At 70.6% G+C, this 54,294-nt stretch carries 54 protein-coding genes; 20 read left to right on the forward strand and 34 right to left on the reverse strand.

Annotation, left to right across the window (positions count from 1 at the left end):
* Positions 1-220 (forward strand): endonuclease domain-containing protein (locus VGO10_RS18930; protein ID WP_327471315.1); only part of this gene is annotated, 220 nt, incomplete at its 5' end.
* Here VGO10_RS18930 and ilvC read toward each other — a convergent pair.
* Genes ilvC through VGO10_RS18945 form a run of 3 tightly spaced genes read right to left on the reverse strand, consistent with a single transcriptional unit; the run spans position 204 to position 3,365 of the window.
* On the reverse strand, positions 204-1,193 hold the full coding sequence (ilvC, locus tag VGO10_RS18935) for a ketol-acid reductoisomerase (RefSeq protein ID WP_327471317.1): 990 nt from the start codon (positions 1,191-1,193) through the stop codon (positions 204-206). The two genes, VGO10_RS18930 and ilvC, sit on opposite strands and share 17 nt — an antisense overlap.
* Positions 1,194-1,213: 20 nt before the next feature.
* On the reverse strand, positions 1,214-2,059 hold the full coding sequence (locus VGO10_RS18940) for a class I SAM-dependent methyltransferase (RefSeq protein WP_327471319.1): 846 nt from the start codon (positions 2,057-2,059) through the stop codon (positions 1,214-1,216).
* Between the two features lie 10 nt (positions 2,060-2,069).
* Positions 2,070-3,365: an AMP-binding protein gene (locus VGO10_RS18945; protein ID WP_327471321.1), complete on the reverse strand. Its 1,296-nt coding sequence runs from the start codon at positions 3,363-3,365 to the stop codon at positions 2,070-2,072.
* 24 nt (positions 3,366-3,389) lie between these two features.
* Here VGO10_RS18945 and menB point away from each other — a divergent pair, with 24 nt between their 5' ends.
* Both menB and VGO10_RS18955 read left to right on the forward strand, forming a co-directional pair.
* Positions 3,390-4,232 carry a 1,4-dihydroxy-2-naphthoyl-CoA synthase gene (gene menB, locus VGO10_RS18950; RefSeq protein WP_327471323.1) on the forward strand — a complete coding sequence of 281 codons (843 nt, stop codon included), beginning with the start codon at positions 3,390-3,392 and terminating at the stop codon, positions 4,230-4,232.
* A 6-nt stretch (positions 4,233-4,238) separates the two neighbouring features.
* On the forward strand, positions 4,239-5,162 hold the full coding sequence (locus VGO10_RS18955; RefSeq protein WP_327471325.1) for a 1,4-dihydroxy-2-naphthoate polyprenyltransferase: 924 nt from the start codon (positions 4,239-4,241) through the stop codon (positions 5,160-5,162).
* A gap of 575 nt (positions 5,163-5,737) precedes the next feature.
* On the opposite strand, the gene VGO10_RS18960 is transcribed toward VGO10_RS18955, so the two are convergent.
* The gene (locus VGO10_RS18960) at positions 5,738-6,661 is read right to left on the reverse strand and encodes a LysR family transcriptional regulator (RefSeq protein WP_327471327.1); all 924 of its coding nucleotides are present in this window, start codon (positions 6,659-6,661) and stop codon (positions 5,738-5,740) included.
* Between the two features lie 116 nt (positions 6,662-6,777).
* On the opposite strand from VGO10_RS18960, the gene VGO10_RS18965 reads away from it, so the two are divergent.
* The gene (locus tag VGO10_RS18965) at positions 6,778-7,800 is read left to right on the forward strand and encodes a mandelate racemase/muconate lactonizing enzyme family protein (protein ID WP_327471329.1); all 1,023 of its coding nucleotides are present in this window, start codon (positions 6,778-6,780) and stop codon (positions 7,798-7,800) included.
* A gap of 37 nt (positions 7,801-7,837) precedes the next feature.
* Complete coding sequence (locus VGO10_RS18970; protein ID WP_327471331.1) at positions 7,838-8,239, forward strand: cupin domain-containing protein; 402 nt, start codon at positions 7,838-7,840, stop codon at positions 8,237-8,239.
* A gap of 8 nt (positions 8,240-8,247) precedes the next feature.
* Here the strand turns inward: VGO10_RS18970 and VGO10_RS18975 are convergent, their stop codons facing one another.
* Together VGO10_RS18975 and VGO10_RS18980 are read right to left on the reverse strand one after the other, a co-directional pair.
* Positions 8,248-9,417: a glycoside hydrolase family 3 N-terminal domain-containing protein gene (locus tag VGO10_RS18975; RefSeq protein ID WP_327471333.1), complete on the reverse strand. Its 1,170-nt coding sequence runs from the start codon at positions 9,415-9,417 to the stop codon at positions 8,248-8,250.
* Complete coding sequence (locus VGO10_RS18980; RefSeq protein WP_327471335.1) at positions 9,414-10,142, reverse strand: alpha/beta fold hydrolase; 729 nt, start codon at positions 10,140-10,142, stop codon at positions 9,414-9,416. The genes VGO10_RS18975 and VGO10_RS18980 overlap by 4 nt, the downstream gene beginning before the upstream one ends.
* Before the next feature lie 16 nt (positions 10,143-10,158).
* On the opposite strand from VGO10_RS18980, the gene menD reads away from it, so the two are divergent.
* Genes menD through VGO10_RS18995 form a run of 3 tightly spaced genes read left to right on the forward strand, consistent with a single transcriptional unit; the run spans position 10,159 to position 12,438 of the window.
* Positions 10,159-11,874 carry a 2-succinyl-5-enolpyruvyl-6-hydroxy-3-cyclohexene-1-carboxylic-acid synthase gene (menD, locus tag VGO10_RS18985; protein WP_327471337.1) on the forward strand — a complete coding sequence of 572 codons (1,716 nt, stop codon included), beginning with the start codon at positions 10,159-10,161 and terminating at the stop codon, positions 11,872-11,874.
* 32 nt (positions 11,875-11,906) lie between these two features.
* Positions 11,907-12,080 (forward strand): hypothetical protein, encoded by a 174-nt coding sequence (locus VGO10_RS18990; RefSeq protein WP_327471339.1) that lies wholly within the window; start codon positions 11,907-11,909, stop codon positions 12,078-12,080.
* Positions 12,081-12,123: 43 nt separating this feature from the next.
* On the forward strand, positions 12,124-12,438 hold the full coding sequence (locus VGO10_RS18995) for a hypothetical protein (protein WP_327471341.1): 315 nt from the start codon (positions 12,124-12,126) through the stop codon (positions 12,436-12,438).
* A 500-nt stretch (positions 12,439-12,938) separates the two neighbouring features.
* Here VGO10_RS18995 and VGO10_RS19000 read toward each other — a convergent pair whose 3' ends face one another.
* The 8 genes from VGO10_RS19000 to VGO10_RS19035 form a co-directional block, all read right to left on the reverse strand.
* Positions 12,939-14,429 (reverse strand): isochorismate synthase, encoded by a 1,491-nt coding sequence (locus VGO10_RS19000; protein WP_327471343.1) that lies wholly within the window; start codon positions 14,427-14,429, stop codon positions 12,939-12,941.
* Positions 14,430-14,577: 148 nt separating this feature from the next.
* A complete protein-coding gene (ilvN, locus tag VGO10_RS19005) occupies positions 14,578-15,111 on the reverse strand; it encodes an acetolactate synthase small subunit (protein WP_349258967.1) in 534 nt (177 codons plus the stop codon).
* Positions 15,112-15,139: 28 nt separating this feature from the next.
* Positions 15,140-16,816, reverse strand: coding sequence for a biosynthetic-type acetolactate synthase large subunit (ilvB, locus tag VGO10_RS19010; protein WP_327471348.1), 1,677 nt, complete (start codon positions 16,814-16,816; stop codon positions 15,140-15,142).
* A 108-nt stretch (positions 16,817-16,924) separates the two neighbouring features.
* Positions 16,925-17,206, reverse strand: coding sequence for a hypothetical protein (locus VGO10_RS19015; RefSeq protein ID WP_327471350.1), 282 nt, complete (start codon positions 17,204-17,206; stop codon positions 16,925-16,927).
* A 10-nt stretch (positions 17,207-17,216) separates the two neighbouring features.
* Positions 17,217-17,393, reverse strand: a complete 177-nt coding sequence (locus VGO10_RS19020) for a hypothetical protein (protein WP_327471351.1) — start codon at positions 17,391-17,393, stop codon at positions 17,217-17,219.
* Between the two features lie 94 nt (positions 17,394-17,487).
* Positions 17,488-17,664, reverse strand: coding sequence for a hypothetical protein (locus tag VGO10_RS19025; protein WP_327471352.1), 177 nt, complete (start codon positions 17,662-17,664; stop codon positions 17,488-17,490).
* Between the two features lie 70 nt (positions 17,665-17,734).
* Positions 17,735-18,439 carry a hypothetical protein gene (locus VGO10_RS19030; RefSeq protein ID WP_327471354.1) on the reverse strand — a complete coding sequence of 235 codons (705 nt, stop codon included), beginning with the start codon at positions 18,437-18,439 and terminating at the stop codon, positions 17,735-17,737.
* A complete protein-coding gene (locus VGO10_RS19035; RefSeq protein WP_327471356.1) occupies positions 18,439-18,663 on the reverse strand; it encodes a hypothetical protein in 225 nt (74 codons plus the stop codon). The genes VGO10_RS19030 and VGO10_RS19035 overlap by 1 nt, the downstream gene beginning before the upstream one ends.
* 124 nt (positions 18,664-18,787) lie before the next feature.
* On the opposite strand from VGO10_RS19035, the gene VGO10_RS19040 reads away from it, so the two are divergent.
* Positions 18,788-21,685 (forward strand): putative bifunctional diguanylate cyclase/phosphodiesterase, encoded by a 2,898-nt coding sequence (locus tag VGO10_RS19040; protein ID WP_327471358.1) that lies wholly within the window; start codon positions 18,788-18,790, stop codon positions 21,683-21,685.
* A 15-nt stretch (positions 21,686-21,700) separates the two neighbouring features.
* Here VGO10_RS19040 and gatB read toward each other — a convergent pair whose 3' ends face one another.
* From gatB to VGO10_RS19070, 6 genes are read right to left on the reverse strand one after another with little or no spacing between them, the layout of a single operon-like run.
* On the reverse strand, positions 21,701-23,134 hold the full coding sequence (gatB, locus tag VGO10_RS19045) for an Asp-tRNA(Asn)/Glu-tRNA(Gln) amidotransferase subunit GatB (RefSeq protein WP_327471360.1): 1,434 nt from the start codon (positions 23,132-23,134) through the stop codon (positions 21,701-21,703).
* Between the two features lie 3 nt (positions 23,135-23,137).
* Positions 23,138-24,556, reverse strand: a complete 1,419-nt coding sequence (gene gatA / locus VGO10_RS19050) for an Asp-tRNA(Asn)/Glu-tRNA(Gln) amidotransferase subunit GatA (RefSeq protein WP_327471362.1) — start codon at positions 24,554-24,556, stop codon at positions 23,138-23,140.
* Positions 24,553-24,837: an Asp-tRNA(Asn)/Glu-tRNA(Gln) amidotransferase subunit GatC gene (gatC, locus tag VGO10_RS19055; protein WP_327471364.1), complete on the reverse strand. Its 285-nt coding sequence runs from the start codon at positions 24,835-24,837 to the stop codon at positions 24,553-24,555. Before gatC ends, gatA begins: the two co-directional genes overlap by 4 nt.
* 53 nt (positions 24,838-24,890) lie before the next feature.
* Positions 24,891-25,424, reverse strand: a complete 534-nt coding sequence (locus VGO10_RS19060) for a hypothetical protein (RefSeq protein ID WP_327471366.1) — start codon at positions 25,422-25,424, stop codon at positions 24,891-24,893.
* On the reverse strand, positions 25,421-26,287 hold the full coding sequence (gene folD / locus VGO10_RS19065; protein WP_327471368.1) for a bifunctional methylenetetrahydrofolate dehydrogenase/methenyltetrahydrofolate cyclohydrolase FolD: 867 nt from the start codon (positions 26,285-26,287) through the stop codon (positions 25,421-25,423). The genes VGO10_RS19060 and folD overlap by 4 nt, the downstream gene beginning before the upstream one ends.
* 28 nt (positions 26,288-26,315) lie before the next feature.
* A complete protein-coding gene (locus VGO10_RS19070; protein WP_327471370.1) occupies positions 26,316-28,541 on the reverse strand; it encodes an ATP-dependent helicase in 2,226 nt (741 codons plus the stop codon).
* A 147-nt stretch (positions 28,542-28,688) separates the two neighbouring features.
* Between VGO10_RS19070 and VGO10_RS19075 the strand changes: the two genes are divergently transcribed.
* Genes VGO10_RS19075 through VGO10_RS19085 form a run of 3 tightly spaced genes read left to right on the forward strand, consistent with a single transcriptional unit; the run spans position 28,689 to position 31,170 of the window.
* Positions 28,689-29,270 carry a CAP domain-containing protein gene (locus VGO10_RS19075; RefSeq protein WP_327471372.1) on the forward strand — a complete coding sequence of 194 codons (582 nt, stop codon included), beginning with the start codon at positions 28,689-28,691 and terminating at the stop codon, positions 29,268-29,270.
* A 28-nt stretch (positions 29,271-29,298) separates the two neighbouring features.
* A complete protein-coding gene (locus tag VGO10_RS19080) occupies positions 29,299-30,210 on the forward strand; it encodes a queuosine salvage family protein (protein WP_327471374.1) in 912 nt (303 codons plus the stop codon).
* Positions 30,211-30,270: 60 nt separating this feature from the next.
* Positions 30,271-31,170: a hypothetical protein gene (locus tag VGO10_RS19085; RefSeq protein ID WP_327471376.1), complete on the forward strand. Its 900-nt coding sequence runs from the start codon at positions 30,271-30,273 to the stop codon at positions 31,168-31,170.
* A 49-nt stretch (positions 31,171-31,219) separates the two neighbouring features.
* Here VGO10_RS19085 and cysE read toward each other — a convergent pair whose 3' ends face one another.
* Positions 31,220-31,954 carry a serine O-acetyltransferase gene (gene cysE / locus VGO10_RS19090; protein ID WP_327471378.1) on the reverse strand — a complete coding sequence of 245 codons (735 nt, stop codon included), beginning with the start codon at positions 31,952-31,954 and terminating at the stop codon, positions 31,220-31,222.
* A gap of 22 nt (positions 31,955-31,976) precedes the next feature.
* Between cysE and VGO10_RS19095 the strand changes: the two genes are divergently transcribed.
* Positions 31,977-32,582: an RBBP9/YdeN family alpha/beta hydrolase gene (locus VGO10_RS19095; protein WP_327471380.1), complete on the forward strand. Its 606-nt coding sequence runs from the start codon at positions 31,977-31,979 to the stop codon at positions 32,580-32,582.
* Between the two features lie 8 nt (positions 32,583-32,590).
* On the opposite strand, the gene cysK is transcribed toward VGO10_RS19095, so the two are convergent.
* Both cysK and VGO10_RS19105 read right to left on the reverse strand, forming a co-directional pair.
* Positions 32,591-33,517: a cysteine synthase A gene (gene cysK, locus VGO10_RS19100; RefSeq protein ID WP_327471382.1), complete on the reverse strand. Its 927-nt coding sequence runs from the start codon at positions 33,515-33,517 to the stop codon at positions 32,591-32,593.
* A gap of 40 nt (positions 33,518-33,557) precedes the next feature.
* Positions 33,558-33,782, reverse strand: coding sequence for a hypothetical protein (locus VGO10_RS19105; RefSeq protein WP_327471384.1), 225 nt, complete (start codon positions 33,780-33,782; stop codon positions 33,558-33,560).
* A 193-nt stretch (positions 33,783-33,975) separates the two neighbouring features.
* Here VGO10_RS19105 and VGO10_RS19110 point away from each other — a divergent pair, with 193 nt between their 5' ends.
* Together VGO10_RS19110 and VGO10_RS19115 are read left to right on the forward strand one after the other, a co-directional pair.
* Complete coding sequence (locus VGO10_RS19110; protein ID WP_327471386.1) at positions 33,976-35,328, forward strand: MFS transporter; 1,353 nt, start codon at positions 33,976-33,978, stop codon at positions 35,326-35,328.
* Positions 35,325-36,311 (forward strand): hypothetical protein, encoded by a 987-nt coding sequence (locus tag VGO10_RS19115; protein WP_327471388.1) that lies wholly within the window; start codon positions 35,325-35,327, stop codon positions 36,309-36,311. Before VGO10_RS19110 ends, VGO10_RS19115 begins: the two co-directional genes overlap by 4 nt.
* Positions 36,312-36,314: 3 nt before the next feature.
* On the opposite strand, the gene VGO10_RS19120 is transcribed toward VGO10_RS19115, so the two are convergent.
* A complete protein-coding gene (locus VGO10_RS19120; RefSeq protein ID WP_327471390.1) occupies positions 36,315-36,983 on the reverse strand; it encodes a DUF1707 SHOCT-like domain-containing protein in 669 nt (222 codons plus the stop codon).
* A 38-nt stretch (positions 36,984-37,021) separates the two neighbouring features.
* On the opposite strand from VGO10_RS19120, the gene VGO10_RS19125 reads away from it, so the two are divergent.
* From VGO10_RS19125 to VGO10_RS19135, 3 genes are read left to right on the forward strand one after another with little or no spacing between them, the layout of a single operon-like run.
* Positions 37,022-38,269 carry an MFS transporter gene (locus VGO10_RS19125; protein ID WP_327471392.1) on the forward strand — a complete coding sequence of 416 codons (1,248 nt, stop codon included), beginning with the start codon at positions 37,022-37,024 and terminating at the stop codon, positions 38,267-38,269.
* A 13-nt stretch (positions 38,270-38,282) separates the two neighbouring features.
* On the forward strand, positions 38,283-38,633 hold the full coding sequence (locus VGO10_RS19130) for an MmcQ/YjbR family DNA-binding protein (protein ID WP_327471394.1): 351 nt from the start codon (positions 38,283-38,285) through the stop codon (positions 38,631-38,633).
* Positions 38,634-38,645: 12 nt separating this feature from the next.
* Entirely contained in the window at positions 38,646-39,059 is a 414-nt protein-coding gene (locus VGO10_RS19135; RefSeq protein WP_327471396.1) for a hypothetical protein, read from the forward strand.
* On the opposite strand, the gene VGO10_RS19140 is transcribed toward VGO10_RS19135, so the two are convergent.
* From VGO10_RS19140 to gltX, 9 genes are all read right to left on the reverse strand, one after another.
* Positions 39,056-40,033 (reverse strand): NAD(P)-dependent oxidoreductase, encoded by a 978-nt coding sequence (locus tag VGO10_RS19140; protein WP_327471398.1) that lies wholly within the window; start codon positions 40,031-40,033, stop codon positions 39,056-39,058. The genes VGO10_RS19135 and VGO10_RS19140 overlap by 4 nt on opposite strands.
* Before the next feature lie 99 nt (positions 40,034-40,132).
* On the reverse strand, positions 40,133-41,254 hold the full coding sequence (locus VGO10_RS19145; RefSeq protein WP_327471400.1) for a DUF2600 family protein: 1,122 nt from the start codon (positions 41,252-41,254) through the stop codon (positions 40,133-40,135).
* Positions 41,242-43,815 (reverse strand): ABC transporter permease, encoded by a 2,574-nt coding sequence (locus VGO10_RS19150; protein ID WP_327471402.1) that lies wholly within the window; start codon positions 43,813-43,815, stop codon positions 41,242-41,244. Before VGO10_RS19150 ends, VGO10_RS19145 begins: the two co-directional genes overlap by 13 nt.
* The gene (locus tag VGO10_RS19155; protein WP_327471404.1) at positions 43,812-44,546 is read right to left on the reverse strand and encodes an ABC transporter ATP-binding protein; all 735 of its coding nucleotides are present in this window, start codon (positions 44,544-44,546) and stop codon (positions 43,812-43,814) included. The genes VGO10_RS19150 and VGO10_RS19155 overlap by 4 nt, the downstream gene beginning before the upstream one ends.
* Entirely contained in the window at positions 44,497-45,303 is an 807-nt protein-coding gene (locus VGO10_RS19160; protein ID WP_327471406.1) for a hypothetical protein, read from the reverse strand. Before VGO10_RS19160 ends, VGO10_RS19155 begins: the two co-directional genes overlap by 50 nt.
* Before the next feature lie 10 nt (positions 45,304-45,313).
* A complete protein-coding gene (locus tag VGO10_RS19165; protein WP_327471408.1) occupies positions 45,314-45,778 on the reverse strand; it encodes a hypothetical protein in 465 nt (154 codons plus the stop codon).
* Positions 45,779-45,856: 78 nt separating this feature from the next.
* Positions 45,857-46,249 (reverse strand): Rrf2 family transcriptional regulator, encoded by a 393-nt coding sequence (locus VGO10_RS19170; RefSeq protein WP_327471410.1) that lies wholly within the window; start codon positions 46,247-46,249, stop codon positions 45,857-45,859.
* 120 nt (positions 46,250-46,369) lie between these two features.
* Positions 46,370-47,452 (reverse strand): HDOD domain-containing protein, encoded by a 1,083-nt coding sequence (locus VGO10_RS19175; protein ID WP_327471413.1) that lies wholly within the window; start codon positions 47,450-47,452, stop codon positions 46,370-46,372.
* Positions 47,453-47,624: 172 nt separating this feature from the next.
* Entirely contained in the window at positions 47,625-48,968 is a 1,344-nt protein-coding gene (gene gltX, locus VGO10_RS19180; RefSeq protein WP_327471415.1) for a glutamate--tRNA ligase, read from the reverse strand.
* A 264-nt stretch (positions 48,969-49,232) separates the two neighbouring features.
* Here gltX and VGO10_RS19185 point away from each other — a divergent pair, with 264 nt between their 5' ends.
* Together VGO10_RS19185 and VGO10_RS19190 are read left to right on the forward strand one after the other, a co-directional pair.
* Complete coding sequence (locus VGO10_RS19185; protein ID WP_327471417.1) at positions 49,233-50,921, forward strand: glutamine--tRNA ligase/YqeY domain fusion protein; 1,689 nt, start codon at positions 49,233-49,235, stop codon at positions 50,919-50,921.
* Between the two features lie 150 nt (positions 50,922-51,071).
* Complete coding sequence (locus VGO10_RS19190; protein WP_327471419.1) at positions 51,072-53,375, forward strand: ComEC/Rec2 family competence protein; 2,304 nt, start codon at positions 51,072-51,074, stop codon at positions 53,373-53,375.
* A gap of 63 nt (positions 53,376-53,438) precedes the next feature.
* On the opposite strand, the gene lexA is transcribed toward VGO10_RS19190, so the two are convergent.
* Positions 53,439-54,140: a transcriptional repressor LexA gene (lexA, locus tag VGO10_RS19195; protein ID WP_327471421.1), complete on the reverse strand. Its 702-nt coding sequence runs from the start codon at positions 54,138-54,140 to the stop codon at positions 53,439-53,441.
* Positions 54,141-54,294: the final 154 nt, after the last annotated feature.

The raw sequence follows: 54,294 nt of genomic DNA on the forward strand, positions 1-54,294 counted from the left end.
CTGGGTCGCCGGCCTCAGAGTCGACTTCCTCTTCGCCGCCAGCCGCCTCGTCGTGGAGACCGACGGTTACCGCTACCACCGCACCCGCCGCGCCTTCGAGCGCGACCGCGAGCGCGACGCCATCCTCGCCCGCGCGGGCTACCGCACGCTGCGGTTCACCCACCGCCATCTCAAGCGTGAGCCGGCGATGGTCGCCGAGACAATCAGAAGCTCGGCTTGATCCAGTCCATGTGCGAGCGCAGCTCCTCGCCCACGGACTCGACCTGGGTGCCCGCCTGCTCGGCGCGCATGCGCTTGAAGTTCTCCTGGCCCGCGCGGTTCTCCGCGATCCACTCGCGGGCGAAGTCCCCCGACTGGATCTCGGCGAGGATCTCGCGCATCTTCGCGCGCGTCTCGTCGGTGATGACGCGCTTGCCGCGCGTGTAGTCGCCGTACTCGGCCGTGTTGGAGATCGAGTAGCGCATGCCCTGAAGGCCCTTCTCGTACATCAGGTCGACGATGAGCTTGAGTTCGTGCAGGCACTCGAAGTACGCCATCTGCGGGTCGTAGCCCGCGTCCACCAGGGTCTCGAAGCCGGCCTGGACCAGCTCGGACGCGCCGCCGCACAGGACTGCCTGCTCACCGAAGAGATCGGTCTCGGTCTCCTCCTTGAACGTCGTGTCGAACACGCCGCCGCGGGTGCAGCCGATGCCCTTGGCGTAGGCCAGCGCCAGCGCCTTGGCGTTGCCGGTGGCGTCCTGGTGGATCGCGACGAGGCCGGGGACGCCGGAGCCCTCGGTGTACTGGCGGCGCACGAGGTGGCCCGGGCCCTTCGGGGCGGCCAGGCCGACGTCGACGCCGGCGGGCGGGTCGACCTCGTTGTAGAGGACCGAGAAGCCGTGGCCGAAGAGCAGCAGGTTGCCCTCGGCGATGCCGTCACGCACGTCTGACTCCCAGACCTGGCGGTGCAGCTCGTCGGGCACGAGCAGCATCACGATGTCGCCTTCGCTTGCCGCATCGGCAACGGAGAGGACCTCCAGGCCCGCATCCTTGGCCTGCTGGACCGACGCGGAGTCCTCACGCAGGCCTACGACGACCTTGACCCCGGAGTCCTTGAGGTTCTGGGCGTGGGCGTGGCCCTGCGAGCCGAAGCCGATGATGGCCACGGTCTTGCCGTCGAGGAGGGTGAGGTCTGCGTCGTCGTCGTAGTACATAGTCCGCGGCAGTCTAAGGATCAGGCTTCGGCGACGACGCCCAGCGCGCGGCCGGGGATGGCGACGGAGCCGTCGGACGCGACGTAGGGCGCCCAGCGCCCCTCGGCCGCTTCGCGCAGCTTGTAGTGGTCGGCGGGTGAGAGGCCGTCCAGGAGCGTCCGCATCATGGCCGAGAGCGCGCGCTGGGTCTCCCACAAGGCGTCGAGCGTCGGCGTGCGGAAGATCAGGTCGATCGGCTCGACGCTCGGTGTGTCGAAGCCGGCGTCCTGGAGCAGCTCATCGACCGCTCCGCGCGCGCTGAGCGAGAACGGGCCGGGCTCGTCGGGAGAGGGCGGCGGCGCCAGGCCGAGGTCGCGCGCCGCTGCTGCGAAGACCGTCAGCCACGGGTTGGCCTCCGGCACGTCCCACACCGCGATGACGAGCCTGCCGCCGGGCCGCAGGACGCGGCGAGCCTCGCGCAGCGCATGCTCGGGGTCGACGGCGAGCATGTAGCCGAAGCGGCAGAGGATGCCGTCGATCGTGGCGAGCTTCGCGTCGATCCACTCGAGGTCGATCGGCTTGAACTCGACGTTGTCGATGCCGAGCTGGGCGGCGCGGCGGCGGGCGGCCTCGACCATCGCCTCGGCGCCGTCGGAGCTGATCAGCTTGCCGCCGGGATGCAGCAGCTCGGCGGCGAGGAAGCCGACGTCGCCACGGCCGGCGGCGAGCTCGAGGATCGTCTGGCCGGGCTGGGGCTGGAGGCGGTCGACCATCCAGTGCGAGACGGGCAGGGCGCCGTCGTAGAAGGCATCTGCGCCGGACTCCCAGCCCGCCGCGACGCTCTCCCAGCGCTCGCGGCTGGCTGCGCGTTCTGCTTCGGGATCCATAAGCGCCAGCCTACGGTGCAGGCTCGGCGCGCTGGGCGGATGCCGTCGCCCGGCTTCCGATCTCGTCGAGCTCACGGCGGACGAGCTTGCCGGAGGCGGTGCGGGGCAGCGGCTCGGAGAGCATGATGTAGGTCTTGGGAACCTTGAAGCGGGCGAGGTGGCGCGCGCAGTGGGCGCGGAGGTCGTCGGGGGTGGGCGGACGGACTTGGTCGCGGGGGCGGACGAGCGCGATGACCGCCTCGCCCCACTCGCCGTCGGGGCGGCCGACGACTGCGGCCTCGAGGACCTCTGGGTGCGCTTCGAGGACTGCCTCGACCTCGGCGGGCGCGACGTTCTCGCCTCCGGTGACGATCGTGTCGGCCTTGCGGCCGACGATGTGGAGGAGACCGTCGTCGTCGATGACGCCGAGGTCGCCGGTGTGGAGAACGGCCCGCCCACCCCCGGCGTCGGGCGACACGGTCGGGCCGGTGACGACGATCTCGCCGTCAGGCTGCAGCGCGATCTGCGTGCAGAAGAGCGGGACGCCGGCGGTCGCGACCTGTGAGCAGGCCTCGGTGAGACCGTAGGTCGGGGCGACCGGGACGCCGGCGTCGGCGGCGCGCTGGAGGAGCGCGGGCGGCAGGGGCGCACCACCGAGGAGCGCCCAGCGCAGGGCGGGTGGATGGTGGAGGCCCGCGTCGAGCAGGCGCGTGAGCGTCGTGGGGACGAGCGAGACGACGGTCGGGCCTTGGGGGTCGTTCAGCGCCGCGAGCACGCGGTCGGTCTCGAAGCGCTCATGGACGATCGCGGTCGTGCCGTAGATCGCAGAGCGCAGCAAGATCGACAGGCCGCCGACGTGGCTCAGCGGCAGCGTGCAGAGCCAGCGCTCGTTTGGGTCGACGCCGAGGGCGACCGCGCTGCCCAGCGCGCTCCAGAGCCAGTTGCCATAGCTGAGACGGATCGGCTTGGGCGCGCTCGTCGTCCCGCTGGTATGGACGAGGATCGCGGGCGCGTCGAGATCGTGGGCGTCGGTGACCTCCTGCTTGTCGAGCAGGCGCTCCCCGAACGACAGGTCGACCGCCGGCCGCTCGGCCTCCGTCAGCCGCAGGTCGATGGGCACGGCGAGCGCGCCGGCCAGCAGGCAGGCGTGTAGCGCGACGATGTACTCCTCCCCGGGCGGGAGCGCCAAGCCAACCCGGGCGCCGCGTGGCAGACCGGCCGCCGCGGCGCGCGCCCGCTCGTGCAGCGCCGCGTAGGTGAGGCCGTTGACGGCAGCCGTGTTCGGGCGCGTGCGCGCCGCTCTCGCCAGCCAGGACTCGACCACCATGGCTCGGAAAGTAGCCTGCGGCCCATGGCAGTGACCTGGACCCCCGGCGACGGCGAGTACACCGACATCCGCTATGAGCTCAGCAGAGAGGAGCCCGCCCACCCCAAGATCGCGAAGATCACGATCGACCGTCCCGAGGTGCGCAACGCGTTCCGGCCGCAGACGCTGATTGAGGTCTCCGAGGCGCTGGAGCGTGCCCGCGAGGACGGCGACGTCGGCGTCGTGATCTTCACCGGCGAGGGCCCGCACGCGTTCTGCTCCGGGGGCGACCAGAACGTCCGCGGCGACACGGGATACATCCCCGAGGGCGCCAAGGTCGGCCGCTTCCACGTCACCGACCTGCAGGTCCAGATGCGGCGGCTGCCCAAGCCGCTGGTCGCCCAGGTCGCGGGCTACGCGATCGGCGGCGGCCATGTCCTGCATCTCTGCTGTGACCTGACGATCGCCGCCGACAACGCCCGCTTCGGCCAGACCGGCCCGCGGGTGGGCTCTTGGGACGGCGGCTTCGGCGCGTCGCTGCTGCGCGACCTCGTGGGGACCAAGCGCGCCAAGGAGATCTGGCTGCTCTGCCGCCAGTACGACGCCCAGCAGGCGTTGGACATGGGGTTGGTCAACGCGGTGGTGCCGCTGGAGCGGCTGGAGGAGGAGACGGTCTCCTGGTGTCGCGAGATGCTCGAGCTCTCCCCCTTCGCCCTGCGGCTGGTGAAGTCGTCGTTTCACGCCCACGAGGACGGCTACGCGGGGATCCAGCAGCTGGCCCACGACGCCAACCTGTTGTTCTATGGGTCGGACGAGGCCAAGGAGGGGCGCGAGGCCTACAAGGAGAAGCGCCGTCCGGACTTCTCCCAATTTCCGCGGAGGGCGTGAGTCGCCATGAGTGAGTCCTCTGAAGCAATCTCGCAGCGTCCCTCGCCGGTCAAGATCTGGCTCCTGGCCGCACGGCCGCGAACGCTGCCGGCGGGTGTCGCACCGGTGCTCGTCGGCACGGCGCTGGCGGCGGCCGAGAAGTCGTCGTTGCGCGTGGGCGCGTTCATCGCGGCGCTGCTGGGCGCGGTCTTCATCCAGGTCGGGGCGAACTTGTCCAACGACTACTCCGACGCGCGCCGTGGCGCCGACACCGAGGACCGTCTCGGGCCCGTGCGCGTCACTGCCGGCGGCCTCGTGCCGCCCAAGCAGGTGTTGACGGCGACGTACGTGTCGTTCGCTCTCGCCGTGTTGTGCGGCGTCTACCTGATCATCGTCGCGGGGTGGGTGATCCTGGCGATCGGTTCGGCGTCGATCCTGGCGGGCGTTTTGTACACCGGTGGACCGCGGCCGTATGGCTACGAGGGGTTGGGCGACGTCTTCGTCTTCTTGTTCTTCGGATTGGTCGCCGTGACAGGCTCGTACTACGCGCAGGTCGAGCGGCTGGAGTGGGAGGCGTTTGCTCTCGCCGTGCCCGTTGGGCTGCTGGCGGCGGCGATCCTGGCGGTCAACAACATTCGGGATGCGCCGACCGATGCGCGGGTGGGCAAGCGGACGCTGGCGGTGCGGTTGGGGCGCGGGCGGGCGCGGGATTTTTATGCGGCCGAGGTCTATGTGGCGTTCCTGATCCCGGTGGGCGTTTGGGTCGCGGGCGGGTCGCATGTGGGGCCGTGGGTGTTGTTGTCGTGGTTGGCGCTGCCGTTGGCGGTGCCGCTCGTGCGGACCGTGCGCCAGCACGATGACGGCCCGACGCTCAACGGCGCGCTGGCCAAGACGGGGATGCTGCAGCTCGCGTTCTGCGTGTTGTTGAGCGTGGGGTTGTTGTTGAGTTAGGGCTCGTGGCGCTGTTGGTCGTCCGCCTTGGGGGTTTGCGTGGCGCACCCGTGGCGCTCCGCGCGCACCGTGGTCGGGGTGCGTTGCGGGGTTCTGAGGCATCGAGGGGAGTGAGCAGTGGGCTGGCCGGCCCGGGCGCGGGTTTGTCGTCCTCGGGCGCCCGGGCGCGGGTGGTGCGAGGCCGCCGGGTGATCCGGGTCGTTTCGGATCCCATATAGGGACACCAGGCGACCCGGACCAATCGTTCGTCGCCGAAACGTCCGTCGGGGGCGTCTCGTGGCGAACTATTCACCACGAGACGCCCCGGATCGATCATTCGTCACCGAAGCATGATCCATGTCGTCTCACCCCTCATATGCAGGGGCCAGACGACACGGACCGCGCCGTCGACGCCCGCACGACCCGGCAGTCCGGCGAGCCCTCACGCGGAGGGCCCATGACGCCGCGAGCCCCGACGACTCCTCACTCCCCTCGGTGCCCCAGAACCCCGCCGCGCACCCCGACCACGATGCGCGCCGAGCGCCATGGGTGCGCCACGCCAGCCAGCTCAAAGGCCGACCAACAACAAACGCGCCCTACGCGACAAGCGCGACCGACGGCCGCTGCCGTCCGGTCTCCTCCGCCCGCTTGAGCGCCAACTGCAAGAACGCCTTCGCCGCCGGCGGCTGCCGCCGGTCCGCTCGCCACACCAGCGCCGTCGGCCACGTCAGCAGCTCCGGCCCCACCGGCCGGAACGTGATCGCCGGCCCGGGCTCAGCAGCAATCGAGCGCGGCAGCACCGCGACGCCGAGGCCCTTGGAGACCAGCGCGCGGACCGCGCCCATCTCCGTGCAGATGAACGCGTTGCGCGGCGCCAGGCCGATCCGCGCCATCGCCTTCTCCAAACGCAGCCGCAGCGCCGAGTTCTCGCGATACGTCACGAGGTCCTCGGCGGCCAGCTGCTCGTAGGTGATGTGATCGCAAGCCGTCAGCGCGTGCTCGACGGGCAAGGCCACCACGAACTCCTCCTCGAACACCAGCGACGCGGCGAAGTCCTCGCCCAGCGCGTCGGGGTCGACGGCCGTGAAGGCCGCATCGAGCTCGTCGGTGCGCAGCCGCTCCAGCAGCTCGTCCTGGGTGCGCTCGACCATGTGGATCGCCACGCCGGGATGGCGCGTGTGGAAGTCGGCGATGACGTCGGCGAGGTCATACAACCCCGTCGGGTACATGCCGCCGAGTTTCAACTCACCGCGCAGCAGACCGCTGAGCTCCTCCAACTCGTTCTGCAACCCCTCGACCTCGTGCAGCACGCGATGGGCGTAGTCGAGGACGAGCCGACCTTCGGCGGTCAGCTCCACTGAGCGGCTGGAGCGCGTGAAGACCTGGATGCCGAGCTCGTTCTCCAAACGGCGGATCTGCTGGGAGATCGCCGACTGGGCGAGATGGAGCTCCTCTCCGGCCTTCGTGAACGAGCCGGTCCGGGCGACGGCGGCGATGGTGCGCAGATGACGGAGCTCCATGCCAACGATCGTCCCACGGCATCGTCGATCTGTCGAAGTCGCGTTTGCGGCAGCATCGATCACGCAAGGTGATGGATGGCCGCGGCGCCGGTCTGGCAGGCTGCTGATCGAACCCCATGGACGTCGTCCTCGAACCCGTCACCCATCGCCTGCGCACCCCGCTGCGCACCGCCTACGGCGACGTGCGCGAGCGCGGCGCGTATCTCCTCGCGCTGACCGGGGCCGACGGCATCACCGGCCGCGGCGAGGCCGCGCCGCTGGAGGCCTACGACGGCGTGCCGCTGGACATCGTTGGCCAGGCGCTGGAGCGCTACGCCGAGATCCTCTCCGACGACCGCGGCCGCACCGGCCCGGCATTGCTGGACGCCTGCCGCGAGGTCGCCGACTTGCCCCAGGCGCTGGCGGCCGTCGACCTCGCGTTGTGGGACGCCGCGGGCCAGCGCGCCGGCAAGCCGATCTCCGCGCTGCTGACCGACGGCGCACTGGAGCACGTCCCGGTCAACGCGACCATCGGCGCGACCGACCGCGCAGGCGCCGCCGAGGCGGCCGCGAACGCCGTGGAGCTGGGCTTCGAGTGCGTCAAGGTGAAGGTCGGCGTCGGCGATGACGCGGCGCGCGTCGCCGCGGTGCGGCGCGCGGTCGGCGACCAGGTCGCGATCCGGATCGATGCCAACGGCGCGTGGACCGTTGAGGAGGCCGTCGCGACCATCGACGTGCTCGCACGTGCCGGACTGGAGCTCGTCGAGGAGCCGGTCTCCGGGATCGCGGCACTGCGCGAGGTGCGCGAGCGCGTGCCGGTGCGCGTCGCCATGGACGAGACGGTCGCCGAGCATGGGGCGATCGCTTCCGGTGCTGCCGACGCGGTCTGCCTGAAGATCTCGCGCGCCGGCGGCATCTCATCGCTGTTGGCCCAAGCGACGCTCGTGCGTGCGACCGGCGCCGAGGTCTACCTCGCCTCGACGATCGACGGTCCGCTCGGGATCGCGGCGGCGGCGCACTGCGCGGCGGCGCTGCGGGTCGAGCTGCCGTGCGGTCTGGCGACGCTCGGGCTGCTGGATGGTGAGGATGCGGGCGGGCTGCTCGCGGTGCATCACGGGCGCCTGCGCGTGCCGTCGGGGCCCGGGCTGCTCGGCGACTAGCAAGAGCTGTCCTGGGCGGTCCCTTAGGATTTGCGCCGTGTCGTTCACGCTCAAGAACATCAAGAAGGATCTGGAGGACCTCGGCTCGAAGTTCGACGGTGCGCCGGACCTGGAGTTCCACGCGGCGACCGCGGCGCTCGAGCTCGAGAGATCCGGCCTGAGCCACCAGCGCGTCCCGCCCGGCTATCGCTTCCCGTACGGCCACACGCACAAGCAGCAAGAGGAGGTGTACGTGGTCGTGGGCGGGAGCGGGCGGATGAAGGTCGATAACGAGATCGTCGAGCTCAAGGAATGGGACGCGGTGCGCGTCCCGCCCGGTGTGTGGCGCGGCTACGAGGCCGGGCCGGAGGGCCTCGAGATCCTCGTCATCGGCGCGCCCAATCTCGGCGAGAATCCGCGCGAAGACGTCGAGGGCCAGCGCGACTGGTGGGCTGACTAGGAGCTCTCCTAGTTGTCGCGCTTGGCCTTGGCCAGCGCGAGGCGCCAGCGCAGGACGCGGCGGGCGCCGGCATCGAGCTGAGCGCGGGTGAGCGCGCCGCTGCGCACGGCGCGCTCCAGACCCGCCGCCGCGCGAGCGCCCGTGGTGTAGTCCTTGGCGAAGAGTGGGAGATCGACGCCGGCCTTGATCGCGAAGAACGCCAGCTGAGCCGGCGCGCCGAAGCGGGCGACGGCGGGCGCCTGCAGGTCGTCGGTCATCGCGACGCCGGTGAAGTTCAGGCGGCCGCGCAGCTCGCCGACCACCCAGCGCTTTGAGAAGGCCGCCGGGCGCGGGTCGACGCGCGGGTAGATCGCGGTGGAGAGCATCACGGCGCGGGTCTTGATCTTGGCGTAGGGCTGGAGGTCGAGGGCGCGCAGTTCAGAGAGCGAGAGGTCGATGCGCGTGGCGCCATCGTCGGTGTTGGTCGACGCCGCACCAAAGCCGGGGAAGTGCTTGAGGACCGGCTCCGCGCCGGCGGCACGGAGGCCGTCGGCGAAGGCGCTGGCCTTGGCGACGACGCCGGGCACGTTGTCGTCGTAGGTCCGACCTTCGTTGGCCAGCGCGCGGTCCGCGCGGCCGACGTCGACCACCGGCGCGAGGTCGACGGTGACGCCTGCGCTGCGCAGGAGCCGGCCGGCGGCGCGACCGTTGGCGCGGGCGGCGGCGTTGGTTGGTGTGGCGGCGGCGTTGGCGGCGGGCGGGCCGGGAAGGCGACGAACGTCCCCGCCTTCCTGGTCGACCATTACCAACAGCGGCGCGTCGACGGCCGCCGGACGCTTGATGCGCTGCAGCTTGGAGATCTGGGTGCGGACGGCAGCCACGCTGCGCACATTGCGCGAGAAGAGGATGACGCCGGCGGCCTCGCCGCGGGCGATGCGCCGCCGCAGCGCGCTCGGCGGACGTGCGCCGGAGTAGGCAAACACCATGTGTTGACCGATCGCCTGACGCAGCGTGAGCGACGGAGCGGGCTTGTGCTGGTCCTTGTCCCCAACCGTCGCCGTCCGCTGCGCCGATGGCGCGGGGGGCTTGGCCGAGCCGTCGCCCCCGCAGCCGGCGGCGCCGGCGACCGCCAAAAGGAGCGCGACGCCCAGCCCGAGGCCCTGACATGCCCGCCCGACATCGGTGGGCGTGGCGGTCACCCCTCCGTACCGGCGATCAGGCCCGCCAGCTCCCGCGGCGCCTCGCGCGGGAGGCCGTGGCCCGCGCCGCCGATGGTCCGCACCTCAGCCTGTGGCAGGAGCTGCGCGAAGCGCTCGGCGTAGTCGATGAACTTGGTGTCGCGACCGCCGACGATGATCGTCACCGGCATCGTCAGCGTGCCGATCCGGTCCCAGAGCGGGACCATCGCGCCGCCGCCGATCATGCGCAGGACCTCGGCCAGGGCAATCGGGTCGCTGCGCAGCAGGTCTTCGCGCCACCAGCGCGACGCCTCCGCGGGCGTCGCCTCGAAGAGCGGGTTGGCCATCCAGAGGTCGGCGAACTCCTCGATGCTCATCCGCGTCAGCTCGTCAGCGAGGCGCTCGTCCTCGGCCACGCGAGCCGCGCGGGCTGGGTCGTCTGAGATCCCAGCGCTGGTCGAGACGAGGATCAGCCGCATGACGCGCTTGGGCGCGGCAAGCGCCACATGCTGGGCGACACGACCGCCCAACGAGTAGCCGCAGAGGACGAACTCGTCGGGCGCCGCGGCCAGCACGTCGGTCACACAGCCATCGAAGGAGATCGGTCGCACGCCGGCCTTCGTGCCGTGCCCGCGGAGGTCTGGGACCAGCGGGTTGTAGCGTTCGTGATCGAGCTCGGGCAGGACGGGGTCCCAGGTGCGGTGGGTCCCGCCAAAGCCGTGGAGCAGCACCAGCGTCTCGGGCATCTCCCCTATCTATCCCATGAGCGATCCTCGCGACACCTACCTCCTGCTGCGCGCCTTCGTCGACGAACTGCACCGCTGCGGTGTCGCGGGCGCCTGCACGTCACCCGGATCGCGCTCGACGCCGCTGGTCCTGAGCCTCGCGCGTGACGGCAGGATCCCGGTCACCTCGCATGTCGACGAGCGCTCCGCGGCGTTCTTCGCGCTCGGTCTTGCCCAGGCGACCGGCCGCCCCGCGGTCCTGGCCTGCACGTCGGGGACCGCGGCGGCCAACTACCTGCCGGCGGTGATCGAGGCGGCCGAGGCGGGCGTCCCGCTGATCGTCCTGACCGCCGACCGCCCGCCGGAGCTGCGCGGCGTCGGCGCCGGCCAGACGATCGATCAGATCAAGTTGTACGGGTCGGCGGCGAAGTGGTTCTTCGAAGTCGGCACGCATGACGCGACGCCGGCGCGTCAGCGGTGGATCCGCCAGCTGGCGTGCCGCGCGCATGCGACGGCGCTCGAGGGCCGGCCGGGACCAGTGCACCTCAACGTCGCGCTGCGCGAGCCGCTGGTGCTCGAGGTGCCGTTGGACGGCGCACCCGGCGATGGCGGCCGTCCCGACGGCGCGCCATGGACGGCGCGTGCCGTTGCCCCGCAGGATCCCGCGCCGCTGGTCGCGTGGCTGGACGAGCACGCCGGCGGTCGCGGGCTGATCGTCGCCGGCCGTGGTGCGGACGGCGCGGCAACCGCGCGATTGGCCGAGGCGCTGGCATGGCCGCTGCTGGCCGACCCGCTGTCGGGCGCGCGCACTGGCGGCGCCGCGATCGCCCACTACGACGCGCTCCTGCGCGACGCCGGCTGGGCGGCGACCGTCGCCCCCGCCTGCGTCCTGCGCGTCGGCGACCTGCCCACCTCCAAACCGCTGCGCCAATGGCTGGCCGGCTTGGACGACGGCGTGCCGCAGGTGGCGCTCGCCGCCGGCGCGTGGCCGGACCCCGACGCGGCGTTGAGCGCGGTCCTCGCGCTGGAGCCCGCGGCGCTGGGCGCGATCGATCAGACGTGGCCGACCGACTTCGGTTGGCTCGGGACGTGGCGTGATGCCGATGCCCGCGCGGCTGCGGCGATCACCGCGACGGTCGGCGAGGACGACCTCAACGAGCCGCGCATCGCCCGCGAGCTGGCAACGGGCGTGCCGGCCCATGCGACGGTGGTGATCGCCGCTTCGATGCCGATCCGCGACGTGGAGACGTTCTGGCCCGTCCTCGACGCGCCGCCGCGCGCGCTGGCCAACCGCGGTGCCAACGGCATCGACGGCACGATCTCCACCGCCTACGGCGTCGCGGCCGCGACCGGTGAGCCGACCTACCTGCTGATCGGCGATGTCGCCCTGGCCCACGACGTCGGCGGCATGCTGGCCGGCCGGCGCCTCGGCGTGCCGCTGACGATCGTCGTGATCGACAACGCCGGCGGCGGGATCTTCGATTTCCTTCCGGTCGCCACGCAGGGCGCCGAATACGAGGAGCACGTGCTGACGCCGACCGGTCTCGAGGTCGAGCACATGGCGTCGCTCTATGGCGCCGAATACCGGTCCGTCGTTGACCTTGTTGGGCTCCGCGCCGCTCTGGACGCACCGCCGGCCGGGACGACCATCGTCCACCTGCGCACCGAGCGCGCCCCCAACGTCGTGCTGCACCGCCGGACGTGGACGGCGGTGGCCGAGGCTTTGCGTGAAAGTCTTCATTCGCAGGGGTGACGGCACGGTCTCGCGCGGGTAGGGTGGCGCCCGTGGTGTGGATCGTCGCCCTCTCGGCCGGCTGGCTCGGTGCGTTTGCGCTGCTTCTGGCGCTGACGACGATCGCTGCTCGCAGCGATCGGCCCACCGCCGACCACCTCGCCCACGCCCGCGGGGCGCGCGTCTGGCTGCCGCCGACGCCCGAGCGCGACCACCCGCTGCTGTAGCCGGCGGCCGGCGCGGTCCGGTTCGCCCCGTAGCCTGAGGTGGGTGTCCGATGGCCAGCAGATCTCCCTCCTCAGCGAGCCTTCGCCGCGCCTCGCCGAGGGCCCGGCAGCGCTTGCGCCGGCGCCGCGTCTGACGTCGAAGGGCATCGCGCCGGGCGACATCGTCGAAGTCGATCGCAAGGGCCGGCGGTTCCATGCGCTGGTCGAAGGGATCGAGCAGCGCGAGACGGGCCGGTTCGATCTGGCGGTGCGGCCACTGGATGGGCGATCGACGTGGCGCAGTGCGACGGTGCGCGATGTGGTGGGGGTGTGGCGGCGGGCGCGAGGTTCGGGCGGGATGCGGCCGGAGGAGGCGTAGCGCGTCGCCTTCGTTTGTCCTCCGTGGGTGCTGGCTTGTGTGGCGCGCCCGTGGCGCTCCGCGCGTTTGTCTTGGTGGGTGCGTCGCGTGGTTCGGTGGCATCGAGGAGAGGAAGCCGTTGGGGCTCGCGGCGCCATCGGCCTTCCGCGTGAGGGTTCTCGGGACTGGGCGGGCGTTGTCGGAGGTCATTCGTATGGAGGTGCTCGCAGAGAGCGCTTTCCTACGAACGACCGAGGGTTCGGTTCCGAATGATTGGTCTGGGTCGAGTTGACCGGCACATTGCACGTCAACTCGACCCAGACCCTCACACCAGGCCGCGAACCACCCGCGCCCGGGCGCCCGAGGACGACAAACCCGCGCCCGAGCCGCCACCAACTCCTCATTCCCCTCGGTGCCCCCAGAACCCCGCAACGCACCCCGACCACAGTGCGCGCGGAGCGCCACGAGTGCGCCACGCCAACCACCACCCGCGGACGACCAACGGCGCCACGGGCCCGACTTCAGCCCGCCAACACCGGCAACAACGCCTGCAACTTGACCTCCGTCTCCGCCAGCTCCGCCGCCGGATCAGAGTCGCGCACAACCCCCACACCCGCGTAACACCTCGCGATCGGGCCGCGCAGCAACGCACAGCGCAAGGCCACCACGAACTCCCCGTCCTCGTCGAGGTCCGTCCACCCCACCGGCCCCGCGTACCACCCCCGATCGAACCCCTCCAACGCCGGGATCAGTGGCGCGGCCACCGACAACGGCTCACCGCCAACCGCTGGCGTCGGGTGCAACAGCCCCGCCAGTTCGATGGCGCTGACCGACCGCGCAAGCTGCGCGCGGATCGGCGTGCCCAAGTGCTGGATGTTGGTCATCTTGACCAGCTCGGGCTCCTCCGGCGCGGTGACCCAGACGGCGACCGGCCGCAACGTCCGCGCGATGCGCCGGACCACGATCGCCTGCTCCTCGCGGTCTTTGGTCGAACGCAGCAGGCGCTCGCCAAGGTGATCGTCGACCGCTGGGTCGGCGCTGCGGCGGGTCGAGCCCGCAAGCGCCAGCGTCGCCGCGCGCTCGCCTTCGCGGCGGATCAGCAGCTCGGGCGACGCCGCGACAAACGCCGCGTCCCCGCGACCCGCGCAGACTAGGTGACAGGACGGAAACGCCTCACGCAGGACGCCGAGCACGGCAGCCGGGTCGTGGTCGACCGGCGCGTGCACCTGAACCTCGCGCGCGAGCACGAGCTTCTCCAGGTCCCCCGCGACGATCCGCTCGACCCCGCGCGCGACGGCCTGCTCGTAGTGCTCGGGCGGCATCGCCGACACCACGCGGTAGCGGCCGGCCGGGTCCGGATCGAGCAGCGGCAGGCCGACACCAAAGCGCAGCTCCGATGCCCGCAGCTCGACGCGCGCCACGAGATCCTCGACCGTGTCGTCTGGACAGGCCAGCACGCAGAACGTCAGCCGCACGTCCTCGCCACGACGCACCAGCGAGACCTCGGGCACGTGCAGCGACGCCGCCGCGTAGCCGGCCCAGTGCGGCGCCCTCCCGCCCTCCGGCGCGAAGGCGAAGCCGCCGACCGCGATCGGCCCGCAGCCGCGCGGTCCGTCCGGCGGATCGCACGCCGCGTGTGAGGCCAGCTCGCGCCAGCGCTTGGCCACCAACTTGAAGCGATCGGGCCCGGACGCCTCCAGTGCCGCCGCGGTCCCCAACGCTCCCAGCGCAGCGCGGTCGCGGTCGGGCTGCTCGAAGCAGAACCACGCGTCGCCGGGCTGCCCAGGCGCTTGCGCACCGGCACCCAGCGACGGGGCGGATTCCAAAGGCCGCCGCGACGCCCCCACCACCGCGCTCGGATCAACCCCCCCATCAAGGCGCAGTGTGATCGCCGCCAGCGCCTCACCGTGCCGGCGCGCGCGCCGCAGCGCCGCGCTCACCCGCCGCGCCAGCCGCTCGCGATCGGCGGCCGACAGCGCGAAGCCCCCGGAGGCGGTGAGGACCGAAGCCATGAAGTTGCAGTCTACGAACGGCGACGGACCCGCCGAAGCGAGGTCCGTCACAGAGCGCAAGCCATCCCGCCCATGCCCCGCGCGAAGGAGCCTCTGGCGAGTTCGCGCAAGGGCGAGACGAGGCGGCCGAGCCTCTAGGCGAGGCCCGTCACGTCTCGCCCCGGCCGCGCGAGATCGCGATCTCGCCCGTCCGCATCATCTCGACCATGCCGAACGGGCGCAGCAGCGCTTCGAACGACTCGATCTTGTCGGTCGTGCCGGTGATCTCGACGATGATCGAGCGGCGCGTCACGTCGACGATCCGCCCACGGAAGATCTCCGTGAGCTGCAGGACCTCGGCGCGCTGCACCCCGTCGACCGCGACCTTGAAGAGCGCCAGCTCTCGCGTGACCGTCTCCGACGGCTCCAGATCCCTGATCTTCAGGACATTGATCAGCTTGTGCAACTGCTTGGTGACCTGATCGATCGGATGCAGCGCACCGTCGACGGTCAGCGTCACGCGTGAGATGTCCTCGTCATCGGTCGGCCCGACGGTGAGCGTGTCGATGTTGAACCCGCGGCGGGCGAACAGGCCGGCGATACGCGTCAGCACACCCGGCTTGTTCTCCACCAAGATGGTCAGGACGTGCTTGCGTCCTGAGCGCGTCTGGCCGCTGGCCTCGAGATCCTCGAGGTTCAGCATCTCCTTGATTCCCGGATCACCCATGGCGCTAGCCCACCATCTCGCGCGCGGCGGCGCCGGGCGAGATCATCGGGTACACGTTCTCCTCGCGGGTGACGCGGATGTCCACGACCACTGGGCCCTCCGTCGCGATCGCCGCGCGGAGGTCGTCGACGAGCGTCTCCTTGGCCGTCAGGCGCAGGCCGGTGGCGCCGTAGGCCTCGGCAAGCTTGACGAAATCGGGCGACTGCCCCATGTCGACATGCGAGTAGCGGTTGTCCCAGAACAACTCCTGCCACTGGCGGACCATGCCCAGGTAGCCGTTGTTGAGGATCAAGACCTTGACCGGGATGCGGTTCTGGACGCAGGTGGCCAGCTCCTGGCTGTTCATCTGCACCGAGCCGTCGCCGGTGATGCAGACGACCGTCTCGTCAGGCATGCCGACGGCGGCGCCCATCGCGGCCGGCAGGCCGAAACCCATCGTCCCCAGACCGCCCGAGTTGATCCAGCGGCGCGGCTTGGTGAAGTTGTAGTACTGCGCCGCCCACATCTGATGCTGGCCGACATCAGAGGTCACGATGGCGTCGCCGCCGGTGGCCTCGTAGATCGCCTGGATGGCGCGCTGCGGCTTGATCTCCGAGTCGCTGGAGTCGTTGTAGTGCAGCGGATGGCGCTCCTGCCAGCCCCCGATGCGCTGCCACCACTCCTCCAGCCGCGACGGATCCGCGCCCAGCGCCCGGTACTCGTTGACGAGCTTGACCAGGATGTTCTTGGCATCGCCGACGATCGGGATGTGCGCCGGGACGTTCTTGGAGATCTCGGCCGGATCGATGTCGATGTGGATGAACTTTGCCCGCGGCGCGAACTCCGACAGCTTGCCGGTGATGCGATCGTCGAAGCGCGCCCCGATCGCGCAGATCAGGTCCGCCTCGTCCATCGCGTAGTTGGCCGCGCGCGTGCCGTGCATGCCGAGCATGCCCAGGAACTGGTCGTGCGTCGCCGGAAAGCCGCCGAGCCCGTTCAACGTGTTGGTGATCGGGAAGCGGTCGCTGAGGACGAACTCCGTCAGCTCGGCCGACGCGTCGGAGAGGATGACCCCGCCGCCGGCGTAGATCACCGGACGGCGCGACGACGCCAGCGCCTTGGCCGCCTGGCGGATCTGCTTGACGTTGCCCTCCGTGGTGGGCTGGTAGCCCGGGAGGTGGACCTCGGTGACCGGCTCGTAGGGGATGTCGGCCTTCGACAGGTCGGTCGGGATGTCGACGACGACCGGCCCGGGGCGCCCGGTGCGGGCGACGTGGAAGGCCTCATGCAGCACCCGCGGGATCTCCAGCGGGTGCTGGATCATCCACGAGTGCTTCACCGCGGGCATCGTGATGCCCATGATGTCGGCCTCCTGGAAGCCGTCGGTCCCCAAGAGCTCGGTGCGGACCTGGCCGGTGATGAAGACCACCGGGACCGAGTCCATCATCGCGTCCATGATCGGCGTGACCAGGTTGGTCGCGCCCGGGCCGCTGGTGCCCAGCGCGACGCCGACCTTGCCGGTCGCCTTCGCGTAGCCCGTGGCGGCATGGCCGCCCCCGGCCTCGTGACGCACCAGGACGTGACGGATCCCCGCGTCCACGAAGGCGTCGTACGTCGGGAGGTTCGCGCCGCCCGGATACCCGAATACGACGTCCACACCCTCTGCCTTAAGGCACTCCATCACGGCATCGACCGCTCGCATGCGCTTGACCTCCTTTCGTGAAAGGTCAGGGTTTGGTGAGAACAACAGCAGCGAGCCGCCCGGCAGGCGGCTCGGTGAAGCGCCGAGTCTATCGCGGAATCGCGCTGCCTATGCAGGCGCGACGGGCGGCAGGATCTCCGACTCGTCGGGGAAGTCGAGCTCGGTTCCGCAGCGGGTGCAGAGCGCGTCGTGCAGCATGCAGATGTGCCCACAGGTCGGGCACTGCCGGCGCGGCTCGTCGGTGTCGAAGCGGTAGAGGACCGCGGCGGCCAGCCCGATGATCGGGAACGTGCCCGAGATGATGAACCAGAGGACGAACGAGCTCCCCTTGATCTTGCCGACGAAGCCGCCGGCGAACGCGAAGGAGAGCGCGATGACGATGTAGACCATCGTCGGCCGACTAGAGGACCCGCAGCGCCCAGACGACCGCCACAACGCAGAGGACGATCACGATGATCGTCGCGAGACCGGCGATGAGGCCGATAACGAACTTCAACAGGATCCAGGCGGCGATCGCGAGGACCACGAGCGCGAGGAGCCGCTTCAGGATCGAAGGCTTGGCGGCGGTGTCGTCCATGCCTCACAGGGTAGTCGCGTGCGCGACGCGGTGCGCGAATTGGCGACCGCGAGCGCCCCCTCAGGTGCTCGCGGTCGCCATGCGCTTGGGTGCGTCAGTCGTAACTGCGACGGAGATGCGCGTAACGACCGGCCCCCGACGAGCGGTCGTTGACGTGCAGGCGGGCGAGGCGGTAGCGGCGGAGAGCCGGCGCGTCCTGGCCCGACCCCAGCCGCGACCGCTCGCCGACGAGGATGATCCTCGACAGCGGTGTGGCAGAAGCGGTGGTCATGGACATCATGATGCGCGACCGCGGGCGCGCTGCCCATCGCCGGACGGTCCGAAGTTCTCGACGGTCGGTCCTACACGCGGTCGAGGCCGAACGCTCGCCCAGAGGGCGAGGTTCGGTCGCGGGAACTCGCCAGAGGCTCCTTCCCGCTCAAGGCCGCAGCGCACTCGATGGCCGGCCGCATCGCCGCCGGCAGCCGGCGCCTCACGCGCCAGCGCGCGCCCGAGAACGCCATGTTGGCCACGGTGGCAAAGCCGACCTCATCGGCCCGCAGCGCCAGCAGCAGGTGCGCGATGCGATCGGCGCTGGGGAGGTCGAGGTCGGCGACGCGGACGCAGAAGCAGGTCGCCCGCCGCCCGCGCGCGGTGAGCAGGACGGCGCCCGCCTCCCCCACGACCCAGACGCCGAGCGCGCCGCGCTCGACCACGAGGCCGGTGCGTGCGTGGAGCTCGCGCGCGTCGTGGCCGACGAGGTCACCGAGTAGGCCGACCGCCGTGCGCTCCGCGTCAGCACCGGACCGACTGCGCGGGCGCAGGACGTTGGCGCCGCGTGCCGCGTAGAGCATGGGGATGATCCACGCGTGCCCCAAGCTGGCCACGCTGACGGCAACCGCGAGCGGCTGGACGAGGAACAGGATGACGCCCGCTGCCACGAACGGGACCACGTGCGCAATGGTCGTGAGCGTCCAGAGCCTGCCGCGCTTGCGCAGACGCGCGCCGTCCATCGGCGGTCGCCAATAGACGGCCGCACGCTCGGGAAGCGCGGCGTCGAGCGCCATCAGCCGCCGCTGATCGGCAACCGCAAGATCACCAGCTCGGCGTCGATCGGCAGCTCCTTGACCTGCTCGGCGTGGCCCTCGCCGGTGGAGACCATCGCGAAGTAGCCGCGTTCGAGCTCCTCGCGGAAGGCGACGACGGCGGCCTCCGCAGCGGCGGGATCTCCCGCGCTCCACTCCGCCAGCGTGGTGTGGCCGGTGCGATCCATACGGACGAGACGTGACATGCCCACCTCCAGTGTTCGCTTGCCATTGCGATGGTAACCCCAGCCCTCAGGTCCGATGTGCCAGAAGCCGATGAAGCGACAAAGGACGCCGTTGCTCCCTCCTCTTCCCCCGCGTCATGTCACCGTGCCGCTGCTCGCAGCAGCACTCGCCCTCGCCTACCTGGCGGGGCGGCTGCTGCCTGCCCTCGGCCACGACGGCCATCTGGCCGTGCAGTGGTGGGGCTCCTTGATCGTCTATGCCGCCGCGTCCGCGCTCTGCCTGACCGCCGCGCGACGGACCGCCGAAGATCGCCGGGCATGGTCGCTGCTCGGGCTTGGCATCCTGCTTTTCGGTCTCGGCTCCGTCGCCACCCTCGCGTCCTCCAACGCCCCCGACGATCCGCCGCTGCTGGCCTGGGTCGGCTGGCTCTCCTTCTATCCGCTCGCCTACGCCGCGCTGCTAGCGATGCTGCGCGCACGGCTGCAGCCGTTCACGCTGTCGCTGATCCTCGACGGCGTGCTCGGCGGTCTGACGCTGATGACCGTCTGCGCAGCGCTGGTCCGCCACGATCTCGCCAGCCAGCCGACCGCCAAGGTGGTCGCCGGGCTCGCGCTGCCGACCGGCGACCTGATCCTGCTGAGCATGCTGCTGTGGGCCTGCGCGATGGCCGGCCGCCGCGGCGGCCAGTGGCTGTGGCTGGCGGGTGCGATGGTGCTCGCCGCGGTCGCCCACATCGCCCAGGATCTCGCGGTGCTCAACGGCACGTTCGACCCGCTGGACGCCACGACCGCCTGCTACCCGCTGACCATGCTGGCGATCGGCGTCGCCGCCTGGCGCCCCGCCCCGCCCCCACGGCCGGTCCTCGCGCGGACGCTGGCGTTCGTCCTGGCGCCGATGGCCTGCGTGCTGTCGGTGATCGTCGTGCTCGTCTTCGTCGATGCAGGCGACGCGGTCACCGAGGGCCTGGCGATCGCCGCGCTGGTCGTCGCCTTCGGCCGCGCCGCGCTGACCTTCCAAGAACTCAGCCAGCTGCACGAGGCGCGGCGCTTCGCGCGCGGCTTCGAGGAGGCCACGATCGGCATGGCCTTCGTGTCGAGCACGGAGCTGACGTGGATCCGCGTCAACGCGACGCTGGCGACGATGCTCGGCCGCAGCCCCGAGGAGCTCGTCGGGCGCCCGATCGCCGAGGTCATCCACCCCAGCGAGGTCGACGCATCGCGCGAGCTGCACGAGACGGTCCGCGCCGGCGAGACGCCCACGCCCTATGTGCGGCGCGCGCTGCGCCCCGACGGGACGGTCGTCGACCTCGCGATCTCGATCGCCGTCGTCGAGAGCGACGACGGGCAGCGCCAGATGTTCAGCCAGGTCCAGGACGTCACCGAGGCGCGGCGCATCGCCCGCCACAACGGCGCGCTGGTCGACCTCAGCCGGGTGGCGCTCGAGGTCCACGATCCCGCCGAGCTGCTCGAGCAGGTAACCGCGCTGCTGTGCTCAGCGCTGCCCGCCGACGAGGTCGCCCTGACCGACGGCGGGACCGCGGGCGCAGACGACGATCCCCGGCTGCTCGGCGTCCGGATGGACCGCCGCGCGAACGTGCCGGCGATGCTGCTGGCCCGCCGCGGCGCCGAGCACCCGCCGTTCGCCGCGGCCCACGAGCGCTTCCTGGAAGCGGCCGCCAACGTCCTGGGCACCGCGCTCGATCGCGCCGCCGTCGAGGACGAGCTCCGGACCCAGGCGCTGGAGGATCCGCTCACCGGTCTGGCCAACCGCTCCTACCTCGCCGCCCACGTCGAGCAGGCGATCGCCGGCGCCGACCGCGGCGACACGATCGCGGTGCTGCTGCTCGACCTCGATCGCTTCAAGGTCGTCAACGACACCCTCGGCCATGGCGCGGGCGATGAGCTCTTGTGCGCGGTCGCCGATCGTCTGCGCTCCACGATCCGCCGTGGCGACCTCGCCGCGCGCCTCGGCGGCGACGAGTTCGTCGTCGTCTGCGCCGGAGCCGGAGGTGCGCCACACGAGGTCGCGGCGCTGTCGCAGCGGCTGCTGGCGACGATCGCCGCGCCGTACGTCGTCGATGGTCGCGAGCTGCACATCAGCGCCAGCGCCGGCCTCGTCTTCGTCGAGGACGCCGACGCGACCGCCGAGTCGCTGCTGCGCGACGCCGACGTCGCGATGTACCGCGCCAAGGAGCACGGCGGCGCGCGCTACGAGGTCTTCGACGCCGGGCTCCGCGCCCGCGTCGTGCAGCGCCTGGCGATCGAGGGCGAGCTGCGTCACGCGCTGGCGCGCGACGAGCTGCTGCTGCACCTGCAGCCGGTCGTCGACCTGCATCGCGACGAGCTCGCGGGCTTCGAGGCGCTCGTGCGCTGGGAGCATCCGACGCGCGGCCTCGTCGGGCCCAACGAGTTCATCGGCGTCGCCGAGGAGACTGGGCTGATCGTGCCGATCGGCGGCTGGGTGCTGACCGAGGCGACGCGCCAGCTCGCGATCCTCCAGGAGGCGGCCGGCCGGCCGCTGCGGATCTCCGTGAACCTCTCGGCGCGGCAGCTGACGCCGGGCCTCGTCGACGCGGTCGGCGAGGCGCTGACGGCCGCATCGCTCCAGCCGCGCCAGCTGACGCTCGAGGTCACCGAGACGCTGCTGGTCGACGGGCCGGGCGCGATCGAGGTGCTCGCGGCCGTCCGCGCGCTGGGCGTCGCGATCGCCATCGACGACTTCGGCACGGGCTGGTCCTCGCTGGGCTCGTTGCAGCGCTACCCGGTCGACATCCTCAAGCTCGACCGCTCGCTGGTGGTGCCGGCCGCCGAGTCGGGCCCGGCGGCGGCGCTGGCCCGCGCAGTGGTCGAGATGGCCCAGGCGCTCGGGCTCGACGTCATCGCCGAGGGCATGGAGAACGAGGCGCAGCTAAACGCCATGAAGGCGCTCGGCTGCCCCCACGGTCAAGGCTATGTGCTGGCCCGCCCGATGCCGCTGGACGCGGCGCTGGAGCTCGTCGCGCGCCGGCCTACAGGCCGAGCTGTGCGCGCACCAGCCGCGTGATCGACCGCGAGATCTCTACAACCCGAGCTGCGCGCGTACCAGCCGCGTGATCTCGCCGCCGTCCGCGCGGCCCTTGGTCTCGCGCATGACGTGGCCGACGATGACGCCGATCGGCTTCATGTCGCCACCGCGCAGCTTCTCGGCGACGTCGGGGTTGGCGGCCAGTGCGGCTTCCACGATCGGCGCGAGCTCGTCAGAGCCGCCGACCGCGCCGAGGCCCTCGGCCTCCACGATCTGTGCCGGATCGCCGCCGTCGGCGATGAGCTTGTCGAGCACCTGACGGGCACCGCCCTGGGTGACCTGCTTGGCGGAGACCATGGCCACCAACTTGGCCAACGCGCCGGGCGCGACCTTGGACTGCGCCGGATCGGCATCGGCCTCCAGACGCGAGAGCAGCTCGTTGGCCAGCCAGTTGGCGATCGGCTGCGCGTTGGCGCCGTCGCCGTCGATCGCCGCCTCGAAGTAGTCCCCCAACTCGGTCCGGAACGCGAGCAGGCGGGCGGACTCGGCGCTCAAGCCGAGGTCACGCGCGAAGCGCTCGGCGCGCGCCAGCGGCAGCTCGGGCAGCGCGGCCTTCGCACGGTCAAGCATCGCTTGGGAGATCGCGACCGGCGTCAGGTCCGGCTCGGGGAAGTAGCGGTAGTCGTGCGCGTCCTCCTTGGAGCGCAGCGACGTGATCGCCTCGGTCCGCGGGTCGAAGTGCAGCGTCTCCTGCTCGACCGTCCCGCCGGCGCGCAGGATCGCCTCCTGGCGGGCGGCCTCGGCGCGGATGCCGCGGTCGATGAACCGGAACGAGTTCATGTTCTTGAGCTCGGTCTTGGTCCCCAGCTCGGTCGTGCCGACGGGCCGGATGGAGATGTTGGCGTCGCAGCGCAGCGAGCCCTCCTCCATGTTGACGTCGCTGACCCCAAGCGCCCGCAGCGTGGAGCGCAGCATCCGCAGCCACTCGGCGGCCGCCGTCGCGTCGCGCAGGTCGGGCTCGGTGACGATCTCGGCCAACGGCGTGCCGCCGCGGTTGAAGTCCACGACCGATGCGTCGGAGCCGTGCAGCCGGCCGGAGCCGCCGGCGTGGACGAGCTTGGCCGCGTCCTCCTCGAGATGCACGCGATGGATGCGCACATCGCCCAGCCGGCCGCCGAGGCACAGGGGCTCGTCGTACTGGCTGATCTGGTAGGCCTTGGGCGAGTCGGGGTAGAAGTAGTTCTTGCGGTGAAAGATCGACCGCGGCGCCAGCTCGCTGCCCAGCGCCATCCCCATCATCAACCCATAGTGAATGGCCTCGGCGTTGGTGACCGGCAAGCTGCCGGGCAGTGCCAGGCAGACCGGGCAGGTGTGGGTGTTGGGCGGGTCGCCGAAGCTCAGCGGACAGCCGCAGAACATCTTGGTCTTGGTCGCCAACTGGACGTGGATCTCCAGCCCGATGACGGTCTCGTACTCGATGGCGCTCATGGTCTAGACCCTCCCCGCCGTCGCGTCGAAGCCGATCGCTCGCTCCAGCGCGTAAGCCGCGCCGAGAATCCGGTTCTCGCTGAAGGCCGGGCCGGCCATCTGGAAGCCGACCGGCAAGTTGTCGCTCAACCCCGCCGGGATCGAGATCGCCGGGATGCCGGCCAGGGAGATCGGCACCGTGAAGAGGTCGTTGAGGTACATCTCCAGCGGGTCGGCCGTCTTGGCGCCGAGCGCGAAGGCGACGGTCGGCGCCGTCGGCGTGACGACCAAGTCCACCATCTCGAACGCGTTCTTGTAGTCCTCGGCGATCTTGGTCCGGACCCGCTGGGCCTTGCCGTAGTAGGCGTCGTAATAGCCGGAGGAGAGCGCGTAGGTCCCCAACATGATCCGGCGCTTGACCTCGTCGCCGAAGCCGTCGTGGCGCGTCTTGGTGTACATCGACAACAGGTCGGACGCCTCGGCGCGCAAGCCGTAGCGGACGCCGTCGAAGCGCGCGAGGTTCGAGGAGGCCTCGGCCGGCGCGATGACGTAGTAGGCGCTGAGGCCGTACTCGGCGTGCGGGAGCGCGACGCGCTGCACGGTCGCGCCAAGCTCCTGGGCGAGCTTCAGCGTCTCCTCGAAGCGGGCGAAGACTCCGGGCTCGATGCCCTCCCCGGTGATCGCCTCCGGGACGCCGAGGCGCAGGCCGTCGAGCCGCTCGGCGGTCGGCATGACGATCGCCTCGGGGTGCTGCAGCGAGGTGGAGTCCATCGGGTCGCGGCCGGTCATCTGGCCGTAGAGCAGCGCCGCGTCGGTGACGTCGCGGGTCAGCGGCCCGGCCTGGTCCAGCGACGACGCGAAGGCGATCATCCCGTAGCGGGAGACGCTGCCGTAGGTGGGCTTGAGGCCGACGATGCCCGTCAGCGCGGCGGGCTGGCGGATCGAGCCGCCGGTGTCGGTGCCCAGCGCCCACGGCGCGGCGCCGGAGGCCACCGCGGCGGCGCTGCCACCGCTCGAACCGCCCGGGACGCGCGTGCGATCCCAGGGGTTCAAGACCGGGCCGTAGGCTGAGTTCTCGTTCGACGAGCCCATCGCGAACTCGTCCTGGTTGGTCTTGGCCAGCAGCGGAGCGCCGGCCGCCGTGAGGCGGTCGACCACCGAGGCGCTGTAGGGCGGCAGGTAGCCCTCGAGGATCTTGGAGCCCGACTGGCTCGGGACGCCCTCGGTGCAGAAGAGGTCCTTGACCGCGAGCGGGACGCCGCCGAGCGGGAGCTGCGCGGCACCATTGGCCTCCGGCGCGCCGTCGGCGACCCAGGTGAAGGCGTTGAGCTCGTCGGCCGCGGCCTTGGCGCGGTAGGCCTCGAAGAGCTCGGTGGCATCGAGGTCGCCGGCCGCGACGGCGTCGGCCGCCTCCTTGGCGGTGAGCGTCGTGACGTCGGTCATGCTTGCGGGCTCGGGACGAGGAAGCCGTCGTCCTGGACGGCGGGCGCTTGGGCGAGCGCGACGTCGCGGGGCAGGCAGGGCGTCTCGACGTCGGCGCGCAGCGCGTTGGCGACCTCGACGACGTGGCTGGTCGGCGCGACGTCGTCGAGCTCCAGCTTGCTGATCGTCTCGATGTGGCCCAGGACGGAGGACAACTCGGTGGCCATCCGGCCGACCTCGTCGTCAGACAGCTCGAGGCGGGCCAGCTTGGCGACGTGGAGTACCTGCTCGCGGTCGATCACGGTCCGCGAGTTTAGGGGGGTCGGTGTCGAAACACCGGACCCCCTGGGTGCGATCAGCTTCCGGGCGCCGGACGCGGCGGTGGCGCTGTGTAGACGCGGGCCTCGGGCGAGTCAGTGCGCTCGTCCTTGAGGCTCAGGAAGCCGCCGAGCGGGATCAGAATCGTGAAGAGCAGCCCGAGGTAGGCGGGCAGCTGCACGCCGGTGACGAACTTGACGGGACCAAGGTGGGTGTCGCCGGCCAGGTCGAGGAGCCGCAGCGCGAGGGCGAGGGCTATCACGGTGCCGAGTCCGACGGTCAGCACGGCGGCGCCGACCGGCCACGCCGGCGAGGTGCGCTTGACCGTCATGTAGGACAAGCTCAGGCCGCCGACGATCGCGACGCAGAGCAGGACGTCCATGAACCAGCCGAGGTTCGACCAACCGCTGAGCGAGCCGGTGGACTGGGTGTTCAGGAGATTCAACACACCACTCCCGCTGTCCGGCACCAGGGACTCGATCGACACGCCGAGCCAATCGAAGAACAACACCACGAACAGGCCGACCGCGCCGAGCGCCGCGACCCATTCCCCAAGACGCAACCGGTTCACGCCGGCGCCCCCTCACGCGCGACCAGCTCGGCCGCCGTCAGCGTGTTGCGCAGCAGCATCGCGATCGTCATCGGCCCCACGCCACCGGGGACCGGCGTGATCGCGCCCGCGACCTCGACCGCCTCGGCGAAGTCGACGTCGCCGTGAAGGCCGTCCTCTGAGCGGTTGATTCCCACGTCGATGACCGTCGCGCCGGGCTTGATCCAGTCGCCCTTGACCATCCGGTCGCGCCCGACCGCCGCGACGAGCACGTCGGCGGTCCGCGCGACCGCGGCCAGGTCGGCGGTGCGCGAGTGCGCGATCGTCACCGTCGCGTTAGCGGCCAGCAGCAGCTGGGCCATCGGCTTGCCGAAGAGGTTGGAGCGGCCGATGACGACGGCGTGCTTGCCGCTGAGTTCGACGCCGGTCTCAGCCAGCAGCACCATGCAGCCCGCCGGCGTGCACGGCCGCAGCCCGTCACGCCCCAGCGCGAGGTAGCCGGCGCTCAGCGGTGTCAGCCCGTCGACGTCCTTGCGCGCGTCGATCAAGCCGGTGAGGTGAACGCCGTCGAGGTGATCCGGCACCGGCAGCTGGCAGAGGATGCCGCTGACGTTCTCATCGTCATTGAGTTGCTCGATCAGCGCCTCGACCTGCTCGGTCGTCGCGTCCGCCGGCAGCTCGTGATGGAAGGACGCGATCCCGGCCTCGCCCGCCGACTTGCGCTTGTTGGCGACGTAGATCGCGCTCGCTGGATCCTCGCCGACGAGGATCGTCGCCAGGCCCGGCTGCCGACCGGTGCGCGCGGTGAACGCCTCGACGTCACGGGCCACCTCCTCCCGGACCTTCGCCGCGATCGCCTTGCCGTCGATGATCTCCGCGCTCACGTCCTGCACGCTACCTCTCGCCGCCGGCTCAGCGCTTCTCCAGGGGCGCGTATTCAGCCATCAGCTTGCGCTCGCTGCCATCGCGGGCGAAGCGGATGATCACGACGCCACCCGGCTCGGTCGCGGTGACGACACCCTCGCCGAAGGCCGCGTGCAGCACGTCGTCACCGGTCCGGAAGTCGCCCTTGGCGGCGGCCGGCGCCTCGGAGCGCATCGAGGCCCACGAGGCCGAGGCGCGCGGGCGGATGCCAGCGCTGCGGTCGGCGCCCGCACCCGAGGCCCACGAGCCTTGAGCGGACTCGCGGTCGACCAGATCCGGCGGGATCTCGGCCAGGAAGCGGCTCGGCAGCCCGTAGGCGCGTGAGCCGAAGACATTGCGCTGACGCGCGTGGGTCAGCGTCAGCGAGCGCATCGCCCGCGTCATGCCGACGTAACAGAGGCGCCGCTCCTCCTCCAGCGTCCCCTCGTCGAGCGAGCGCGAGTGCGGGAAGACGCCCTCCTCCATCCCGATCATGAAGATGATGGGGTACTCCAGGCCCTTGGCGTTGTGCAAGGTCATGAGCGTGACCATGCCGCCGTCGTCGACGCGCGTGTCGGTGTCCGAGCGCAGCGCGGTCTCCTGCAGGAAGACGTCGAGGCGGTCCTGCTCGGCGGCATGCGTGCCGTCGAACTCGCGCGCGACCTCGACCAGCTGCTCGAGGTTCTCGGTCCGGCCCTGGGCCTCGATCGTCCGCTCGGCGGCGAGCGCGTCGAGGTAGCCCGTGTCGTGCAGGACGGCCTCCAGGAGGTCGCCCATCGGGATGTTGTCGGCGACCCGCTCGCGCAGCCCCTCCATCGTCGCCATGAAGCGCTCGAAGGAGCGGATCGCCGCGGTGCCCAGGCCCGGCACGCCGGCCGGGTCCAGCGCGGCGTCCCAGGTCGTGATGCCCATGTTCTCGGCGTGTGCAAGCACCCGCGAGAGCGACGTCTGGCCGATCCCGCGCTTGGGCGAGTTGGCCACGCGCGTGAACGAGATCGCATCCGCCGGGTTCGCCAGCAGCGTCAGATACGAGAGCGCGTCCTTGACCTCGGCGCGCTCGTAGAACTTCGTGCCGCCGATGATCTGGAACGGCACGTCGGCGCGCACGAGCGCATCCTGCAGGACCCGCGACTGGGCGTTGGTCCGGTACAGACACGCCATCTCGGCCAGCGACACGCCCTCATCGCGCAGCCGCTCGACCTCCCCGAGCACATAGCGCGCCTCCGCGTACTCGTCATCGAGCTCACGGACGATCACCGGATCACCCGCACCCTGATCCGTCCACAGCGTCTTGTGCATCTGCGCCCGGTTCTGGGCGATCACCGCGTTCGACGCATCCAGGATCGTCTGCGTCGAGCGGTAGTTCTGCTCCAACTTGATGACGTGCGCGTCCGGGAAATCATCCTGGAAGTCCAGGATGTTGCGGATGTCAGCTCCTCTGAACGAATAGACACTCTGAGCATCATCACCGACGACCGCGAGGTTCCGATGCTCCCCCGCGATCAGCTGCAGGAGCTTGTACTGCGCGTGGTTGGTGTCCTGGTACTCGTCGACGAGGACGTGGCGGAAGGAGGCGTTGTAGCGGGCCTGGACCTCGGGGAAGAGCTCGAGGACGTTGACCATGCGGAAGAGCAGGTCGTCGAAGTCCATGGCGTTCATCCGGACGAGCTCGGTCTCGTAGAGCTTGTAGGCCTCGGCGACGGTCTGCTCGAAATAGCCCTCGACCATCTGCGCGTAGTCCTCGGCGGAGCGCAGCTTGTTCTTGGCGTCGGAGATCTGGTGCTGGACGGCGTTGGGCGTGAAGCGCTTGGGGTCGGCGTCGATCTGATCCAGGCAACGCTTGACCAGGCGTCGCGAGTCGGACTGGTCGTAGATCGTGAAGGTGCGCGTGTAGCCCAGGCGCGGGGCCTCGGAGCGCAGCATGCGCGCGCAGGCCGAGTGGAAGGTCATGACCCACATCGCCCGCGTGGAGTGGCCGAGCAGCAGCCCGACGCGCTCGCGCATCTCGGTCGCGGCCTTGTTGGTGAAGGTGATCGCGAGGATCTCCCCCGCCCGCGCGCGCCCCGTGTGAATGAGGTAGGCGATGCGGTGCGTGAGCACCCGCGTCTTGCCCGAACCGGCGCCCGCGAGGATGAGCAGGGGACCGTCGCCAGCCATCACGGCCTCACGTTGAGGAGCGTTGAGACCCTCGAGGAGATCGGCGACACGCTGGTCAGCGGGAGCTTCGGACGGCACACCTGCAGGATAGGCGCGCCTGCGGCGGTCTGAGGGGCTAACAAGTGCACAGCTTGGAGCCCCAAGAACAGCGCACTTGCCAATGCACCTCCCAGTTGTTGGATGACATGCGACAGAACGCGGAGCGTGCGGGGGACTTTCGACGGCATGGCCGCCAGGCGCGGTCATGGACACATCTGGACGCGCCGCGCGGCCGCGCAGTCCCTAATCTTGCTGGCGGCGGCCGCCGCCTTCTCATCCCCGGCGGCGGCCGCCAGTTCTCGCTGCGCGCATGCCAGCGCGGCCCCCGCGCACCTGAGCACCCCAGCCGCCTCGCACGCCCTGCGCTGTCTCATCAACGGTGTGCGGCGTGCCCACCACCTGCGGCCGGTCCGAGCCGAGCGCCATCTGCGCTCCGCGGCCCGTCGCCACGCCGATGACATGGTCGGCCGCGACTACTTCGCCCACGCGTCGCCGGGCGGCACCACGATGGCGTCACGGGTCAAGCACGCGGGCTATCTCCACAGCGCGCGCGAGTGGTGGCTCGGGGAGGCGCTGGCGTGGGGCAACGGCGGCGCCGGGGCGCCGCAGGCGATCCTGCGCGGGCTCCTGAACAGCCCGCCGCACCGCGCGATCCTGCTGGATCCGGGCTTCCGCGACCTCGGCATCGGCATCGCCCGCGGCGCCCCACAGGGCGCCGGAGCCGGCGCGTTGACGATCGCGCTGGACTTCGGGCGCGTCCGCCGCTGAGCCCCGCGCTCGTCTACATTGCGCGGCGATGGGCCGCCTCACCGACCACGTCCGCGCCTCGTGCGCGCAGCTCGCGTCCGAAGCCCAGTCGGTCCGGATCGACCACGATCGCCTCGCCACCTACGACGCGGGTGCCAACGGCTCGCCGATCCACGACCCGGGCCTCGATCCGGTCCGCCACTACCTCGAAGGCACACCGGCCGACGTGGCGATGTACACGCTGGCGCTCGACACCATCAACTTCGGCTCGGGCTGGTTTCCGACGCTGCGCAAGCGGATCGATCCCACGACCGGCCGGACGGTGTCGGGCTACTTCACCATCGCCTGGAACCTCGCCGACCACTTCCGCGCCCACGGCGCCTGGAGCAACGAGCAGCTGCAGACGATGCGGACCGAGGAGCTGGCCGCGACGCTCGGACAGACCGCCGACCACGAGCTGATGAGCCTCTACGGCCAGGCGCTGCGCGAGCTCGGGCGCTTCCTCAGCACCCGCACGGTCCTGGACGTCATCGCCGAAGCCAAGGGCTCGGCCGACCGGCTGGCTACAACGCTCGCCCAAGCACTGGCCTTCTACGACGATCGCGGCTTCTACAAGCGCGCGCAGATCGTGCCCAACGATCTGGCAGCGGCCGGCGTCGCGACGTTCGACGACCTCGACGCGCTGACGATCTTCGCCGACAACCTCGTCCCGCACGTCCTGCGCTGCGACGGGATCCTCGTCTACGAGGAAGGTCTCGCCGCACGGATCGACGCCGAGCAGCCGCTGGCCGCCGGCCGTGAGGAGCGGGAGATCCGCGCCTGCGCGCTGCACGCGTGCGAGCTGCTCGGCGCGCGCCTCGCCGTGCCGCCACGAGTCCTTGACATGTGGCTCTGGAATCGCGGCCAGGACCCGGCGCTCAAGGCGCGACCGCGGCATCGCTGCCGGACGGTCTATTACTAGGAGTTCCGGTCTTGTCGAACGGCTAGGTCGATCGCGGCACGCGAGGCGTACGGTCGGCCTATGAAGACCGCTTTGCTCTCCCTCGCAGTGGTCGCCGTGGCAGGGGTGCCCGGCGTCGCATCAGCCGCGACCGTCTCCTCTGACGGCACCACCGTTACCTACCTCGCCGCACCGCGGGAGGTCAACTCCCCCGCGCTGCTCACCCCGGTCCCGATGACCCTGACCGACGCCACCGCACCGCTCACCGCGGGCGCGGGCTGCGTCTCCGGACCGCCCATCGTCTGCGCCGGCGCCGTCAACCTCCAGGTGTCGCTCGGCGACCGCGCCGACACGACCCATCTCAACAACGCCGTCGGCGACACCATCATCGACGGTGGCCCGGGCAACGACACGATCGCCGGCGGCTCGGTCGGGCGCGTCACGGTCACCGGCGATGACGGCGCCGACGCGATCACCGTCAGCGCCAACACCCTCGGCACCGGCGACGGCGGTGCCGGCCCGGACACGATCCTGGGCACCTCCAGCTCCAACAACCTCTCGGGCGGCGGCGGCGCTGACCTGCTCACCAACCGTGGCAGCCGCTTCAGCGACGGCACGCTGGACGGTGGCGACGGCGCAGATCACATCGTCGGCAACGGGCGCGCATGGCTCACCGGCGGCGCCGGCGCGGACATCCTCGTCACCCAGGGCGACGGCGAAAACGTCGACGGCGGGGCCGCGGCCGACCGCATCACGTCGGTCAACGGCGGTTCGACGATCACCGCCGGCGCCGGCAACGACCAGATCAACGCCGCCGACGGCTCCGGCTCGCCGGACACGATCAGCTGCGGCGCCGGCCACGATGTCGTGTGGGCCGATGCCGGCGACACGGTCGCCGCCGATTGCGAGGTCCGCCTCAGCGGCCCGGCGCCGGCCCTTCCGGGCACGGCGCAGGCGATCGCCGACGCGGCAGCGCTCTAGCACTCCACCAACTCGCGGACGGACGCGAGGCCCCGCCGGCGGGCAGGTTTCAGCCGCCGGCGGGGTTGCGTCCCCGCATCGGACGCAGCCGGCGCACCTCGGCCGGCGGCTCCTCGCCCTGCAATGCCGCAATGCGATGTTCCAAGTCGGTGAGGCGGCCTGAAAGCTCACGGATCGCGTCGGCGACCGGGTCGGGAAGGTGAATCCAGTCGGCGTCGGGGCCCTCGGGGCGCCTGCCGTCGACGCGGACGACGTGGCCGGGATTGCCGACGACGGTGGAGTTCGGCGGCACGTCGGTGATGACCACCGAGTTGGCGCCGACCTTCGCGCCGTGGCCGACCTCGATCGGCCCGAGCAGCTTGGCGCCCGACCCGATGGTGACGTTGTCGCCGACCGTCGGATGGCGCTTGCCGGTGGCAAAGCCGGTGCCGCCGAGCGTGACGCCCTGGTAGAGCGTGACGTCGTCGCCGATGTCGGCCGTCTCACCGATCACGACGCCCATGCCGTGGTCGATGAAGAGGCCGTCGCCGATGTTGGCGGCCGGGTGGATCTCGATGCCGGTGGCCATGCGCGACACGTAGGCGATCGCCCGCGGGACGATCGGCACGTTGGAGTCGTGCAGCGCGTGGGCGACGCGATGGGCCAGCACCGCCTGGACGCCCGGCCACGCGATCAGGACCTCCATCGACGAGACGCCGCGCGCTGCCGGATCGCGCTGATGCGCGGCCGCGATGTCGAGGCGCAGCTCGCAGCTGACGCGGCGCAGGGTGCCAAGTCCCAGCATGGGCCACTACCGTACTGGAGAGATGTCCGGGCTTCGCGCGTTGATCCTCCACGGCTGGCAGGGGTCCGGGCCCGACCACTGGCAGAGCTGGTTGGCGGGCCGGCTCGCCAACGCCGGCGCCCACGTCCAGTTCCCGCAGCTGCCCGACTGCGACGTGCCGTGCCCCGATCGCTGGGGCGGAGCCCTGCATCGCGAGCTCCGCGCGCTGGCCCGCGGCGAGGGCGAGCGCATCGTGATCGCCCATTCGCTGGGGTGCGTCTTGTGGCTGCGCGAGGCGGCGGCGATCGGCCCTCAGCAGCGGGTCGATCGCGTGGTGCTGGTCGCGCCGCCGTGTCCGGGCGCGAAAGTGGCCGAGCTGGCGCAGTTCTACCCGACTGGCGCCGACAAGGCCGCGATCGACGCGGCGGCAGGCCACACGCGGCTGGTGTGCTCCGACGACGACGCGTACTGCCCGGGGCGCGGCGCCGCCGAGCACTGGGGCAAGCCGCTGGAGTTGGTGGTGGACCTGCTGCCGGGCGCGGGACACCTCAACGTCGAGGCGGGCTACGGGCCGTGGCCGGCGATGGAGGCATGGGCGCTCGGCGAGACCGACGCGTTGACGCCGCGTGAGGACCCGGTCGGCGCCTGAGTGAGGCGTTACTGCGGCGCGAAGAACGGCGCCGAGATGTAGCGCTCGCCGGAGTCCGGGAGAATCGTGACGATGCGCTTGCCTTGGTTCTCGGGGCGCTTGCCGACCTGGATGGCGCCCCACAGCGCGGCGCCGCACGAGATCCCCGCCAGCACGCCCTCACGTGCGGCGGCCAGGTGGGCGGTGTCGATCGCATCGTCGTCGCTGACCGGCAGCACCTCGTCGATGATCTCGCGGTCCAGGACGGCCGGGACGAAGCCCGCCCCGATGCCCTGGATCCGGTGCGGGCCCGGGCCGCGACCGCTGAGCACGGCGGAACTCGCGGGCTCGACCGCGATCACCCGCGCGGCCGGGTTGACCGACTTGATGGCCTCCCCCACACCGGTGATCGTCCCGCCGGTCCCGACGCCCGCGACGAAGATGTCGACGCGGTTCTCCATGGCCTTCAGGATCTCCGGACCGGTCCCGAGGCGATGGGCCTCCGGGTTGGCGGGGTTGGAGAACTGATCGGGCAGGAACGCGTCGCCGGTGGACGCCGCGCCGCGGGCGGCCTTGACGGCCTCGTCCATCCCGCCGAGCGACTCGACGATCTCGACCCGGGCGCCATACAGCTTCAACAACGCCTCGCGCTCGCGCGACATGCCCTGCGGCAGGAAGATCGCCAGCTCGTAGCCCTTGGCGGCGCAGACGAAGGCGAGCGCGATGCCGGTGTTGCCCGAGGTCGCCTCGACGATCGTCGTGCGGCCCGGTTCGATCCGGCCCTCGGCCTCGGCGGCCTCGATCATCGCGATGCCGATGCGATCCTTGACCGAGCCCCCCGGGTTGTAGGCCTCGAGCTTGCCGTACAGCTCGACGCCTTCGGGCTCGATGCGGCTGAGGCGCACCATCGGCGTGTTGCCGATGTGATCGGAGATGTTGGTCGGAATTTGGCCCATTCCCGCGGACGAGGCTATCGAGGCCGTCCGTGGGAAGGGACTACGAGGCCGGAAGCGTGGGCGTGCCGCCGGTGCGGCGGCTGCCGGGCGGGCGGCCCGACAAGGGACGCTCGCCCTTGGGCAGCGGATCAGCCGCTGCGCGATCACGTGCCGCTCTCGCCCCGATGCGCGGTCCGCGAGCCGCCATCGCATCCGCCTGCATCGCGCGCATGGTGCGCGCGTAACGCCGGATGAGATCGAGCTGGGCGGGTCCTGGATCGCTCATGAGAAGGCTTCCTTCGGGCCCGACCTTATAACTCGCGCGACCCTGAGTCCAGCCGGTTAGGCCCAACCCGGACAAACTGGCCAACCCACTCCTCCGGCCAGGCCTGGCAGGCCGCCCTCCCCGATCGGCCAGGCCCCATTTCCGGCTTCGCATCTACCTTCCTGGTCGAGCGGTCACCACCGCCCCGCCCACCATGTACCAAGTCCAGGATTCCGTCGCGCTCCTGCGCGCCCGCCGCGGCTTCGCCGCCGCCCGTAAGACCGGTCGCCCGTTCGTCGCCAGGACGGTGCTGCTGCTCGGTCTCACGAGCCTCTTCACCGACATCTCCTCCGAGATGGTGTCGGCGATCCTGCCGCTCTACACCGTCCAGGTGCTCGGCCTCAACCCGCTGAGCTATGGCGTGCTGAACGGCATCTACCAGGGCGGCTCGGCCTTCGCCCGGCTGATCTTCGGCTTCGTCGCCGACCGCATGAGCCGCTACCGCGAGATCGCGGGCCTCGGCTACGGCCTCTCGGCGATCTGCAAGCTCGGCCTGCTGGCGACGACCGCGTTCGGCGGTCTGGCCGCCGTCCTGCTGATCGACCGGATCGGCAAGGGGATCAGGACCGCGCCGCGCGACGCGATGATCTCGCTGAGCACCCCCGAGGCCGAGCTCGGCACCGCCTTCGGCGTGCACCGCGCGATGGACACCTGCGGCGCGATGCTCGGCCCGCTGCTCGGGTTCGTGCTGCTGGCGCTGACGCCCAACGAGTACCACGGCATCTTTCTGATCTCGTTCTGCTTCGCGCTGATCGGCGTGGCGATCCTGCTGCTGCTCGTCGATGACCCGGCGCGCGACCCCGAGCGCGTCGAGGCCGCTGCGGCGCAGAGCATCCCGGTCGCCCCGGCGGCGCCCGCTGCCCCGGCACCGACCGAGGCCGACGAGCCGGCCGGCGGGCGCCTCACCCTGCGCGGCGCCACGGGCCTGCTCGGCGACGGTCCACTCGGCGGTCTCGTCGTCATCGCGTTCCTGCTCGGGCTTGCCACGATCGGCGACGGGTTCCTCTACCTCCAGCTCCACGAGCGCCTCGACTTCGCCGACAGCCTCTTCCCGCTGCTCTACGTCGGGACGTCGTCGATCTTCATGGTCATGGCCGTGCCCGCCGGCCGGCTCTCTGACCGCATCGGCCGCGCCAAGGTCTTCGCCTTCGGCTACGCGATCCTGCTGGCGCTCTACGTCGTCCTGCTGTCGGGCGCGTCCGGCGACCTGCTGCTGCCCGCCACGCTGCTGGGCCTCGGCATCTTCTACGCCTCGACCGACGGCGTGCTCGCCGCGCTCGGCTCCGCTGCCGTGCCCGAGGCGGTGCGCGGCACCGGCCTCGCCGCCCTGGGCACCGCGACCGGGCTGGCCCAGTTGGGCGCTTCGATCGCCTTCGGCGCGCTCTGGACGACGGTCGGCGTGCACACGGCGTTCATCGTCTTCGCCATCGGCCTGGCGGTCGCGCTGGCCGCGACGCTCGTCATCCTGCTGATCCGCCCGCGGCGCACGATCGCGGGCGCCGTATGACCCGCCAGCGGCGCGTCGGCCTCTTCGTCGCGATCACGGCGATCGCGGTCTCGGTGATCGCTGTCTACCTCGGCATCACGCTCGTCAACAACAGCAAGGGCGACGGGGCTCTCCCCGACGCCTCGGCCCCGGCGGTGAAGATCGTCAAGGGCGACATGGTGCTGTTGGATCGTGACCGCAAGCACCCGAAGGCCTGGGGCCGGCTGGTGATCATCGGCGCCGGCGGCCGCCGTCAGCTCGGCAAGCTGACCTGCGAGCGCGTCGCGTTCGCCGCCGGCCACGGCATCTGCCTGGCCAAGGCCCACAGCCTGCCGACGCCGACCTACGAGGCGCGCTTCTTCGACGCCGACCAGAAGGTCATCGGGAAGATCTCGGTCCCCGGCGTTCCGAGCCGCGCCCGCGTCTCGCCCGACGGCCGCTACGCGGCCTCGACGACCTTCGTCGGCGGTGACGGCTACACGACGCCCGGCGCGTTCTCGACCCGCACCCGCGTCTACGACGTCGCCTCCGGGAAGTCGCTCGGCGACCTCGAGGCCTACAAGGTGACCCTGAACGGCAAGTCCATCAACAAGGCCGACTTCAACTTCTGGGGCGTGACGTTCACCGGCCAGGGCGCGCAGTTCTACGCGACGCTCGGCACCGGCAACCACCACTACTTGATCAAGGGCGACGCGGCGACCAAGCAGGCCACCGTGATCCGCGACGGCGTCGAGTGCCCGTCGCTCTCGCCCGACGGCACGCGCATCGGCTTCAAGGCGCGCGTCGGCTCGCCGTTCCAGTGGCGCTTCCACGTCCTGGATCTCAAGACGGGCAAGGTGACCGCGCTGCAGGAGACCCAGTCGGTCGACGACCAGATCGCGTGGCTCGACGACCAGCGGCTGGCCTACGGCGTCGGCGAAGAGGTCAAGGAGGTGCCGGCCGACGGCTCGGCACCGCCGCGGCCGTTCCTCGCCTCGGCGACGAACCCGAACCGCGTGCAGTAGCGCTCAATCGCGGTCGCCGCGCTCGCCGCGGTCGAGCCGCCGCTCGGCGCGGCACTGCTCCTTGAGCGCGCGGCGTTCCTTGCGCGTCAGCTTGCGCCCGCGCTTGACGTCGCTGCCGCCCATCAGCGAGAAGAGCCGCAGGTGGACCGTCGGCCCGCCGGGGACAGGGCGACCACGGCCGAGCCGGACGTCGTTGCCGCCCATCAGCGCGAACTGCGACACCTGGACGTCGAGTCCCTCGGGCACGTAGACCTCGGCGCCGCCCATGATCGAGATGATGCGGATCTCCGTCTGCTGGGCGGAGAGCACGGCATCGTTGAAATCGATCTCGCTGCCGCCCCAGAAGTTGAAGTTGATGACCTTGGGACCAACGCGCCAGTGCCCGCGGCGGTCGTGGCCCGACATGATCGAGATGAGCCACTTGGTCGCGCCCTCGCCGGGCAGCACCGGCAGTGACGCGGCAGGTGCGCCGACCGGCATTCCGTCGCCGCTGGGCACGACGTCGGCGACCAGCAGCTCGAGCTCGGCGCGCGTGCGTGCACCGAACGCCTCCGCGAGCCGGTCGTCGAGCTCGTCGACCGTCAGCCGCCCGTCGCCCGCGGCCCGCCGCAGCAGCTCGGCGGCCTGCTCGCGATCGGCGTCTGACGCACGCAGCTCGGGGGTCTCGGCCATGCCTCGGACCCTAGCTCGCTCGCGTAGCCTCCCCGCCGATGAGCGACCTCCGCGCCCTGGTCCGGCGCCCGTATGCGCTGCGCATGCTGCTCAGCGCGCTGGTGGGCCGGCTGCCGGAGGCGATGGTGCCGCTGGCGCTGCTGCTGCTCGCGCGGGCCGAGCACGGCTCGTATGCCACGGCGGGGGCTCTGGCCGGCGCATTTGCGATCGGCGCCGCGGTCGGCGGGCCGGTGGCGGGGCGGATCATCGATCGGCTCGGGCAGACCGTCGTCCTGATCGTGGTGGCGGTCGCGCGCAGCGCGGCGCTCCTGGGGATCGTGCTCGTGGCTCCGTCGTCGCTGGCGGTGGCAGCGGCGTTGGCGGCCGCTGCCGGTGCGCTAACGCCGCCGCTGGAACCGGCGCTGCGCGCGCTCTGGCCCGATCTGGCCGGCGATGACGAGCATGCGCTGAGCGCTGCATATGAGTTGGACGCCGGCGCGCAGGAGCTGATCTTCGTCGTCGGCCCGCTGCTGGTCGCGGTGGCCGTCGCGGTCGGGAGCCCATCCACGGCGCTGCATCTCACCTCAGCCGTCGGCCTGCTCGGAACGCTGGCCTTCGCGCTGGCGCCACCGGCCCGGGGATGGCGCGCCGGTGAGCACGCGGCCGTGCGCGAGGCAGGCGACGAGCAGGCCATGGGGTCTCGGCGATCGCATGCGCCAGCCTGGAGCGCCGCGGTCCGCGCGCCGCAGGTCGGCCTGCTGCTCACGCTCGGCGTCCTGGCCGGGGCGGCGACGGGGATGGTCAACGTGACGGCCACGGCCTTCGCCGAGCACACGCTGGAGAACCGCGACCTCGCCGGGTGGCTGCTCGCCGCCTGGGCGGTCGGTGCGCTGGCGGGCGGCCTCGGTGCCGCGGCGCGCCGGTGGACGCTGCCGCCAGAGCGGCGGTTGACGCGCTTGCTGGTGGTGTTCGGGTTGGCGTTCGGACCCGCGCTGCTGGCGCGCTCGACGCCGGCGATGGCCGGCGCGCTGGCGCTGTCGGGCGCGTTCCTGGCGCCGACGCTCGCGTGCATCTTCGTGTTGACCGGCGCCCGCGCGCTGCCGGGCACGATCACCGAGACGTTCGCCTGGTTGACGTCGTCGTTCCTGGTCGGCAGCGCGGCGGGCGCCGCGCTGGCCGGGACGCTCAGCGGGAGCGGCTCGGGCGTGCGGGGGTTCGCGGTGGCCGGAGCGACGGTCTTGCTGGCCGCCGCGCTCTGGGAGCTGCTGCGCACGCGCTCTGCCGTGTTGGCCCCGCGCCGCCGCTAGCGTGGGACCGATCATGGATCGCGACGCCGTCCGCACCACCATCCTCGCGCTACCCGAGGTCGAGGAGTACGTCCACGGGGACCTGCCGGCTTTCCGGATCCGCGGCAAGCGCTTCGCGACGATGCTCGACGACGAAGGCGTCAACCTGATGCCCGGCGAGCCGGCGATCCGAGCGCTGACGCAGCAGTACCCGCAGTTCTGCACCGAGCGCTGGTGGGGCCAACGGCTGGCGGCCGTCCGGGTGTCCTATGGGTCGATGCCTTCGGCGTTGTTGGAGGAGTTGGTCCTGGAGGCCTGGGCGTCGAAGGCGCCCGCGACCGTCCTGCGCGCGCATGATGCGCAGCGCGGCGAGAAGCACCCCTAGACTCACCGGTGTATGAACGTCGATTGGGTCATCCCCTGCCGTTACGTCGAGGTGCACGACAACCTCGGGACGCTGGTCGGCGCCGGCATCGACACCTTCTGGGTGCCCGAGCTGCCGGCCCCGCTGCAGCTCGTCTGCGCGATCCGCCTGACGGCGACCGCCGATGAGCTCGGGTCCGATCACCAGCATCACAGCCGCACGGTCATCACCGGCCCCGAGGGCGACGTGGTCGCTGACGTCGGCGGCGAGTTCGGGATCGACACCGACAACGCGCGTGAAGACTGGCTCAACGGCTTCGTGCTGCCCATGGCCATCACCTGGGAGACGACCGCAGCGGGCAGCTACCAGCTCGAGCACATCGTCGACGGGACGAGCAAGAGCATTGCCTTGCACGTGATCGTCGGCACGCCGAACGCCGGCGGTTAGCGGACCGTGTAGGGCCCCGTGCTCACCGCGTGGTAGCCCTTCGCGCCAACGGTCATGGCCAGCTCGCTGCGGCCCGGCGAGCCGTCGGCGATCCGCGAGAGCGCGTGGCGGAAGTCGTAGCGCGGCGTCCACCCGAGCTCGGTGCGTGCGAGGACGTTGTCGTAGACGCGCTCGATGGTGGGGAACATCCGCCAGCCGAGGCGGTCGTAAAGCTCGGCGTACTCGGGGACGTGGCGTTTGACCACCGCGGGTGCGTCGGTGCGGAGCTCTTTGAGATCTTCGGACGTGAACGGGGTCGTGGCGCTGATGATGTAGCGCCCGAAGCCAAGTTGTGGCGCCTGTTCCAGCGCGAGCCGATGCGCCGTCACCGCGTCCTCCAGGTCGACGCGCCGGTAGAGCAACTCGTTGGCCTTGAGGTTGGCGTCGTCGTAGGCGGCGCGCACCTCGTCACGGTCGTCGGCCTCGGGGAAGAAGCGTGAGGTGCGCAGGATGAGGACGGGCAGACCATGGTCGCGGTGGACCAGCTCGCACAGCGCCTCGGCCGACGTCTTGGTGACGCCATAGATGTTGCGCGGGATCGGTGAGACGTCTTCGGTGATCCACGCTGCGGGCTCACCCGGCCTTGGCGTCAGTGCCCGCCCGAACGCGCTCGTGGTGCTGGTGAAGACGAAGCGGTCGACGCCCGCGGCGACGGCCTCCTCCAGCAGGTTCAGCGTGCCGGTGATGTTGGTGTCGATGAAGTCCTGGCGGCTGTGCGAGCCGACGTGAGGCTTGTGCAGCGTGGCGGTGTGCAGGACCGCGTCGATGCCATCGAGGGATCGACGCACGAGCGCCCGATCGACGATCGTGCCGACGACGTCGGTGTAGGCGCCGGGGAGGATGTCGAGGCCGACGACCTCTGCCCCGTCCTCGCGCAGCACCCGCATCAGGCCCTCGCCGAGGTGGCCGGAACTGCCGGTGACCAGGATGCGCATAGGGAGAGGAGTAGCAGAGGGCTTCTGCGGCTCAGGCATTCCATCTGCTGGTTGCCCGCGCCATCTGACAAACCGGATCCCTGTTGCCACCTAGGATCATCAGCACGCGCTCGGCTCTCCGTAGGCGATCCGCCAGCAGCGGAGGATCGGAATCAGGAGCTGCGTCAGTTGACCGCCGCTGCGCGCGAGCTCGCGGGTGCTCATGCGCAGGGCCCGGCTCCGCGCGTTGTCGCTGGATAGGTAGAGCGCGGCCATCGCGGCGATGATCACGACGTGACGGTCGCCGTGCCGGAGCGCCGCGGCCTCGCGCAGCGAGCGGTCGAGCAGCACGGCGATCCCGCGCACCGCCTCATCGGAGCTCGAGTAGTAGGCCAAGTAGTTGTGCTCGCCGACGGCTTGATCTTCGAACTGATCGACGTAGTTGTCCAAGAACGCGCTGGCGCTCGCTACCCAGGTGTATGCCTCGACGGCCCGCCGCATCTCCTCACCGGTCATCCGCTCATCAGCGGCCAGCGCGAGGAGGACGATCGCCGTCATCATGGACGCCGCGCCGGCGGTCAGTTCCCACCATGTCGCATCGGTCCTCTGGCCGAACTCCTCGTGTGCGAACCGCTGCAGGCCCTGCGTGCGTCGCACCGGATTCGGGTCGTGCTCGAGGTCAAGCGAACGAGCCAGGCGAACCTGTCGCAGCAGCAGCGGACGAGCCTCGCGGTAGCGCGGAAGCGCCGCGCAGCCGGTCCGGCAGGCTAGGGCGAGCGCCTGCACGTAGGCATCAACGCCGGACGCTGACGCTCCGCCGTAGCTGGTGAGCGGCCGGTCGAGGTCGACGACCTCCAGGAACGCGTCCATCGAGCTGCCCGGCCGGGTCCGGTCCCCGCTTGCTCGCTCGCTGGCGTGATCGTGGTAGTTCGCCAGCGCCTGGAAGGCGACCAGCAGCCGGAGCAGCTCAACGTGACGGCGGTCCGGGAGGATCCAGAAGAACGCGGCTCCATCGAGGAGCGGGCGCTTGTCGGCCAGCGCCTCGAGCGCCTGCTGTCGATGGACCGGGTCTGAGATCGCGAGCGCTCGTGTGCGCCATCCGGCGACTTCTGCGCGGACAGCGCGAAGCCCCCATCCCAGCTCCCGCCCCGCTCCGCCACTGACGGCGAGGATGTGCCGCGCAGACAGAGGCGCCGGGTCTCGATCCCGGCGGATCGACCTCCGTGAGGCTAGGCGCTCCACGACGGCCGAACCTGTGCGACGAGGTAGCCGGGCACGATCACCACCAACGACGCCGACGCGATGACCACCGCGATGCTCAGGCCGGCGACGCCGAGTTGCAGGTCGTTGATGACCGGGAACCCGGTGATGGCCTGAAGGCCGCGGGTGCAGAGCGCCTGACCCAGGAGTCCGAACGCGCCGCCTGCGAGCGCGCCCGTGCCGAACAGCACCACGGTCTCGACCACCAGCGAGCGCCACAGCAGGGCCGAGCCCAGCCCATGTTGCTTGCGCTCGGCGACCGCAGGCCGGTGCTGCCACAGAAGACCGATCATCGCGGCGCACATCGCCAGCACCGCCGCGAGCAACGACAGCCCGGCGATCTGGCGCAGGCGCGACAGACCTGCACGCGCCGCCGCCCGCTCACTTGCTGCCCGCTGGCGGGCCGTCTCGATGTGCAGCGCCGCATGCGGGCCGAGGGCGGCTTTGACCTCGCGACCGACGTCGCCCGCCCTGGCGCCGGGCGCCAGCCGCAGGTGGTAGGCCGCGATCGCCCTGCTCCCCCACGCGTGTGCGAAGTCGTCGGCGTTGACGATGACCGCCCCGCTCGACCAACCCAAGTTGGTGGTGATCGCCGCCACGCGCAGATCGACCGGCTTGGGGGTCGGCAGGACGAGCCGTTGGCCGAGGTGAACGCCAAGGCTGCCGGCGAGCGCCTCGGAGATCGTGGCCCAACCGCCGGCGCGGACGCGCTGCGCCGCAAGCTGTCCGTCGCCGTGGAGGATCTGATGGGCCGGGATCGGGTGCGCCACGTCGCGCGGCTCACCCAAGACCCAGGCGCGCCGGTCGGCCACGTCGAGCAGCCCGGCTCTGTAGAGGCCGACGCTCGCGACCCCGGGCAGCCGAGCCAGCGACGCGCTCGCCGCCGGCTCGAATGATGGGGTGCCGATGGTGCTGCCCGCGCCGGCCGGAGCCGCCCACATGTCAGCGACGGCGGCCATGCCGGCGGAGCTGGCCCCCAGCCCACCTTCCAGGTTCAAGCGCGCGCCCTGCAGCGCCGTCGCGCCGAAGACCGCCACCGCGCCGGTCGCCGCGATCGCCAGGGCGCGTGATCGCCAGCGCGCTTCGCGTAGCTGCTGCAGGGCCAGCTCGACGGCCACGATCGAGCGGCCGCGCCGGTTGCACCACCCCACGCCGCGGATCGCCGCCCCGAGCAGCGCGGGCAACACCATCATCAACGCAAGCCCGGCCAGCACGAGCCCGACAATGGCGGCACCGGGCGCCGCGACCGCGATCGTCACCGCGGCGGCCAGGCAGAGGAGCCCGAGCGCCGAAAGCGGTGTGATCGTCCTACGTCGAGTGTCTGGCGGCCCGGACGCCGCCGCCGGGCGCAGGCGCCTGGGCAGGCTGCCCACCACCACCTGGCGGGCCGGACCCAGGACGCCCACGACGGCCGCGAGGAACCCACCGGTCACGGCGATCGCCACGCTCTGCCAGGTCACCACACGCTGGTCGCCGATCGGAAACGCACCCGACAAGAAGCTCACGTCCGAGGAGAACCCACGCCGGGAAAGGAGCTCACCGGCGGCGAGCCCGATCGCACAGCCGACGAGGCCGATGATGGCAGCGTCGACGAGCAGGGTGACGAGCGTCGCCGATGGCGAGAAGCCCTGCTCACGCTGCTGGGCGGCGAGCTTGCGTCGCTCGGCGGCGGTCACCAGCAGGGCGCAGACCGCAAACAGCCAGCCGACGAGGGCGCTCAGGATGCTGAACACCGCCGCGGCCAGGCTCGTCGGCCGGGCCGCCGCGTCGAACAGCTGCGTCTCGTAATCGCCCGGACGGACGTCCGCCTGTCCGCGGGCGAGCCCCTGCAGCTCGCCACGGACGTCAGCGACCCGGCCCGGCTCGGCCTCCACCAGGATGCGCGTGACCAGCCCCCGCGACCGTGACAGGCGCTGGAGGTAGGCCAGCGGCAGCAGCACGATCGAGGTGTTGACCACCACGCCGATCTGCTTGCGACCGGCCACGACGGCCGGCACGGTGACGCTGCGCCCGCCGAGCTGGACGTGGACGTCGTCGCCCATGCGCACGCCGATCTTGCGCGCGGTCGGCGCCGGCACGACGAGGCTCTCCATCTCCGCCGCGTCCTGGCGCGAGAACCCGCGCAGGAGATCGCCGCGCAGGGCCGCGATCCGCGGGTCGCCGCCGAAGAGGGTCACGCCCTGCTGCCCGCGCGGGCCGACCAGGTTGCCCGGCTTCTCGAGGACGGGCACGGCCCGGCGAACTCCTGGCAGGCGGATCACCCGGTCGTAGGTCGCCTGCGGCATGCCGGTCCCGCCACGCGAGATCAGCTGCAGCTGGTTGCCGCCGACGAGCCCCTTGTTGAGCGACCGCACCGGCCCCGACAGCGATGTCGACGCGACCTGCGTGGCATATAGCAGCGCGACGCCCAGCGCGATGCCGACCACCGCCAAGAGCTCCTGGAGCCAGCGCCGGCGCAGGCGGATCCGGTACAGCACCAAGGCGCTCGACAGCTGTGCCCAGCCTGACCTGGGCCGGCGCCTCCCCAGCCCGGGGACGCTCACGGCGCCAGCGCGGCCTCTGGGCCGGAGTCCGTGAGCAGGCCGTCTTGGAGGCTGTGGACCGCGTCGGCATAGGAGGCCGCGCGCTCGTCGTGGGTCACGAGCAGCGTGGCAAGGCCGCGGGTGTGCGTCTCCTCTCGCAAGAGCTCGAACACCTCGCGGCTGCGCCGGCTATCCAGGTTGCCCGTCGGCTCATCGGCGAGCACCACCTGCGGATCCAACGCGAGCGCGCGGGCGATCATCACGCGCTGGCGTTCCCCGGTCGACAACGTCTCGGCGCGATGGTCCAGACGTCCACCGAGCCCGAGCCGCTCCAGCAGCGGTGCGACGGTCCGGCGCGCGCGCCGCATGCTGCCGAAGGCGGCGAGGGGCTTGATCGCCGCGTTGTCGAGCGCGGTCACACCACCGATGAGATCGGCCTGCTGGTTGATCCAGCCGAGCACGAACAAGCGATAGCGGGCGGCGTCACGCTCAGACAGCGACGTGACGTCGCGACCGTCGACCAGGACCGTGCCGCCGTCGGGCGGCTCGATCGCGGCGGCGATGCGCAGCAACGTGCTCTTGCCGGATCCCGACGGCCCGTAGAGGGCCACCATCTTCCCGGCGCCGATGGTCAGCGACAGGCCATCGACCGCGCGTACGACCTCCTCGCCCGTTCGGTAGTGCTTGCGAACGTCACGGAACTCAAGCAGCGCCGGCCGCCTTTCGGGCCGGCGGGCACGGCACGGTCGCATCGGCGGTCCGCCGCGTGCCGTCGGCGAAGCGCACGATGGCGCGCAGGCGAAAGCCTCGGCGGGGGCACCTGTCGGGAAGCGGAATGCCGCCCGGGTGATACGTCACGCGCCTCCCGTGTACGACCTTGTTGTAGGTGATGGACGGCGATCCGACCACCAGGTGGAAGTCCGAGAGCGCGATCTCGGAGTCGAACGGCAGGTTCGCGAAGGACGGGATCTCGATCGCCAGGCCGAGGCCGAACGCCGCGGGCGGAACGTAGAGGTAGCCGGCGTAGGTCAGCTGCATGCGGGCCGGGTTGTAGGTGTCGGCGCTGATCAGCAGACCCGGCTTGTCGCCGACCGACGGGCCCGCGTGCAGCTCGATGAACGCCGCACCGAAGAGCGGCGCGTCCTCGTTGAGCAGGAGGCCCGCCGTTGCCGACCCCTTGCCGATCAGCGAGTTGGCCGGGCAGCGTCCGTGGACCACGGCGTTCAGGACGTTGACGAACTCGAAGGCCGGCCGCCGGCAGGGAACGATGCCGAGGCGGCTGTCGGCCAAGGTCATCCCGGACGGGGTGAGCAGGCGGACCTCGGTGACCCGCGGCAAGCGGTGATCGATGCTGAGGTCGATGTCCACGGCGGTGGAGCGCCCGAGCCGTGCCTCGTCGGAGAACCGCGCCGCCAGGCGCACCGGAGCCTGCACTTGAGCAGCAGCGGACGACGTGAGCAGGCCGAAGCCCACGAGCAGCAGCGCCAGCGCGTACGGTCGTCTGGTCACCGGGTCCCGCTCAGTAGGTGAATGAGCCCGAGGCGTCGATCGTCGACGCCCAAGTGGAGCGGTTGACGATGCCCGTGAACCTGCCGGTGCCGCGAGCGTGCGCGTAGCGGCCGGTGCCGCCGTCGATCGTCGCAGCGCCGTCGAACCTGGTGCGCAACGCCAGCGTGCGAGCCCGTCCATCGATCTTCAGCCGCAGCTCGCCACGGCTCGTGTTGATCGTCACCGTGCCGCGGAGCACGACCGAATGCGTGAGCGTGGTGACCGATCGCACCGAGCCCGACAGGGTGCCTGTCGCGTGGCCGGTGTGCGCAAACTTCGTCGCACCGGTCCGCTTGGCCAGCTTCAGGACGACATGCTCGGTGACCTTCATCGAACTAGCCGCCGGTGAGCTCGACGCGGCCAGGCCGCAGGCCCCCGCCACGATGATGGCGACGAAGGCCGCGACTACTCGGCTATGACCATTGCGGAGTCCCATCTGCGGCCGAACCTAGCATGGCGCCTGCCGCCTGTACACCTCCCAGGGACATCGACGTCTCCCAAAAATGTCAAGCGTTTAGATGTAGTACATGGCGACCCCCGCCGCCTTCTTCTCCGACTCCACCACATCCGCCACCGTCGTCTTGGCCAGCACCTCACGCGCCGCGTTCGCGGCCTCGAGGAAGATGCCATCCGAGCCGGCGCCCAGCGGACCGTCGAGCAGCTCCACGATCTCCAGCACCGTGATCTCCGACGCCGGCCGCGCGAACGAGTACCCGCCCTTGACCCCGCGCTGGGACTTCAGCACGCCCGCGCGCCGCAGCACGGCGAAGAGCTGCTCGAGGAACTGGACCGGGATGCCGCGCTGGCGGGCGAGCTCGCCGATCGGGATGGGTGAATCGCCGCCTTGGCGGCCGAGCTCGGTCAGCGCCTTGAGGGCGTAGGGCGACTTGGTGGTGATGGAGAGCATCGCCCGATCGACTCTACGACAAGACACCGCGCCGCAGAACGATTTCGGGGGACGAGCGAGGCCCGGCGCGGTGCCGGACGTCGATCGTCCCCCGAGGGGTCTTGCAATAGGAGCGGGCTTTTACAGCCAGCCGCGCTCCGTGGCGATCAACACGGCCTGCGCGCGGTCGACCGCGCCGAGCTTGCCGTAGATGTTGTGCAAGTGGGTGCGCACCGTGCTCGTCGAAAGCGACAGCTCCAGCGCGATCTGCTTGTAGACCTTGCCCTCGGCCAGGCGCTTGAGCACCTCGAGCTCGCGGCCGCTGAGCGGGCACGGATCGATCTGGCGCGTGCGGCCGGTCGTCGGGTACGGCAGGTCGTACATGACGCTGCGCAGCTCGCTCGGCCCGAGGCCGATCGTGCGGGCGCACTTCAGCAGCTCGGTCGGCGAGACGGCGCCGCCCTGGGAGTAGTGGGCGAGCATGTCGGCCAGGCGCACGAAGGCGGCCTCGCCCTGCGCGTCGTCGGCGTGGTGGCGCTCGATGACCGACGCGACAGCCTTCGGCAGGCCCCAGCGACGAGCAAGGACGCCGCCGACCAGCGCATGGTCGACACCGAGCTCGCGACGCTCACGGTGGATCCGCTCCTCGGGCGTGCGAGCGTTGCCGTGCACCTGGCCCGGGTAGCCGGGGTAGGCGTGCATCAGCACGAGCTTGCCGATGTCGTGCAGCAGCGCGGTGACCATCAGGCGGTCGCGATGCTCGTAGCCGGCCTCGGTGGCCAGGCGATCAGCAGCGCGCTGGGTGGCGACACCGTGGAGGCGGAAGCGCTCCGGAGCGGCGTCCCAGACCGACGAGCGCTCGAAGAAGTCAAAGGTGCGGGCGCGCGTCGCGAGGGCCTGGACGGCCTCCGGGGAGAGCAGCTCTACGGCGTGGACGACGGACTCGACCTTGCCGCGGGACTTGCCCTCGACCTGGTTGCCGAGGCGCAGGACGGAGATCACGAGCGCGACGTCGGACTCGACGGCAGCGACGACCTCGCCGGTCGAGACGCGCTCCTGGCGGACGACGCGCAGCAGGCGATTGCGGGACTCAGCGAGCGCCGGGAACGCCTCGAGCGCCTCGAACGCGGCCGTCAGACGACGGCCGTGGCCTTCGTTGTGACGTCGCTGAACATCGGCGGCCGGCGTGTGCTGGCTCGAAGAGGCGGCTGCTGCTGGGGGCATAGGGTCTCTGGGCTCCATGGGGCATGGGCACGGATGGGGTCCGCGGCCCGTCTACCTCCCGGTTATCGGCAGCCGTGGACGGATGATTGAGCGCAACATCGAACAGTTGTCCGCAACACCGCCGCCCCGTGGTATTCGGGCGTCTCGCCGCCGCTCCTGCGCGGGCGCCGCGCTACGAGGTCGCCAGCGCCGCGTCCAACCGCTGCAACGACGCCTCGCGACCAAGCACCGCAAGGGACTCGAAGATGCCGGGTGAGATCGTCGTGCCCGCCAGCGCAACGCGAATCGGCTGAAAGACGTCCTTGGGCTTGCGCTCCGGATCGGCCTCGACGACCTCGCGCAGCGCGAGCTCGATCGGCCCGACCGCGAACGGCTCGACGTGTGCGAGCGCTTCACGAGCCTGGACGAGCGCGTGGCGATGGTTGGCATCGAGCCACTTCTCGCGCGCCTGCTCATCGTCGACCGGGCCGTCGAAGAGGAACCCGGCCAGCGGCCAGAAGTCCGCCAGCGTCCCGATCTTCTCCTGGGAGATCGCGACCGCCTCGCGCAGCCCGCTGCGCCCGGTGAACGTCTCCAGCGCCGCGGTCAGCTCGTCAACGCTCATCGCGCGCACGTACTGGCCGTTGAGCCACGTGAGCTTCTTGACGTCGAACTGCGCCGGGTTCTTCTGCACGCGCGCGACGTCGAACTGGGTGACGAGCTCCTCGGTCGAGAGGATCGTCTGGTCGTCGGCCGCGCCCCAGCCGAGCAAGGCCAGGTAGTTGCGCACGGCGGCGGGCAGGAAGCCGGCGTCGCGCAGCTCCTGGACCGAGGCGGCGCCGTGGCGCTTGGAGAGCTTCTTGCCGTCGGGACCATGCAGCAACGGCAGATGGGCGAAGGCCGGAGCGGCCGCGCCGAGCGCCTCGTAGACGAGCAGTTGCTTGGGCGTGTTGGAGAGGTGGTCCTCCCCGCGCACGACGTGGGTGATGCCGGCGTCGAGGTCGTCGACGGCGACCGCGAAGTTGTAGAGGACGCTGCTGTCGGCGCGGGCGATCACCGGGTCGTCCATGTGGACGTGCTGAAACACGGTGTCGCCGCGGATGATGTCGTGGACGGTCGTCGAGCCCTCGTCGGGGACGCGCAGGCGCACGGCGCCCTCGGCTTCTGCCTCGCCACGAAAGCCCTTGTCGGCGCCGTGAACCGACTTGTAGGCCTTGACGTCCTCGCCGGTCGCGTTCGACCTATAGGCCTTGCCCTCGTCGAGCAGTTGCTGCAGCAGCTCCTGGTGGCGCTCGGTGCGCGAGAGCTGCGAGATCGGGCCCTCGTCGTAGTCGAGCTCCAGCCAGGCGAGCGCGTCGAGGATCTGCGCGACGTTCTCCGGCGTGGAGCGCTCGCGGTCGGTGTCCTCGATCCGCAGCAGCATCTTGCCGCCCCGCGCGCGGGCATAGAGCCAATTGAACAGCGCGGTGCGGGCCCCGCCGATGTGAAGAAAGCCGGTGGGCGAGGGAGCAAAGCGGGTGACGATGGTCTCGGTCATGTCGGATGATTTTCGCGCGCCGGCTGTCGAGGAATGCCCGTGTATCACAGAATTCGGTCAAGCCATCAAAGGTTTCATGGGCAGGTTTCTGGACCGGTGCCCTTGGCGCCTTCACGCGGATTTGGTACGCCCCGGCCTTCGCCGCCGCATCGGCGGGATGGCCTGTCACGCGGTGCGAGTCTTGAGGCCGCGGGCTGAGACAGGCCCGCCTTCGCTGATGCCTCGGCCGGCCTGGCAAAGGCCATCGATCGCGGGATTGAAAGAATGGCAGCAAGCGAGACGGCGGTAGCGGACACGGGGCGCGATTTCATTCGCGAGATCATCCAGGCCGACCTGGACGCCAAGCGCCATACCACGGTGGTCACCCGCTTTCCGCCGGAGCCGAACGGCTATCTGCATATCGGCCACGCCAAGGCGATCTGCCTCAATTTCGGCGTCGCGCAGGAATTCGGTGGCCGCTGCCACTTGCGTTTCGACGACACCAATCCGGTCAAGGAGGAGCAGGAGTATATCGACGCCATCGAGCGCGATGTCCGCTGGCTCGGCTTCGCCTGGGGAACGCATCTCTATCACGCCTCGGACTATTTCGAGCAGCTCTACCAGTGGGCCGAGCACCTCATCCGTTCCGGCAAGGCCTATGTCGACGACCAGTCGCAGGACGAGATCCGGGCGAGGCGCGGCACGCTGACCGAGCCGGGCCAGAACAGCCCTCACCGCGACCGGCCGGTCGACGAAAACCTCGACCTGTTCCGCCGGATGCGGGCGGGCGAGTTTCCCAACGGCGCGCGGGTGCTCCGCGCCAAGATCGACATGGCTTCGGGCAACATCAATCTGCGCGACCCCGTGCTCTACCGCATTCTGCACGCCAGCCACCCGCGCACCGGCATGACGTGGAAGATCTACCCGAGCTATGACTTCGCGCACGGGCAGTCGGACGCCCTCGAGCACATCACCCACTCCCTCTGCACGCTGGAATTCGAGGATCACCGGCCGCTCTACGACTGGTTTCTCGACAACCTGCCGGTGCCCTCTCATCCGCGGCAATATGAGAGCGCGCGCCTCAATCTCACTTACACCGTGCTGTCGAAGCGCGTGCTGAACGAGCTGGTTCGCGGTGGCCACGTCAACGGCTGGGATGACCCGCGCATGCCGACGCTCGCCGGACTGCGCCGGCGCGGTGTGCCACCGGAGGCGCTGCGCGATTTCATCAAACGGATCGGGGTCTCCAAGTCGAACAGCGTGGTCGACGTCGGCGTGTTCGACTTTTCGGTGCGCGAGGTGCTGAACAAGACGGCCATGCGGCGCATGGCGGTGCTGCGTCCGTTGAAGATCGTCATCGAGAATTATCCCGAAGGCCAAAGCGAGGAGCTTGAGGCCATCAATCATCCCGACGACCCCGCCGCCGGCACGCGACGCATCCGCTTCGGGCGCGAGCTCTATGTCGAGCGGGACGACTTCATGGAGAACCCGCCGAAGAAGTTCTACCGGCTGTCGCCGGGGAAAGAGGTGCGGCTGCGCTACGCCTATTTCATCACGTGTCGCGAGATCGTTAAGAACGACGCCGGCGAGGTGGTCGAGCTGCGCTGCAGCTATGATCCCGCCACCCGCGGCGGCAACGCGCCGGACGGGCGCAAGGTGCAGGCGACGCTGCATTGGGTTGCGGCGGCGGACGCGGTACCGGCGGAAATCAGACTCTACAATCCGCTGTTCACACGCCCCGCCCCGAATGCCGCCGACTTTGCCGCCGATCTCAACCCGGAATCCGCCGAGGTGCTGACGCAGGCGAGGGTCGAGCCGGCGCTGGCCGGCGGCAATTCGATTGATCCCGTCCAGTTTGAGCGGCTGGGGTATTTCTGCCGCGATCCGGATTCAACGCCGCAGCGCCTGGTGTTCAACCGCACCGTCGGTCTGCGGGACACATGGGCCAAGGTGTCGGCTGAAAAGACGCCGTAGACGGCTTCGCGGGCTACAACGCGACCCGACCTGTGACTCGTGGCCGAGGGGTTAGCGCGGATCCACAGGTCCCCTGACCGGCTGTCCAATGCCCGCAAGTCGTGTACCATCCGGGCGTGAGGTGTGGCGCGGGCGTCTGGGGGCCGCGCGATGGTCGAGCAGGGTAACACGCGCGGACGGGTCGAGGCCGGCACGCAGGCTTGGCGGCCTTGGGGTTCGCCTTGGAGTGGGGCCGGGCGTTGGCCGGATTGGGCGTGGCCCGACGGCCTCGCCGATGGTGCGCGTCGTTTTGCAGGGCGCATCCGGGAATGGGTCTTTGTCGAGGTCGGTCCGGGCCGCCTGGTGCCGTGGCTCGCAATCGCGTTGGGCTGCGGGATCGTCATCTATTTCACTGCCGACCAGGAGCCCGCGTCGTGGGCCGCAGCAGCCATGCTCGGCGCCACCGTCGGCATCACGATGCTGGTGCGGCATCGGCCGATTGCCTTCCCGGCGGCGTTGGCGGCCGCCGCTATCGCGGCCGGATTTGCGACCGCGACGTTCAAGCGGGCCATCATCGCCCATCCCGTGCTGTCGGCGCCGGTGTGGAACGTGGACCTCGCGGGCTTTGTCGAGGCGCGGGAAGAGCGTGAGCGCTCCGACCGGATCGTCTTGCGCGTGGAGCGCATCGCCGGGCCGCGATTGAACGAGAAGCTCGAGCGGGTGCGGGTATCGGTGCGCAAGGGCACCGCGCCCGCGGTCGGCACGTTCGTCGAGCTCAAGGCACGGCTTTCGCCGCCGCTCGAGCCGCTGCGGCCGGGCGGCTACGACTTCGCGCGCGACATGTATTTCCAGAATATCGGTGCCTCTGGTTTTGCGCTCGGCCGCATCCGCAGCGCCGAGGCGCCGCACGCGCCAACGCCATGGCTGCGTTACGCGACCATTATCGATGGCATGCGTGAGGCGATCGACAAGCGCATCCGCGCGGTGCTGCCGGGCGACAAGGGCTCGATCGCGTCGGCGTTGATCACGGGCAAGCGCGACGCCCTCTCGACGCCGGTGTTCGACGCCATGTACGTGTCGGGGATCGGTCACGTGCTGTCGATCTCGGGCTATCACATGGCGGTCGTGGTCGCGATCGTGTTCTTCGCTATCCGCGCCTCGCTCGCATTGATTCCCGGCATCACGCGCTATCCGATCAAGAAATGGGCGGCGCTCGTGGCCCTGGCGGCCGCCACGTTCTACTTTCTCCTGTCCGGAGCCGAGGTCGCGACCCAGCGTTCCTACATCATGATCGCGATCGTTCTCCTGGGCGTGCTCATCGACCGCGCGACGGTGACGTTTCGTACGCTCACGGTGGCGGCTTTGGGCGTGATGCTGATTCAGCCGGAGTCCGTGGTCCATCCGAGCTTCCAGATGTCGTTCGCGGCGACCCTCGCGCTGGTCGCGGGCTATCAGCAGGGGCTCCATTGGATGACGGCGGGAGTCGACACGCCGCTGGGCGCCCGCGTGGCGCTTTGGGGCGTCGCCTGGATCGTAGGCTCGCTGATCGTGTCGCTCCTGGCGGGAACCGCAACCCAGCCTTACGCGGCGTATCACTTTCACCGGCTCGGACCCTATGGCGCGCTCACCAACCTGCTGGCGATGCCGGTGGTCTCGGCCTGGGTCATGCCGGCGGGAATTCTGGGCTTGGCGGCGATGCCGTTCGGCCTCGACGGCTTCTTCTGGTGGTTGATGGGCGCCGGTCTCGACTGGATGATTTTCATCGCGCTTTGGGTGACCAGTCTGCCGGGTGCGTTCGGCCGCGTGGCGGCTTTCGGGGTCGGTCCATTGCTCGTGGGCACGCTCGGCCTCGTGATCCTCTGCCTGCTCAAGACGCCGCTGCGCTTCATCGGCGCGCTCCTGCTCGGCTGCGCCATAGTCCTGATGATCCGAACGCCGCAGCCCGACGTGCTGGTCGCGGCCGATGGGAGTGCCGTTGCGGTGCGGGGCGCCGATGGGCGGCTTGCGATGGTCAAGTCGGGCAGCGACACCTTTGCTTTCCGCGAATGGCTCGCCGCCGACGCCGATGCGCGCCTGCCGAAGGACAACACGCTCGGCCATGGCATCCGATGCGACGAGGCCGGCTGCATCGCGCGGCTGCGTGATGGCGCGCTTGTTGCCATTGCGAAGACGGTCGAAGCCTTCGAGGAGGACTGCCGCCGCGCCGCGCTGGTGGTCAGCGCGCGCGAGGCGCCCGCGGGCTGCCCTGCCGTCGTCGTCGATCGGCAGATCTGGCGGCGCTCGGGAGCGATCGCGCTGCGGCGCCTGGGCGAAGGGTTCGAGATCACCCCGACGCGGCCCATTGGCTACGATCGTCCTTGGGCTCGCGCCTTTGCAGAAAAAAGCGACGTGCAGGAGACGAGCCGTTCGACCTCGCCGGAAGCGCAACCGCGCGATGCCGCGCCGCGCGAAGAGGACATCGAGGCGGGAGACTGAGCAGGAATTGCGTGCAACAGACGCCGACAATTCGGGAATGGCGGAGGTTCGCAGCGCGACCGGTCAGTATCGCCGAAACAGTCCCACCAGCTTGCCCTGGATGCGCACGCGGTTGGGCGGAAGGATCCTGACTTCGTAGGCGGTATTGGCGGGCTCGAGCGCGATCGATGCGCCGCGCCGGCGGAAGCGCTTGAGCGTGGCTTCTTCCTCGTCGATCAGCGCCACCACGATATCGCCGGTGTCGGCCGCGTCGGTCTTCTTGATCAGCGCGGTATCGCCGTCGAGGATGCCGGCATCGATCATGGAATCCCCGCGCACTTCCAGCGCGAAGTGGTCGCCCGTGCCCATGAGGTCGGGCGGCATGTTGATGACGTGGGTCCTGCTTTGAATAGCCTCGATCGGCGTGCCGGCGGCGATACGGCCCATGACCGGAACGGCGACCGCGCGGTTGCTGTCGTCGTCGGACGAGGCCCGCACCCGGCCGAGATTGCCTTCGATCACGCTCGGGGTGAATCCGCGCGCGCGGGTCGTGCCGATGCCGTGCGCGACCGAATCTGGTAGCTTGATCACCTCGATGGCGCGTGCACGATTGGGCAACCGGCGGATGAAGCCGCGCTCCTCGAGGGCGGTTATGAGGCGATGAATGCCGGACTTCGAACGCAGGTCCAGCGCGTCCTTCATCTCGTCGAACGAGGGCGGCACGCCTGCCTCCTTCAGACGCTCATGGATGAAACGCAATAGCTCAAACTGTTTTCGGGTCAGCATCGATGTCTCTTTCCCCGGCTGAGGCGGCCCCGCGGGACTCACCGAAACAAATCATGAACGAACACTATATGTTCCATATGTGTTCCGCAACCACTTAATTTGGCGTTAAGAGGCCGAGCGGCTGAATCGATGCTCTGTCAATCACTTAGGTCCG

The organism is Baekduia sp. (assembly GCF_035996765.1).
Lineage (GTDB): Bacteria > Actinomycetota > Thermoleophilia > Solirubrobacterales > Solirubrobacteraceae > Baekduia.

What these genes read in the sequence shown, in the direction of transcription:
- gatB (WP_327471360.1), bottom strand. Translation starts at nt 23,134, where the DNA reads ATGAGCGCCATCGAGTACGAGACCGTCATCGGGCTGGAGATCCACGTC.
- VGO10_RS19115 (WP_327471388.1), top strand. Translation starts at nt 35,325, where the DNA reads ATGACCCGCCAGCGGCGCGTCGGCCTCTTCGTCGCGATCACGGCGATC.
- VGO10_RS18945 (WP_327471321.1), bottom strand. Translation starts at nt 3,365, where the DNA reads ATGGTGGTCGAGTCCTGGCTGGCGAGAGCGGCGCGCACGCGCCCGAAC.
- menD (WP_327471337.1), top strand. Translation starts at nt 10,159, where the DNA reads ATGAGCGATCCTCGCGACACCTACCTCCTGCTGCGCGCCTTCGTCGAC.
- VGO10_RS18955 (WP_327471325.1), top strand. Translation starts at nt 4,239, where the DNA reads ATGAGTGAGTCCTCTGAAGCAATCTCGCAGCGTCCCTCGCCGGTCAAG.
- VGO10_RS18980 (WP_327471335.1), bottom strand. Translation starts at nt 10,142, where the DNA reads ATGCCCGAGACGCTGGTGCTGCTCCACGGCTTTGGCGGGACCCACCGC.
- VGO10_RS19095 (WP_327471380.1), top strand. Translation starts at nt 31,977, where the DNA reads ATGTCCGGGCTTCGCGCGTTGATCCTCCACGGCTGGCAGGGGTCCGGG.
- VGO10_RS19170 (WP_327471410.1), bottom strand. Translation starts at nt 46,249, where the DNA reads ATGCTCTCCATCACCACCAAGTCGCCCTACGCCCTCAAGGCGCTGACC.
- ilvN (WP_349258967.1), bottom strand. Translation starts at nt 15,111, where the DNA reads ATGCTGAACCTCGAGGATCTCGAGGCCAGCGGCCAGACGCGCTCAGGA.
- VGO10_RS19020 (WP_327471351.1), bottom strand. Translation starts at nt 17,393, where the DNA reads ATGGACGACACCGCCGCCAAGCCTTCGATCCTGAAGCGGCTCCTCGCG.
- VGO10_RS19120 (WP_327471390.1), bottom strand. Translation starts at nt 36,983, where the DNA reads ATGGCCGAGACCCCCGAGCTGCGTGCGTCAGACGCCGATCGCGAGCAG.
- VGO10_RS18965 (WP_327471329.1), top strand. Translation starts at nt 6,778, where the DNA reads ATGGACGTCGTCCTCGAACCCGTCACCCATCGCCTGCGCACCCCGCTG.
- VGO10_RS19080 (WP_327471374.1), top strand. Translation starts at nt 29,299, where the DNA reads ATGGGCCGCCTCACCGACCACGTCCGCGCCTCGTGCGCGCAGCTCGCG.
- VGO10_RS19000 (WP_327471343.1), bottom strand. Translation starts at nt 14,429, where the DNA reads ATGGCTTCGGTCCTCACCGCCTCCGGGGGCTTCGCGCTGTCGGCCGCC.
- VGO10_RS19125 (WP_327471392.1), top strand. Translation starts at nt 37,022, where the DNA reads ATGAGCGACCTCCGCGCCCTGGTCCGGCGCCCGTATGCGCTGCGCATG.
- gltX (WP_327471415.1), bottom strand. Translation starts at nt 48,968, where the DNA reads ATGACCGAGACCATCGTCACCCGCTTTGCTCCCTCGCCCACCGGCTTT.
- ilvC (WP_327471317.1), bottom strand. Translation starts at nt 1,193, where the DNA reads ATGTACTACGACGACGACGCAGACCTCACCCTCCTCGACGGCAAGACC.
- lexA (WP_327471421.1), bottom strand. Translation starts at nt 54,140, where the DNA reads ATGCTGACCCGAAAACAGTTTGAGCTATTGCGTTTCATCCATGAGCGT.
- VGO10_RS19075 (WP_327471372.1), top strand. Translation starts at nt 28,689, where the DNA reads ATGGCCGCCAGGCGCGGTCATGGACACATCTGGACGCGCCGCGCGGCC.
- menB (WP_327471323.1), top strand. Translation starts at nt 3,390, where the DNA reads ATGGCAGTGACCTGGACCCCCGGCGACGGCGAGTACACCGACATCCGC.
- VGO10_RS19110 (WP_327471386.1), top strand. Translation starts at nt 33,976, where the DNA reads ATGTACCAAGTCCAGGATTCCGTCGCGCTCCTGCGCGCCCGCCGCGGC.
- ilvB (WP_327471348.1), bottom strand. Translation starts at nt 16,816, where the DNA reads ATGCGAGCGGTCGATGCCGTGATGGAGTGCCTTAAGGCAGAGGGTGTG.
- VGO10_RS19175 (WP_327471413.1), bottom strand. Translation starts at nt 47,452, where the DNA reads ATGCCCCCAGCAGCAGCCGCCTCTTCGAGCCAGCACACGCCGGCCGCC.
- VGO10_RS19165 (WP_327471408.1), bottom strand. Translation starts at nt 45,778, where the DNA reads ATGGGACTCCGCAATGGTCATAGCCGAGTAGTCGCGGCCTTCGTCGCC.
- cysE (WP_327471378.1), bottom strand. Translation starts at nt 31,954, where the DNA reads ATGCTGGGACTTGGCACCCTGCGCCGCGTCAGCTGCGAGCTGCGCCTC.
- VGO10_RS19030 (WP_327471354.1), bottom strand. Translation starts at nt 18,439, where the DNA reads ATGGCGCTCGACGCCGCGCTTCCCGAGCGTGCGGCCGTCTATTGGCGA.
- VGO10_RS19085 (WP_327471376.1), top strand. Translation starts at nt 30,271, where the DNA reads ATGAAGACCGCTTTGCTCTCCCTCGCAGTGGTCGCCGTGGCAGGGGTG.
- VGO10_RS19105 (WP_327471384.1), bottom strand. Translation starts at nt 33,782, where the DNA reads ATGAGCGATCCAGGACCCGCCCAGCTCGATCTCATCCGGCGTTACGCG.
- VGO10_RS19025 (WP_327471352.1), bottom strand. Translation starts at nt 17,664, where the DNA reads ATGACCACCGCTTCTGCCACACCGCTGTCGAGGATCATCCTCGTCGGC.
- cysK (WP_327471382.1), bottom strand. Translation starts at nt 33,517, where the DNA reads ATGGGCCAAATTCCGACCAACATCTCCGATCACATCGGCAACACGCCG.
- VGO10_RS19190 (WP_327471419.1), top strand. Translation starts at nt 51,072, where the DNA reads ATGGTCGAGCAGGGTAACACGCGCGGACGGGTCGAGGCCGGCACGCAG.
- gatA (WP_327471362.1), bottom strand. Translation starts at nt 24,556, where the DNA reads ATGACCGACGTCACGACGCTCACCGCCAAGGAGGCGGCCGACGCCGTC.
- VGO10_RS19140 (WP_327471398.1), bottom strand. Translation starts at nt 40,033, where the DNA reads ATGCGCATCCTGGTCACCGGCAGTTCCGGCCACCTCGGCGAGGGCCTG.
- VGO10_RS19015 (WP_327471350.1), bottom strand. Translation starts at nt 17,206, where the DNA reads ATGGTCTACATCGTCATCGCGCTCTCCTTCGCGTTCGCCGGCGGCTTC.
- VGO10_RS19035 (WP_327471356.1), bottom strand. Translation starts at nt 18,663, where the DNA reads ATGTCACGTCTCGTCCGTATGGATCGCACCGGCCACACCACGCTGGCG.
- VGO10_RS18940 (WP_327471319.1), bottom strand. Translation starts at nt 2,059, where the DNA reads ATGGATCCCGAAGCAGAACGCGCAGCCAGCCGCGAGCGCTGGGAGAGC.
- VGO10_RS18960 (WP_327471327.1), bottom strand. Translation starts at nt 6,661, where the DNA reads ATGGAGCTCCGTCATCTGCGCACCATCGCCGCCGTCGCCCGGACCGGC.
- VGO10_RS19155 (WP_327471404.1), bottom strand. Translation starts at nt 44,546, where the DNA reads ATGCGACCGTGCCGTGCCCGCCGGCCCGAAAGGCGGCCGGCGCTGCTT.
- VGO10_RS19185 (WP_327471417.1), top strand. Translation starts at nt 49,233, where the DNA reads ATGGCAGCAAGCGAGACGGCGGTAGCGGACACGGGGCGCGATTTCATT.
- VGO10_RS19135 (WP_327471396.1), top strand. Translation starts at nt 38,646, where the DNA reads ATGAACGTCGATTGGGTCATCCCCTGCCGTTACGTCGAGGTGCACGAC.
- VGO10_RS19130 (WP_327471394.1), top strand. Translation starts at nt 38,283, where the DNA reads ATGGATCGCGACGCCGTCCGCACCACCATCCTCGCGCTACCCGAGGTC.